The sequence below is a fragment of the Nodularia spumigena CCY9414 genome (assembly GCF_000340565.2).
GTDB lineage: Bacteria > Cyanobacteriota > Cyanobacteriia > Cyanobacteriales > Nostocaceae > Nodularia > Nodularia spumigena.
In genome coordinates this window covers 1,573,331-1,631,001 of record NZ_CP007203.1, presented here as the reverse complement: position 1 = coordinate 1,631,001, position 57,671 = coordinate 1,573,331, and the positions used below count along the sequence as shown (strand labels likewise).

At 41.4% G+C, this 57,671-nt stretch carries 50 protein-coding genes, 2 pseudogenes and 1 CRISPR repeat array (1 of these 53 cut by a window edge); of the genes and pseudogenes, 23 read left to right on the top strand and 29 right to left on the bottom strand.

Annotation, left to right across the window (positions count from 1 at the left end; genetic code table 11):
* Both NSP_RS07150 and NSP_RS07145 read left to right on the top strand, forming a co-directional pair.
* Positions 1–1,395 carry the 3' portion of a TonB-dependent receptor plug domain-containing protein gene (locus NSP_RS07150; protein WP_017803931.1) on the top strand. The gene continues 681 nt to the left of window position 1, outside the view, so the window shows 1,395 of its 2,076 coding nt (coding positions 682–2,076); its start codon lies off the left edge, out of view; the stop codon is at positions 1,393–1,395.
* Between the two features lie 32 nt (positions 1,396–1,427).
* Positions 1,428–1,724, top strand: a complete 297-nt coding sequence (locus tag NSP_RS07145) for a hypothetical protein (RefSeq protein ID WP_006197596.1) — start codon at positions 1,428–1,430, stop codon at positions 1,722–1,724.
* Positions 1,725–1,734: 10 nt separating this feature from the next.
* On the opposite strand, the gene NSP_RS07140 is transcribed toward NSP_RS07145, so the two are convergent.
* From NSP_RS07140 to NSP_RS07110, 7 genes are all read right to left on the bottom strand, one after another.
* Complete coding sequence (locus NSP_RS07140; protein ID WP_006197595.1) at positions 1,735–2,541, bottom strand: hypothetical protein; 807 nt, start codon at positions 2,539–2,541, stop codon at positions 1,735–1,737.
* 132 nt (positions 2,542–2,673) lie between these two features.
* Positions 2,674–3,546 carry a tRNA pseudouridine(55) synthase TruB gene (truB, locus tag NSP_RS07135; RefSeq protein ID WP_006197594.1) on the bottom strand — a complete coding sequence of 291 codons (873 nt, stop codon included), beginning with the start codon at positions 3,544–3,546 and terminating at the stop codon, positions 2,674–2,676.
* A 118-nt stretch (positions 3,547–3,664) separates the two neighbouring features.
* On the bottom strand, positions 3,665–5,431 hold the full coding sequence (locus NSP_RS07130) for an alpha/beta hydrolase (protein WP_006197592.1): 1,767 nt from the start codon (positions 5,429–5,431) through the stop codon (positions 3,665–3,667).
* 401 nt (positions 5,432–5,832) lie between these two features.
* Positions 5,833–6,750 carry a DMT family transporter gene (locus NSP_RS07125; RefSeq protein ID WP_006197591.1) on the bottom strand — a complete coding sequence of 306 codons (918 nt, stop codon included), beginning with the start codon at positions 6,748–6,750 and terminating at the stop codon, positions 5,833–5,835.
* Positions 6,751–6,897: 147 nt separating this feature from the next.
* On the bottom strand, positions 6,898–8,079 hold the full coding sequence (locus NSP_RS07120) for a GNAT family N-acetyltransferase (RefSeq protein ID WP_006197590.1): 1,182 nt from the start codon (positions 8,077–8,079) through the stop codon (positions 6,898–6,900).
* A gap of 84 nt (positions 8,080–8,163) precedes the next feature.
* Complete coding sequence (gene ligA / locus NSP_RS07115) at positions 8,164–10,200, bottom strand: NAD-dependent DNA ligase LigA (RefSeq protein WP_006197589.1); 2,037 nt, start codon at positions 10,198–10,200, stop codon at positions 8,164–8,166.
* Positions 10,201–10,406: 206 nt separating this feature from the next.
* The gene (locus NSP_RS07110) at positions 10,407–11,558 is read right to left on the bottom strand and encodes a serine/threonine-protein kinase (protein ID WP_006197588.1); all 1,152 of its coding nucleotides are present in this window, start codon (positions 11,556–11,558) and stop codon (positions 10,407–10,409) included.
* 519 nt (positions 11,559–12,077) lie between these two features.
* Positions 12,078–13,631: a CRISPR direct-repeat array (repeat unit 36 nt; unit sequence CTTTCCATAACCTCTTCCCCTAACGGGGATGGAAAC).
* 74 nt (positions 13,632–13,705) lie between these two features.
* Here NSP_RS07110 and NSP_RS07105 point away from each other — a divergent pair.
* Complete coding sequence (locus tag NSP_RS07105) at positions 13,706–14,281, top strand: Uma2 family endonuclease (protein WP_006197585.1); 576 nt, start codon at positions 13,706–13,708, stop codon at positions 14,279–14,281.
* A gap of 260 nt (positions 14,282–14,541) precedes the next feature.
* Here the strand turns inward: NSP_RS07105 and NSP_RS07100 are convergent, their stop codons facing one another.
* From NSP_RS07100 to NSP_RS07090, 3 genes are all read right to left on the bottom strand, one after another.
* Positions 14,542–14,736 carry a hypothetical protein gene (locus NSP_RS07100; protein WP_231859550.1) on the bottom strand — a complete coding sequence of 65 codons (195 nt, stop codon included), beginning with the start codon at positions 14,734–14,736 and terminating at the stop codon, positions 14,542–14,544.
* A gap of 73 nt (positions 14,737–14,809) precedes the next feature.
* The gene (locus tag NSP_RS07095) at positions 14,810–15,124 is read right to left on the bottom strand and encodes a helix-turn-helix domain-containing transcriptional regulator (protein WP_373567410.1); all 315 of its coding nucleotides are present in this window, start codon (positions 15,122–15,124) and stop codon (positions 14,810–14,812) included.
* 155 nt (positions 15,125–15,279) lie between these two features.
* A complete protein-coding gene (locus tag NSP_RS07090) occupies positions 15,280–16,353 on the bottom strand; it encodes an aromatic ring-hydroxylating dioxygenase subunit alpha (RefSeq protein ID WP_006197580.1) in 1,074 nt (357 codons plus the stop codon).
* Positions 16,354–16,741: 388 nt separating this feature from the next.
* Between NSP_RS07090 and NSP_RS07085 the strand changes: the two genes are divergently transcribed.
* The 6 genes and pseudogenes from NSP_RS07085 (at position 16,742) to NSP_RS07060 (ending at position 27,002) form a co-directional block, all read left to right on the top strand.
* Complete coding sequence (locus NSP_RS07085; RefSeq protein WP_231859549.1) at positions 16,742–19,288, top strand: bifunctional serine/threonine-protein kinase/ABC transporter substrate-binding protein; 2,547 nt, start codon at positions 16,742–16,744, stop codon at positions 19,286–19,288.
* A gap of 221 nt (positions 19,289–19,509) precedes the next feature.
* Positions 19,510–21,144 (top strand): serine/threonine-protein kinase, encoded by a 1,635-nt coding sequence (locus NSP_RS07080; protein WP_231859548.1) that lies wholly within the window; start codon positions 19,510–19,512, stop codon positions 21,142–21,144.
* Between the two features lie 196 nt (positions 21,145–21,340).
* A complete protein-coding gene (locus NSP_RS07075; RefSeq protein ID WP_006197577.1) occupies positions 21,341–21,907 on the top strand; it encodes a COP23 domain-containing protein in 567 nt (188 codons plus the stop codon).
* Positions 21,908–21,931: 24 nt separating this feature from the next.
* Entirely contained in the window at positions 21,932–22,798 is an 867-nt protein-coding gene (locus NSP_RS07070; protein ID WP_006197576.1) for a S1 family peptidase, read from the top strand.
* A 455-nt stretch (positions 22,799–23,253) separates the two neighbouring features.
* Positions 23,254–24,665, top strand: a pseudogene (locus NSP_RS27360) (trypsin-like peptidase domain-containing protein).
* Between the two features lie 783 nt (positions 24,666–25,448).
* A complete protein-coding gene (locus tag NSP_RS07060) occupies positions 25,449–27,002 on the top strand; it encodes a WD40 domain-containing protein (protein ID WP_006197574.1) in 1,554 nt (517 codons plus the stop codon).
* Between the two features lie 1,117 nt (positions 27,003–28,119).
* On the opposite strand, the gene NSP_RS07055 is transcribed toward NSP_RS07060, so the two are convergent.
* The 3 genes from NSP_RS07055 to NSP_RS07045 all read right to left on the bottom strand — a co-directional run bounded on the left by NSP_RS07055 (position 28,120) and on the right by NSP_RS07045 (position 31,857).
* The gene (locus NSP_RS07055) at positions 28,120–28,653 is read right to left on the bottom strand and encodes a YHS domain-containing (seleno)protein (protein ID WP_006197573.1); all 534 of its coding nucleotides are present in this window, start codon (positions 28,651–28,653) and stop codon (positions 28,120–28,122) included.
* A gap of 670 nt (positions 28,654–29,323) precedes the next feature.
* Positions 29,324–29,773, bottom strand: a complete 450-nt coding sequence (locus NSP_RS07050) for a hypothetical protein (protein WP_006197572.1) — start codon at positions 29,771–29,773, stop codon at positions 29,324–29,326.
* Between the two features lie 41 nt (positions 29,774–29,814).
* Positions 29,815–31,857 (bottom strand): FHA domain-containing protein, encoded by a 2,043-nt coding sequence (locus tag NSP_RS07045; protein ID WP_006197571.1) that lies wholly within the window; start codon positions 31,855–31,857, stop codon positions 29,815–29,817.
* A gap of 495 nt (positions 31,858–32,352) precedes the next feature.
* Here NSP_RS07045 and NSP_RS07040 point away from each other — a divergent pair, with 495 nt between their 5' ends.
* The 4 genes from NSP_RS07040 (at position 32,353) to NSP_RS23940 (ending at position 34,376) form a co-directional block, all read left to right on the top strand.
* On the top strand, positions 32,353–32,820 hold the full coding sequence (locus tag NSP_RS07040; protein WP_006197570.1) for a YbjN domain-containing protein: 468 nt from the start codon (positions 32,353–32,355) through the stop codon (positions 32,818–32,820).
* A gap of 110 nt (positions 32,821–32,930) precedes the next feature.
* Entirely contained in the window at positions 32,931–33,683 is a 753-nt protein-coding gene (locus NSP_RS07035; RefSeq protein WP_006197569.1) for a lipoate--protein ligase family protein, read from the top strand.
* Positions 33,684–33,798: 115 nt separating this feature from the next.
* Positions 33,799–34,011 carry a hypothetical protein gene (locus NSP_RS07030; RefSeq protein ID WP_006197568.1) on the top strand — a complete coding sequence of 71 codons (213 nt, stop codon included), beginning with the start codon at positions 33,799–33,801 and terminating at the stop codon, positions 34,009–34,011.
* On the top strand, positions 33,996–34,376 hold the full coding sequence (locus NSP_RS23940) for a response regulator (protein ID WP_071984267.1): 381 nt from the start codon (positions 33,996–33,998) through the stop codon (positions 34,374–34,376). The genes NSP_RS07030 and NSP_RS23940 overlap by 16 nt, the downstream gene beginning before the upstream one ends.
* Before the next feature lie 337 nt (positions 34,377–34,713).
* On the opposite strand, the gene NSP_RS07015 is transcribed toward NSP_RS23940, so the two are convergent.
* A complete protein-coding gene (locus tag NSP_RS07015; protein WP_006197945.1) occupies positions 34,714–35,595 on the bottom strand; it encodes a carbohydrate ABC transporter permease in 882 nt (293 codons plus the stop codon).
* Positions 35,596–35,619: 24 nt separating this feature from the next.
* Between NSP_RS07015 and purN the strand changes: the two genes are divergently transcribed.
* The gene (purN, locus tag NSP_RS07010; RefSeq protein WP_006197946.1) at positions 35,620–36,276 is read left to right on the top strand and encodes a phosphoribosylglycinamide formyltransferase; all 657 of its coding nucleotides are present in this window, start codon (positions 35,620–35,622) and stop codon (positions 36,274–36,276) included.
* 66 nt (positions 36,277–36,342) lie between these two features.
* Entirely contained in the window at positions 36,343–37,257 is a 915-nt protein-coding gene (locus NSP_RS07005; RefSeq protein WP_006197947.1) for a DUF4351 domain-containing protein, read from the top strand.
* Between the two features lie 196 nt (positions 37,258–37,453).
* Here the strand turns inward: NSP_RS07005 and NSP_RS07000 are convergent, their stop codons facing one another.
* Both NSP_RS07000 and NSP_RS06995 read right to left on the bottom strand, forming a co-directional pair.
* A complete protein-coding gene (locus tag NSP_RS07000; RefSeq protein ID WP_006197948.1) occupies positions 37,454–38,044 on the bottom strand; it encodes a CPBP family intramembrane glutamic endopeptidase in 591 nt (196 codons plus the stop codon).
* Positions 38,045–38,100: 56 nt separating this feature from the next.
* Positions 38,101–39,165, bottom strand: coding sequence for a DUF3326 domain-containing protein (locus NSP_RS06995; protein ID WP_006197949.1), 1,065 nt, complete (start codon positions 39,163–39,165; stop codon positions 38,101–38,103).
* 91 nt (positions 39,166–39,256) lie between these two features.
* On the opposite strand from NSP_RS06995, the gene NSP_RS06990 reads away from it, so the two are divergent.
* Positions 39,257–39,538, top strand: a complete 282-nt coding sequence (locus NSP_RS06990) for a hypothetical protein (protein ID WP_006197950.1) — start codon at positions 39,257–39,259, stop codon at positions 39,536–39,538.
* Between the two features lie 156 nt (positions 39,539–39,694).
* Positions 39,695–40,051, top strand: coding sequence for a hypothetical protein (locus tag NSP_RS06985; protein ID WP_006197951.1), 357 nt, complete (start codon positions 39,695–39,697; stop codon positions 40,049–40,051).
* Positions 40,052–40,081: 30 nt separating this feature from the next.
* Here NSP_RS06985 and NSP_RS06980 read toward each other — a convergent pair whose 3' ends face one another.
* Both NSP_RS06980 and NSP_RS06975 read right to left on the bottom strand, forming a co-directional pair.
* A complete protein-coding gene (locus NSP_RS06980; RefSeq protein ID WP_006197952.1) occupies positions 40,082–40,264 on the bottom strand; it encodes a hypothetical protein in 183 nt (60 codons plus the stop codon).
* Between the two features lie 210 nt (positions 40,265–40,474).
* Complete coding sequence (locus tag NSP_RS06975; RefSeq protein WP_006197953.1) at positions 40,475–40,792, bottom strand: 2Fe-2S iron-sulfur cluster-binding protein; 318 nt, start codon at positions 40,790–40,792, stop codon at positions 40,475–40,477.
* A 183-nt stretch (positions 40,793–40,975) separates the two neighbouring features.
* Between NSP_RS06975 and NSP_RS06970 the strand changes: the two genes are divergently transcribed.
* The 5 genes and pseudogenes from NSP_RS06970 to acnB all read left to right on the top strand — a co-directional run bounded on the left by NSP_RS06970 (position 40,976) and on the right by acnB (position 47,094).
* On the top strand, positions 40,976–41,464 hold the full coding sequence (locus NSP_RS06970) for a hypothetical protein (RefSeq protein ID WP_006197954.1): 489 nt from the start codon (positions 40,976–40,978) through the stop codon (positions 41,462–41,464).
* A gap of 134 nt (positions 41,465–41,598) precedes the next feature.
* A complete protein-coding gene (locus NSP_RS06965) occupies positions 41,599–42,615 on the top strand; it encodes a GUN4 domain-containing protein (protein ID WP_006197955.1) in 1,017 nt (338 codons plus the stop codon).
* Between the two features lie 411 nt (positions 42,616–43,026).
* Entirely contained in the window at positions 43,027–43,971 is a 945-nt protein-coding gene (locus NSP_RS06960; RefSeq protein ID WP_006197956.1) for a DUF4351 domain-containing protein, read from the top strand.
* Positions 43,972–43,986: 15 nt separating this feature from the next.
* Positions 43,987–44,298 (top strand): annotated as a pseudogene (locus NSP_RS06955) (DUF4351 domain-containing protein); the annotation flags it as partial.
* A 138-nt stretch (positions 44,299–44,436) separates the two neighbouring features.
* Positions 44,437–47,094: a bifunctional aconitate hydratase 2/2-methylisocitrate dehydratase gene (gene acnB / locus NSP_RS06950; RefSeq protein ID WP_006197958.1), complete on the top strand. Its 2,658-nt coding sequence runs from the start codon at positions 44,437–44,439 to the stop codon at positions 47,092–47,094.
* 131 nt (positions 47,095–47,225) lie between these two features.
* Here the strand turns inward: acnB and NSP_RS06945 are convergent, their stop codons facing one another.
* The 3 genes from NSP_RS06945 to NSP_RS06935 form a co-directional block, all read right to left on the bottom strand.
* Entirely contained in the window at positions 47,226–49,061 is a 1,836-nt protein-coding gene (locus NSP_RS06945) for an AAA family ATPase (RefSeq protein ID WP_006197959.1), read from the bottom strand.
* A gap of 67 nt (positions 49,062–49,128) precedes the next feature.
* On the bottom strand, positions 49,129–51,012 hold the full coding sequence (locus NSP_RS06940) for an ArsA family ATPase (RefSeq protein WP_231859547.1): 1,884 nt from the start codon (positions 51,010–51,012) through the stop codon (positions 49,129–49,131).
* Positions 51,013–51,054: 42 nt separating this feature from the next.
* Positions 51,055–51,735, bottom strand: a complete 681-nt coding sequence (locus tag NSP_RS06935) for a GvpL/GvpF family gas vesicle protein (protein ID WP_006197961.1) — start codon at positions 51,733–51,735, stop codon at positions 51,055–51,057.
* 254 nt (positions 51,736–51,989) lie between these two features.
* Between NSP_RS06935 and NSP_RS06930 the strand changes: the two genes are divergently transcribed.
* On the top strand, positions 51,990–52,334 hold the full coding sequence (locus tag NSP_RS06930) for a hypothetical protein (RefSeq protein ID WP_017803928.1): 345 nt from the start codon (positions 51,990–51,992) through the stop codon (positions 52,332–52,334).
* Positions 52,335–52,391: 57 nt separating this feature from the next.
* On the opposite strand, the gene NSP_RS06925 is transcribed toward NSP_RS06930, so the two are convergent.
* The 8 genes from NSP_RS06925 to gvpA (NSP_RS06890) all read right to left on the bottom strand — a co-directional run bounded on the left by NSP_RS06925 (position 52,392) and on the right by gvpA (NSP_RS06890) (position 57,427).
* The gene (locus NSP_RS06925; RefSeq protein WP_017803927.1) at positions 52,392–52,685 is read right to left on the bottom strand and encodes a gas vesicle protein GvpG; all 294 of its coding nucleotides are present in this window, start codon (positions 52,683–52,685) and stop codon (positions 52,392–52,394) included.
* 86 nt (positions 52,686–52,771) lie between these two features.
* On the bottom strand, positions 52,772–53,512 hold the full coding sequence (gvpF, locus tag NSP_RS06920) for a gas vesicle protein GvpF (protein WP_006197964.1): 741 nt from the start codon (positions 53,510–53,512) through the stop codon (positions 52,772–52,774).
* A 44-nt stretch (positions 53,513–53,556) separates the two neighbouring features.
* A complete protein-coding gene (locus NSP_RS06915; RefSeq protein WP_006197965.1) occupies positions 53,557–54,021 on the bottom strand; it encodes a gas vesicle protein K in 465 nt (154 codons plus the stop codon).
* Positions 54,022–54,170: 149 nt separating this feature from the next.
* A complete protein-coding gene (locus NSP_RS06910; protein WP_042202701.1) occupies positions 54,171–54,590 on the bottom strand; it encodes a gas vesicle protein in 420 nt (139 codons plus the stop codon).
* 148 nt (positions 54,591–54,738) lie between these two features.
* Positions 54,739–55,719 carry a gas vesicle protein GvpN gene (gene gvpN / locus NSP_RS06905; protein WP_017803926.1) on the bottom strand — a complete coding sequence of 327 codons (981 nt, stop codon included), beginning with the start codon at positions 55,717–55,719 and terminating at the stop codon, positions 54,739–54,741.
* A 576-nt stretch (positions 55,720–56,295) separates the two neighbouring features.
* The gene (gene gvpC, locus NSP_RS06900; RefSeq protein ID WP_017803925.1) at positions 56,296–56,823 is read right to left on the bottom strand and encodes a gas vesicle protein GvpC; all 528 of its coding nucleotides are present in this window, start codon (positions 56,821–56,823) and stop codon (positions 56,296–56,298) included.
* Between the two features lie 45 nt (positions 56,824–56,868).
* Positions 56,869–57,084 (bottom strand): gas vesicle structural protein GvpA, encoded by a 216-nt coding sequence (gene gvpA, locus NSP_RS06895; protein WP_017803924.1) that lies wholly within the window; start codon positions 57,082–57,084, stop codon positions 56,869–56,871.
* Between the two features lie 127 nt (positions 57,085–57,211).
* Entirely contained in the window at positions 57,212–57,427 is a 216-nt protein-coding gene (gene gvpA, locus NSP_RS06890) for a gas vesicle structural protein GvpA (RefSeq protein ID WP_017803923.1), read from the bottom strand.
* Between the last annotated feature and the right edge of the window lie 244 nt (positions 57,428–57,671).

Here is a 57,671-nt window from a genome sequence, read left to right as displayed (position 1 = left end):
TATAGTGGCTCAGTTGGTGATGTTCGGTATAACTTCAGCTTTGAAAGATACTTTATAGATAATCGTTATCGCGTTCCCGTTGGTGCAGCAAATCGCGATGCTGAAGGATTTTTATCGAATGCAGACACAGCTACTAGCACCTACTTTGGCAGCATTGCGCTAGATTTAGATAGTAAAAACTCATTAAATTTCGATGTTAAAACCCTCAGCAGTCGTCGCGGTTTAGTTTATTTCGGTTTTCCACTGCAAAGAGATAGACTAGACCATGATGGCTTGAATGTGGGCTTATCTTGGAAAACTCGCTTGGGTGAAGGCGAAAGTTCTAATCTCACCACCACACTCGGTTACAACCAAGATTATTTTAGCACTTATGGTCCTACAGTGTTTGCTGGGTCAGAATTTAACCGTACAGGTGTTTTAGATACACAACAACTGACAGCCAGAGTAGACCATACATGGAAATTAACCCCCAGTCATCAATTACGCTGGGGATTAGATTTGAAGAATACTAACTTAAACGGTGATACTTTCAGTACCAGACCTGATAGAATTGCCCTTAACGAAACTGAAAATAGAAACGTGTTAAATACAGCATTGTTTGCTGTGAATACTTTAAATATTAGTGATAATTTTCTGATAGATTTAGGGCTAAGACAAAGCTTTGATGGAGAGTTTGGTAATTACTTCAACCCTAGTGCTGGCTTACGTTATGCTCTCACGCCAACAGTAGCAATGCGGGGGAGTTGGGCTGGGGGACAGCGTAATCCTGGGTTAGATCAATTATATCTTTATGATACAGTTCATAATTGGGAATCTAACCCTGATTTAATTCCAGAAACAGGTTCATCTTGGACTGCGGGAGTGGATATTAAACTGACAAATAATTTGATTGGACAGTTTACTTATTTCGGCAGTAGTTTAGATAATCGTCTGGGAATTATCGCCGGAAGATGGGAAAATATCGGTTTAGTCAATACTAATGGTTTAGAGGCAGCGTTAAGATTACAAATTGCTAATAACTGGTCAACTTTTGTTAACTATACTTATACAGATGCTCAAATTAAAACAGGTACAGAAGCAGGTTTACAGTTAGGTTTTATTCCTTATTCTGTCGCTCAAGCTGGTGTGGGTTATCAAAATTCTGGCTGGAACGCTAATTTGTATGTTACCTATAACAGTGGCACTCGCCGAGCTTTTTTTAATGTCCCTGGGGAAACAAATAGAGATTTTGCGCCTGGTTTCTTAAATTTAGATTTGAGTGGTAGGATTCCTCTAACCCGTAATTTGGGACTGACGGTTTATGTGGAAAATTTACTCGGTGAGCAATATGAACGAGTTAATCGCATCTACAGTCCTGGGTTGACTTTTCGTGTGGGTTTAAGCTCCAATTTGTAAAATCGGATGCCCCAATGAATTATAATGGCTGAATGAGAGCCAGAATTGAAAATACAATCCTTTTTCTCAACCACGAGGATTTACCAGCATTTAAAAAGGGTGGGTCGGTGGTGAGGAATTCATATTTTTGGGCGCTACGTTCAATTGCTGGTCGAGCTACCCGCTATCGTGATTGGGAGTATGAACCAGAGGTATGGTTAGCATTGGGGCGAATGTTGTTGTCTTTCGCTGAGTCGGGATATTTGGGTTATAAGGAAACTTTGTTGGAATTTCCCCTATCGCAAGGGGAAATTCCGGCTGTATTACGAGATGCGGCGACTTGGGAATAAAACCCTTGCTCTAAAGTTTGGAGTAGTCTACAGTGTTTTTTACTGATGAAATTATCACTTTTGCGCCTTTTCTCACGACAAATTCACTAGCGCCAATTTCACCGTCCAGACTTCCCCAATCATAGCTGTATCCTAATCTTGTCCAAGGATAACCTTTGTCACCATAAGAGACTAACTGTAAATTATTTATCCAAGTTTGATGTTGCGGTTCAACAGTCTCAGGAAAGTTAAAATCACAGCTAGTATCGTTAACTTCTGCATCGGGACAAGGGCGAAATAAATCGGATGCGTTCACCCACATTTCTACAAATTTGGTTTTGCCATTGTTAGGTGGTAAACCGAGGTATTGTTCTAAGCGTAAGGTGAGGCTTTCTGGGTTAAGGTTTAAGGTTTGGGCAAAGGTTTTCAGTTCGGGAACCGCCGTTACCCAAGTTTCTCGGCTTAATTCCACGGGTAAATCGACTTGATTATCGTAGCCATTCCAGGATGTCCAAGTCACCATTAATACTTGTTTTTGTCCCTGGTAATCTCTCCATTTTAGATTGGGATTGTTGTTTGAAATAGCTTGAAGTGTTGTGGAGATTTCTGTCTCATCGGCAGTTTTCGCATCTTCAACTGCTGTGATGTAACTGCGTTTAAGTAATGTTTCCCACAGAGAAGAGTCAAAGGATGCTAGGGTTGCGGGTGTAGTAGTGAATACTTGAGATACTTGAGAGAAAGGGGAGGCGATCGCTATGCTGTTAGGATGGGAAAAGTTCAGAGACCATCCGATAATTAAAGCGATCAGGGAAACAAGGAATCGACTGTATTTACTCATAAATGCCAGAATAAGAAGGCTACACAGATAATACCATCACTATCTTATTTCGTGTATACTTGCTGTAGTTTCCGGTTTGTGACTCTGGTTATCTGTAATGCTCGTACAGGCGATCGCAATATGCAAATCAAGTTAATTTTTTAAGACGGTTGTTGGTATTAACAAGCTGTCTTGAAGTTTGCCTATACCGAGAAAGCAAGTTTCTTGGTCGTAAACTCTGAGTATACCAGAAAAATCGAGAGTTTGAGGAATTTTTTGCCCCTGACACCATTTTTGAGCAGATATGGCTGGTAATGCGACCGATGGTAAGTGTTGTAAGGCGATATCGGGAAGACTCGGTTGAAATGTCCCGGCTTGTATTTGGGTTTCTAAGTCTGTTAAGGTGAGACTGTCTGCAAGGTTGAAACCACTACTGGCTGTGCGGATTAATGCGGCGAGAGTTCCCCCAGTTTCTAGGGTTGCGCCTAAGTCACGGGCGATCGCTCTAATATATGTACCACTTCCACAGGCGATCGCCACATCCAATTCGGGAAACTCTCCGTCTCGCCAATCTAAAATTTCTGTGTGAAAAATTTCTACTGTACGTTTAGGTACTTCCACGGTTTCGCCTCTGCGTGCTAAGTCGTATAGGCGTTTTCCATCAACTTGAATGGCGCTGTAAATTGGCGGTATCTGCTCTATTTTACCGTTAAATTGTGCGATCGCCGTTTGAACATCGGCAAAATTCAATCCCGGACAAGGTTGAGAACTAATGATTTCACCTTGCAAATCGTCGGTTGTCGTCTGCACACCTAAGCGAATGGTGGCTTTATAGGCTTTGGTTTCTGGCAGATATTGTAATAATCTCGTAGCTCTACCCAGTGCGATGGGTAAGACTCCCGTAGCTGCTGGGTCTAAGGTTCCGGCGTGTCCTACACGTTTAAGGCGCAAGAGTTTTCGCACCCGCGCCACGCAGTCGTGAGATGTCCAGTCAAAGGGTTTGTTTAAGTTCAGAAAACCTTGCACAGTAAAATATTTCTATTATAACAGATAATTCTACTTTAACCAATGAAAAAATCATCGGTTTTCTGTAAGATTAAACTTTCTCTCTATACGGGGATGGATAACGGGCGAAAAAGGAAATTTAAATTCGTTCAATGTCTATTGCAATACCAATATTTAACATCCAGAAGCCAAAATTGACTATGGGATTGGGAAACTTTTGTTTGAAGGAATCAGGAGTAAGGGCTTGTGCTAATTCAGTTTGGTTGAGGGATTGGACGAGACTCAATCCGAGAGATTTATGGGAAATAGTGTTGGTATAAGCTGCATTGAGATAGGGGAGGTATTGCGAGTTTCCACTGACATAAGTTTGAAAGAAAGGTAAACTCAAAACGTTCATGTATTCACGTGCTTGGGAAGCGTCCCCAACTAAGTCTGTGGGTAATGATACTTGCTGACTTCCAGGGTTTCCATCGCCAATGGTAGAAAAGTGGGTTCCACCTAAAAGCATGACGAGATACTTTTGGGAGTTCGTTAACCAGGAAAAAGGTTGAATTTGCTCGTATAAAGCGGGTGCAACAGTATCCGCACTACTACTGACAATCATGATCGGGATTTTGATTTGCTTTAAACCTGCTTTACCAAATATTGAGCTGGTGATGGGGTTAACTGCGATCGCCGCTTTTATTCTGTCATCTTGCAAGTTATAATCTTGACTAGGGTTATGATTCAACGCTAAAGCACTGCATTGGAATAGTAAAGACATATTCCAGGATTTTTGCAGCACCTCTGGTGTACAGTTCTGTGCTAATTGCTGAAAGTTAATTTTAGCGCCAGCTAATGCTAAGGCTGTGTAACCGCCTAAAGATTGACCAAAGATTCCCACTTGTTGCAGATTTAAGCGACTCTGAAACCGGGAATCAGACTGGTTGATGTTTTCCAGTTGATTTAAGACATATTTTACATCTAAAGGTTGGTCTATAAATTCATCTGGTTCTATAACTTGACTGGTTTGTTTATGCAATGATGTTTGCAATTGTTTGGCACTGCTACCCGGATGATTAGGAACAACTACGGCTAATCCGTGGGAAGCTAGATGTGTAGCTAAATATTCAAAGTTGCTGCTGTCTGTACCTAAACCATGAGAGATGACTATCACAGGTGCGGGAGTCTGAACATGGGGAATATAAACATCAGTCAGCAATAGGCGATCGCGTTTTGAGTCAAAAAATATGAGTGTATGTTTTTGCGAGTGAAACTGTCCTGGATTACGTAAATCTGCTAGTTGCAATAAATTGAGCGGTTTTGCAATGGTCGCAGCTTCTATATTAGATTGTTTTGTGACTGCGGCGATCGCACGTTGAGTTTGATTAATTACTTTTTCTAATTCTCTAACTATAGCGAAGCTACGCCTTAAATCAATATGAATGCTGCTATAGGGATATTTGCGTAACAGATTTAATAGAGTTAAACCTCCTGGTTCAGCTGTTGCTGAAATTAATGCTGATCTTAAAGCGTGAAATCCCCGTTGTGCTTGACGAGATTCGGGTTGAATCACTTGGGCTAAACGGTGTAATAGAAATTCGCCTTCAGGTGTGTAGAGGAATTGAGAAGCCACATCTGGACTCACTTTCACAGGTGTGAGTAAAACTCCCTGCAATTCTTGAAATTGTTTTGTTGGCAGATATTGCTGATAGAATGCTAATTCTTTGTTAATTATACCATCTTCGGCGTATTTCTCTAAAGCGGTGACTGAAATCGACCTTTCTATGGCGGAAAAAGTCGCATAAATTCGCTCTGCTGCAATTATAGAACTATTAATTCCTAATATTACCAGCAGTATTGCCAGAACCAGCAAGAGCGAATTTCTTCTGAGGGTGCTTGTCCAATTATCAAACAAACTATTCATCGCTCAACTGTTTTGGTGATCTTGTTTCACGAGGCGTTGGCTTTGGTAGTTATTTAAACACCCTGGACAGTTAAATTAATCCTATTTGCCTTCGTTGTATAAATTTTTCGGAATTTACCTGATAACAAAGTGAAATTTTCAATGTAATTTAGTATATAGGTAGAGCAAATTTACACTTATTCAGAGATTAACCGCAAAGTATTTTTACAGCTAGTTATAGCAATTTTCTGTGAGGCTAGGCTGTATTTATCCGGAGTTTAATTACACGCATATTCATCAATGATTAGTATTTGTCATGTATCCAAACTTGTAGATTCCCAGATAGCAGTGTTTTGTTTTATAGAATGATAGCATAAGATAATTAAGTTTACCTCAGTATTTAAATGTAACTTTGAATATATTTAATCAGCTTTTCCCAAGGCGATCGCCATTGAACCAGTTACGACTAAAGCAGCACCTAATATGCCAATTAAAGTCAGGTGTTCTGTGGGAATTAGAGAAGGTGAAAATACTGATACGAGTGCCACTGAAATCAAAGTAATAATCGGAGTTAAAGCTAAGACTGCACTGACTCTTGAGGCTTCCCAATGTTCTAAGGATTCAGCAAAAGCACCATAAGCAATTAGAGTATTTAAAGCACAAAATAGCAAAATAAATAAATGGAACTTATTCAAGGTAAAAATTGTTTCTGGTTGAGCAAATGGGGTGAATAATAAAGCACATCCGCCGTAAATAATCAGCATAATGTGAGGGGAAGATAAAGATAGTAATAACTGCTTTTGAGACAAAGCATAAATAGCCCATGCGGCTGCTCCCAAAGCAATTAAAGCACTACCAAAAATATATGTACCTTGGGCTGTAATTAAATTGGAAAGTTGTTCGCGAAAAAATACAATATAACCAGAGGTAAGAATACTCACACCAAGCCATTGACGCAGTGTATAACGTTCTTTAAAAATCACTAAACCACCGAAACCTAATAACAGGGTAGATAATTGAATGAGAACTTGAGCGTTAGCCGGTGATGTGAAGGCTAGACCTTGCATAAATAGGAAGTAATTTAATGCTAAAAATAGAGTAGCGATCGCTAATAATTTCCCAGAACTAGAACGCAATTGTTGAGAATTAGGTAATTTACCCCGCACCCCTAAAAACGCAGCCAGTAGCGCAAACGACATTAAAAAGCGGAACCAAATGATAGTATAGACATCAAGAACTTGTAAAGTTACCGTCAGCGCAATAGGTAAAATTCCCCACAAAAACACCGTCAACAGCGATAATGCTAAACCCAAACGCCAGCGACCGGAACTGTGATGCATAATTTATAATTCGTGATTAGTAATTCGTAATTCGTAATTCGGAATAAAGTATCGGACTGACACAAAAAAAACGCTCACTTTCTCATTCCTCAGTGTACTCTGTGCCTCTGTGGTTCGTTTTTTCCTGACTTATGCGTAAGTCCTGAATTAAAAGAAATCAACCATCCCAGGAGAAGAAGCGGTAAATATTTGTGTAGCGGCTAATAAGGCTGTTTGAGTAGCTTGGAGTTTTGCTGTAAGCTGTAATTGCTGGGGAGTAAAAAGGTTGGTATACAGAGGTGCTAATCCTTTAATGTCTAACTGCAACTCACCTTTACCGCCTTTGGTAACTTCACCACGTCCATCAGCGACAGATAAGATAAATTTACCATCATTGGCAGGTAGTAAATCATCTTTAACTGCTAAATGTAGTTCAGTTGAAATTCCTGGCGGATAACCCCGCATTTCTAAAGCTTTAACTACATCTATTATCCGCAACATCCAGCGCTGATTTTGGGTAATTTTAGCAGTTTGCTCTGGTAGCAGTAATGTGAGAGAATCAACCAGAGAACTCTTCCATTGCACCTGGTCAATTTGGGAGCGATGATTGGCAATAAAAGACCAAAAAGTTTGTATAGCAGCCTTTGTAAGCATTGTCCAATCTCTCACCTTTAGTATTGTGCCATTCTGGGTGCGTTCTTGAGTAAAGATAATATAACCTTGGGGTTGGTCTTTGTCACCCATTAAATAACCATAGACTGTTTCTTGAGCATCTGGTTGAGTTAAACCTTGCCAAATTGCGGGATGTCGGTTTAAATAACCATGAGTGAATTTGGCTTGTTGCTGATATAAGTCCTGAAAGATGAGATAATTTTGAGGATCTACAGACTGTAAAAGTAAAGATAGTTCTTTTACCTGAATATTGTCAGTAGAAATTTTCCAAGTGCAATAACTTCCGCCTTGTTCGTATCCAGCTTTGCGGTAAAGACGTTGAGTAGCGGGATAGAGAACCGAAATAGGAACTTCCTGGTGATAAAGTTCCTGAAGAGTTTTTTCGATGAGTGCGATCGCAGCGCCACTACCGCGATATTCTGGAGCAATACCCACTGCTGCAATTCCAGTCATAGGGACACACTGACCACCCCACCATTGACCCATAGGAATAGTTGCTAGTCCACCCACAAGCTGCTGGTCTTGATAAATAGCGCGTAACTTGTCCCTACCCAGGCGCTTCATGTAGATTTCACTATCACCAGACGACATGATAAAACACTGTTCAAGGATAGACCCCAGTTGCTGAATATCCTGACTATGAGTAAGTTTGCTGTATTGAAATTTATCTGTGTTCATCTGTGTTCATCTGTGTTCGTTAAATCTTCCCTTATATATAAACAAGATAAACCAGACGCGATAAATCGCGTCTCTACAAGGGTGTTAATTTGACAACATCTCCAACAACAGAGCTTCACTTAATTGCGTAATTCCCAACGCTTGCGCTTTCTCTAATTTAGAACCAGCGTCTTCACCTACAAGCAAATAATCGGTTTTTTTACTCACCGAATTAGTTACTTTACCCCCAGCTTTTTGAATTAACGCCTTAGCTTCATCCCGTGATAAACTGGGCAGAGTGCCAGTAATTACAAAGGTTTTACCAGCTAAGTTTTGATTAACATCAGCAGCTGTGGTGGTTTCCTCAGTAGCAGCTAATTGTAATCCTTCTGCTTTTAAACGTTCAATCAAAACATGATTCGCGTCAATGCGAAACCATTGATATACAGATTGAGCAATTTCCGCACCAATACCGTAAATACCGGCAATATCTGATTGCTTCGCTGTGGCTAACTCTTCAACTGTGGGATATTTCTGAGTTAATAATTGAGCATTGACACTGCCAACGTGACGGATGCCTAAACCATATAATACCCTAGACCAAGGTTGGTTTTTTGATTGGGCGATCGCATCAATCAATTTTTGGGCTGATTTTTGTCCCATCCTTTCCAATGCACATAATCGCTCTGTTGTCAAGTCATATAAATCAGCCACAGAATTCACCAAATGTCTATCTACTAGTTGATGTACCAGTTTTTCCCCCATACCTTTAATATCCAAAGCATCCCGACTCACCCAATGTTCAATTTCGCCTCTGAGAATAGCCGCACAGGAAGCATTAACGCAGCGAGTCACCGCTTCACCTGATTCTCGCACCACTGGTTGACCGCAGACTGGGCAATGGGTGGGCATAATAAAAGGGACGGTATCATCGGGACGAAGTTCTGTTAATACCCGCACCACCTCCGGGATAATTTCCCCAGCTTTGCGAACAATCACAGTATCACCAATGCGGATATCTAATTGCAGGATGCGATCGCTATTATGTAAAGTAGCGCGAGAAACAGTCGTTCCCGCTAATTGTACCGGGCGCATCTGGGCCAAAGGAGTTAACGCCCCAGTGCGTCCCACATTCACAGAGATATTTTCCACCCGTGTGGGCGCTTCCTCGGCTGCGTACTTCAAAGCTACAGCCCATCGAGGGAATTTCTGAGTAAAACCAAGCTGTTCTTGTAACTTAAAAGGATTTAACTTGACAACCACCCCATCAGTCATGTAAGGTAAATTGAGTCTTTTTGTATCCCAAGATTGATAATATTGGGCAACTTCTGTTAATGAACGACAGAGTTTGTGATTGGGGTTAACTGGAAAACCCATTTTTTCCAATAATTCCAAAGCTTCCCATTGAGTATTAGCAATACTGGCATCATCCATACCAGAAATGTGCAGTGTGTAAGCAAAGAAATCCAAGCGTCGCTGGGCGACAATGCGGGGGTCTAATTGTCTGAGTGTACCAGCTGCGGCATTGCGGGGATTAGCAAAAATATGTTCACCGGCTTTTTGTCTTTCCGCGTTAATTTGTTTAAACACTTCCAAAGGTAAAAACACCTCACCGCGTACTTCTATCTTTTCTAAACTTTTAGCACCGGCGAAATTCAAACGCAAGGGAATAGAACGAATTGTCCGCACATTTTGGGTAATATCTTCACCCACTACCCCATCACCTCTAGTTACACCTCGAACCAAAATCCCATTTTCATAAGTCAAAGCCAAAGCCGAACCATCAATTTTGAGTTCCGAGACATATTCCACCGCTTCTATTTTCGGTGTTTGTCGCCGCCAACGCTGATCCCATATTTGCAATTCATCAATATTAAAAGCATTTTCCAGACTGTAGAGAGGAATATTATGGCGTACCGAAGTAAAATGTGTAGCTGGTTTCTCACCCACGCGCTGAGTCGGACTATCAGGTGTAATGAATTCTGGATATTTAATTTCTAACTCTTGTAATTCGCGATAAAGCTGGTCATAGACAGCATCCTCCATCATGGGAGCATCTAAGACATAATAAGCATAGCTAGCTTGTTGCAACAACTGGCGCAATTCTTCTACACGCTTAACTTCCGACTGACTTTGTATCATTATACTGATTGCAAATTACCTAGCAGATAGACAGACTTAATTTTCCCAGATTACTCGGTTTCATGCGAGTCGAGCTTCTATCAGCAGAATTAAAATTGACAATTGCAATAGAAGCTAAATAAACCCACTTTAATTTTACTAGGTTATTCCTCATATTTCTTCTCTTGCGCCTCTGCGCCTCTGCGTGATAAAAAAAATTCGTGTAACTATTGATTTGGTGATTTGTTATTCCCCATAAATTTAGCTTTTAACTCCTCTAAATCTTTATCTTCTGAGGTGTTATTAGCAGGTGGAGAAATTAGTTTTGGTGGTTGTGGTGGAGAAATGGGTTTTGGTGGTTGTGGTTGATTTGGTTGAGGTTTAGCAGTACCCAAAATTTGAGTTTTCACTTCTTCCAGTTCCAAATCAGGTTTACTAGAAGATTTACTCACAGAAGTGGGTGTTGATTTTGGTTTTGCTGTGGTTGCTGGAGTAGCGACTACTGGCGACTGATTTAAATCTTTGAGGACTTCATCTGCTGTTTGATAACGCCGCATGGGGATACTTACCAGCATCTTTTCCAGGATGCGATTTAACCCAGAACTGAGGGGAGTTTGGAGAAATTTCTGCCAAATCCAAGTATCATTGTTAATATTATAAGAATCAAAAGGCGATCGCGCAGTTAAAAGATGAACACAAGTAGCCCCTAAACTGTAGATATCACTGGCAAAAAGCGCCCTACCCCTCATTTGTTCCGGGGCGACATATTCCGGAGTACCAATACTCGTACCTGTTTGATTTAAAGCCGTACCAGTGGCAGATTTAGAAGCACCAAAATCCACTAAGACTAATTTAGCATTGCTGTCTCGCAAAATATTTTCCGGCTTAATATCCCGGTGAATCACACCTCTAGAATGGCAAAATTGTAAAACTGGTAATAAATCTTGAAGTAATTGCCATATCTGCGATTCACTAAAAGCCCCATTTTGTGCCAATTCCTGGGCTAAATTCTGCCCATTGATAAATTCCTGTACCAGATACTGTCTGTCATCTTGGGTAAAATACGCCAGAAGTGCGGGAATTTGGGGATGTTGTCCCAAATCATCTAACTGCACAGCTTCTTGAGTAAATAACTCCACAGCCTTCTGCAAAGTATTAGTACCTTGGGCTTGGGGGTAAAATTGCTTAATTACGCAGGGCGGTTTAGAAGGTTTATCCTCATCCACCGCTAAAAATGTTTTACCAAAACCACCTTGTCCGATAGGTTTAATGGCGCGGTAGCGGTCTTTCAGCAGTAACTTGGAACCACAACTCAAGCAAAACTTGGCATCAGCAGCATTTTCTGGCTGGGGACAATGGGAATTTAGGCAATAACTCATAGAAGTTTGGCACTCTTACTATCTTTATTCTGCCCTGTCCGAGGCAGAACGGTGATTATATAGGTTAATTATCTGGTGTTGCTGATTTTAAATATGAATTAGGTTCACGCAAAGGCGCAAAGGCGCAAAGGTAGGAAGAAAAAAAAAAGGTACAAAACTATCCGCGTTTATCTGCGTCCATCTGCGTTTAATTATGACTGCTTGTACCTCACGTCAATTATCTAGGTTCAGACTGTAATCTAGTCTTTATCGCCGAAATAGTTGCAGAAGACAACTTGACAATTTCAGGCAATATATTTTACATTTTATTAGGTGAGTTAAAACTCATCGACACCACTACCCCGAACCTTGAAAACCGCATAATTTCGTTGACTGGTGTCGATTGCTTGCACAGTAAGCTTTCCAGTCTCTAAAGTTCACGAGTTATTGAGAATTTCTTGGGAGTTATTGACACTGCAAAAACTGGTGTCGATTGGGGGGGCTAAAACCCTTGACTAGCAAGGCTTCCAGAACTAAACTCTTTCCATAACCTCTTCCCCTAACGGGGATGGAAACTTTAATAGTAGCAAAAATACTAGTTGCAAGTTTACCACCAGGCTTTCCATAACCTCTTCCCCTAACGGGGATGGAAACGAGTTAGGCCGGGCGCTCAACTTGAGCGACTACTTTCCATAACCTCTTCCCCTAACGGGGATGGAAACTCCCCAACTTGGCCGCTTCACTATAAAGGAGCTCTTGCTTTCCATAACCTCTTCCCCTAACGGGGATGGAAACTCTTTTAGGCACTCATTTAATTGAATTCTCTGACTTTCCATAACCTCTTCCCCTAACGGGGATGGAAACATCACAATGGCTGTCGGGACGAAAGCCAAACTCAAAGCGGACTTTCCATAACCTCTTCCCCTAACGGGGATGGAAACGCCCGTGTAAGAGGTGTTGAGCGAACAACAGCCGCCTTTCCATAACCTCTTCCCCTAACGGGGATGGAAACTCAAGGAGACTATTATATAAATCTTCCATAACTTTCCATAACCTCTTCCCCTAACGGGGATGGAAACTAATCCAACCGCCGCCCAGGTGGACATCGGCTGTTCTTCCTTTCCATAACCTCTTCCCCTAACGGGGATGGAAACTTTAATTGAACCCTTTGCCCTGGTGAGGACAAAACGTCTTTCCATAACCTCTTCCCCTAACGGGGATGGAAACCTTGGCATTACCTCACCCACCTTCACGATGTGGGCTTTACTTTCCATAACCTCTTCCCCTAACGGGGATGGAAACGTTTTGATTTAGTTGTACGAATAATGCGTACATCAACTTTCCATAACCTCTTCCCCTAACGGGGATGGAAACGAAAGATCGGTCCCTTCTACGTGTCTTTGAATTTGGTCTTTCCATAACCTCTTCCCCTAACGGGGATGGAAACTGGACAAGCTGAAGGCCTGCCAGAATTGCACCCGCCACTTTCCATAACTTCTTCCCCTAACGGGGATGGAAACCCCTCATCTGCAAGCACCTGTGCGACTGCCTTTCCATAACCTCTTCCCCTAACGGGGATGGAAACACCATCTCATGGCATACGATGACGATGACCTTTTTATGCTTTCCATAACCTCTTCCCCTAACGGGGATGGAAACCTGAAGGCAATAAGTAACGCTAAGAACATAGCCTGCTTTCCATAACCTCTTCCCCTAACGGGGATGGAAACAATCTACGCGAAGTTGAATTCGCGCATCTGCTATAATTACTTTCCATAACCTCTTCCCCTAACGGGGATGGAAACTAAAAATCCATTTTTGCTCCGAACATGAAACCAATGCTTTCCATAACCTCTTCCCCTAACGGGGATGGAAACGAAATTTCCTCTAGATTGTAGAACCGATCTTCTGACTTTCCATAACCTCTTCCCCTAACGGGGATGGAAACCCTCTCTTAATGGCAAACTGCAAGATTGCAGTGCAACTTTCCATAACCTCTTCCCCTAACGGGGATGGAAACTCTCGCACAAGCGGGCGAACAAAAGCCAGCGTAGAAAGCTTTCCATAACCTCTTCCCCTAACGGGGATGGAAACAGTGAGAAATCCGGGTCTAAACCGAACTTCAGTTATCATAGAAGTCGGGAATATTGAACCCACCAAAACTAACCATGACTCAACTAAAAACCAAACTCACTCTCGAAGAATTTCTTGCACTTCCCGAAAGTGAACTTGCTTATGAGTTTGTTAACGGTGAAGCTGTACCGAAATATAAAAATGAGCAAATGTCTCCTAAATTTTTTCATGGCGCAACCACAGGAGCATTATTTATCCTATTATCCACATGGGCGCAAGAAAAAGGTCGCGTTGTAGTGGAATGGGGGATAAAATTAACAAGAAATCAAGAAAATTGGCTACCCGTCCCTGATTTAACATATATTTCCTATAACCGTCTTCCTGCTGACTGGCTTAAAGATGAAGCTTGTCCTGTTATCCCAGAATTAGTTATCGAAATTATTTCTCCTGGTCAAACTTTTGGAGACATGATTGAAAAAGCTACTTATTATCTTCAAGCTGGGATTTTGCTGGTTTGGATAGTAGATACAATATCTCAAACTATCACTCTGTTTACAGCTTCTTCTCTTCCTCTCACCTTTCGAGGTAATCAAATCATTAGCCATGAAGCATTACCAGAATTAAAAATTACTCCCCATACCATCTTCCAACGTGCTGGTTTAATACGTTAGTTTTCGGCTTTTTCGCTTTCATAGTTTGTAGTAAGGACTTTAGTCCTTTTTGATTATTGAAAAAATCTAAGTATATGTAGGGTGTGTTATGGCTTTAGCCTAACGCACCGTTCTCCATTTCTTGGTGCGTTACACTTCGTGATAACACACCCTACGTGTGTTTCATAAATCAAATATGAGTCCTATAGTTTATCCTTCAGCCCCCGGAAATGTTGGGTTTCGTTTCTCAACCCAACCTACACATTTTAAGGTTTTCGACGCTAACTGAACGGTATTGCATTATAAATATCTTCTTCTGGGTCGTTCCATTCCTGAAATCCAGTTTCTGCCAGTTGCATTATTGTCAAGGTTTCCAGCCTTTCTTCAATTGCAGAAATTAGTGTGATGAGTTCTTCAACTGGTAGCTGAAAAATCATAGTTTTGATTTCTTCAATACTTGGCGTTATTGTCATCATGAATCATCCTGATTTTGAGGTAATTTAAATGTTTGCTTATCAGTAAATAGTTTATAGAGATGAACCTTCAGCCTCATGATTTTTCTCTTACCTCTAGTTTAAATCCCAAAGCATCTAATAATCCTAGCAAACTGTATATTTCAGCACCACCACTCTTTAACAGCATCTGATTTAATTCTTCCCACTTTAGTTTTGCTTGTGCAGAAAGATGATTCATCTTCAACTGTGCATCAATGACATCTTTTAAGGCTGAGGTTAACAGTTCAGTCTCAGGATTTTCAGCTTCTAATATGGCCTCGATATAAGCACCCGCCTCTTCGGGGTCTTGAAGTGATTCAATTAGATAATCCTGATAGCTATCACTGGTTGGCATTTTCACTTTCTTCATATTCTGCCCAATACTCCTGTGCCTTACAAATATCTTTTTCTTGACTGCTTTTATCTCCACCCAACAGCAGAAGCACAATTGTTGTTCCTATTGGAAAAACGAACCGCCAAGACGCAAAGAACGCCAAGGTAAGAGGGTTTAATAGGTATTTTACATCAGTCTTCTATGTTTTGATTCCGCATCAAACGTTGTACACTCACTAACGCCCGATTTAATTCATAATTGCGCCTTTGGGGATTTTGCAAATACGCTTGCTGTTCTTCTTCAATCATCTTCACATCTTGAATTACCAAACCATCAAGTAACTTTTGCGCTGCACCAAATAAACTATCTTTAATAAATCGCCGAAACCATACAGGCAATTTATGCAATCTCCAAAAAGAATTTAATGATGTAAAATGAATTAAATACGCTTTGGTTTCGGTTTCACTTATTGGACATAATAAACAATAAATTTTAAAATCTTTTCCCAAGGTGGAAACCCAGTGAGGATAAACATAACTCACATCTAAGGGTTCAGGATGTAATTTTCTCAGTGCGGGAAAAAATAACTGCGATATTGACCAAATTTTATCAATTTTGTAATAACTTTGGGCGATATAATGAGCATCTACACGATAATTATTTTCATCAATATCTTGTAATGATGCTTCTGCCCAAGCTTGCAAATCTTGATGTAAATGTCCATGATACATATCCATTAAATTCTCAATTAAATAAGAATAATGGGCTTGAGTATGAATTACTGAAACTGTGGCAATATAATTGAGATGTTCCCATTCTGGTAAACCCAGAGGTTCTACAGATGGTTCAGCTTTTCCAGGAAATAACCAAATAAAACCATCTTGTTCTTTAACTGGGTAATGGCGAATCTCACAAGTGGGTAATTTCTGATTTTCTGCTAAGTAGGGAACAGCCGCACATTCACCGGCGGAATTGAAACGCCAACCGTGATATGCACATTCTAATTCATTGCCAATTACCTGTCCGTGACTCAGTTTAACTTGGCGATGGGGGCAACGGTCTTCTAGGGCGTGAATTTTACCTGTACTGTCTCGATAAAGTGCGATGCCTGCGGCGGGCGCTTGCGCCATCGCTTGCTGCCAAATTACCACATTTATCGGCTTATTGGTGACTTCACTACTACGTGCAACCACATACCAGTGATTGGGGTTAATACCCAACTCACGGACATCACGATTTTGCACAGTTTTGGAAACAGAAGACATATTATAGCACATCCTTAAACTAAATCATTGCCTGAATGCAGGTTCGGCAAGAAATATCTTACAGGTAATTTTTGGCAAAACAAAATGTCATATTGTCGCACTGAGGCATTGACAAAAAATACATCCATGTCGACTAAGTAGTACCAGTATTGGTGAGATTGTCCGCAATCTACTCACGCACAACTAATACCAATTCTCTATCATAGCTTGCGTCGCGTAGCCATAGATGCGCCCAACTATATGTTCATCTGATAATTAGTTTGGCATGGGTATACTTTTGATATGATGTGAAAAAATTATCTACATGAAAATACATTGTACCAGGCCGAGCTGCCCCCAGCCTATAAACGACTTCCCAGACGATCCAAATCCTCGCACAACCCCAGAAATGCCACTGTCTTGTCAAGCCTGTGGGATGCCGTTAATCTTAAAAGGAAGAAGAGGACGTTATCAACCTCTCGAAACTTTGGCACAGGGAGGATTTGGAGCTACTTTTAAAGCCATTGATTTAGATTCAATTAGTCAACGCCTCTGTGTTCTCAAGCGATTAGACATTAATAAATATTATGATCCTAAAGTTGTTGAAGGAATCAAAAGAGCCTTTGAACGGGAAGCTAAAGTTCTAGAGTCTTTAGGCGATAACAGTGGTAATATTCCTACGTTATATGATTCTTTTTGCTTAACTGCACCTGCTAGCCACTCATATCCTGAAAAAGAGTTGAATTATTTAGTTCAACAATATATTGAAGGTGAAGATTTAAGTGAAGAACTCAAGAAAAAAGGCAGATTCTCACAACAAGAGATTTTGGATGTATTAAAGCAAATCTTGCCCGTTTTACAATTCATTCATGAGCATAAGGAACAGGTTATTCATCGGGACATTAAACCTAGTAATATTGTTCGAGAGCGAGATACGCAAAAGCTTGTTTTAATTGATTTTGGAGCAGTTAAGCAAGTGGTTAGAGGAGAGACTTATCCAGAAAAATCTATAGTGTTTGGGACTCCAGCATATGCTCCCCCAGAACAACGCGCCGAAAAAAAAGTTTATCCATCCAGTGATTTATATGCACTCGCTGCTTCTTGCGTTCAATTGCTAACAGGTCAAGCTCCGCATAAGTTCCAAGATACTATTAATAATCAATGGTATTGGAGAAAACAATATCCTCAGATTGTTGATGAGAATTTAGCTAACATTTTAGATCGAATGCTGCGCCCTCATCCTGGGGAGCGATTTCAGTCAGCCAGCGAGGTCAGATCAGAAATTGATCGCATAGAGGAGCTTGATCCTCCAATTGATCCTCCAATTGATCCTCCAATTGATCCTCCAATTGATCCTCCAACTGCTCCTCCAACTGCTCCTCAAGGAGAAACAGAACCAATTAATAAAAAATTTCCATTATATAAATTATTATTATTGGTTGGGATAACTGCCTTATTAGGATTAGCAGGATGGGTGAGTTACCTCATTATAAACAACTTTTTACCACCACCAATAGACAAGATTACTACAGATAAACTCATCAGCATTGGAGATAACCTCAACCTTGAGGGCAGCCCCCAACTCAGTGGGAGATACGCCCAACTTAAGAGCCAGGGCATTCAAGCATTTGCCGACGGCAGCTATGATATCGCCCGAAACCGCTTTACCCAAATTCGCACCGAGGCCGAAGCCAACCAGCAGAAATTTACCCAGAATCGCCAGAGTGTCGAGTATAAAGAGGCCATCAGCGCCCTACATGACCCATTGGTGTTGATCTACAAAAATAATGCCGAAGTCAGACTGCGACACCAGGCCGGGCAACCCATCTACACCATCGCCGCCGTCGTTCCCCTGACGAATTCCGAGGGACAAGCATTTAATATCGGTCGTGAAATGCTCTTCGGCATTGCCCAGGCTCAAGACAAAGCTGTAGGACCAGAACTGCCCAACGTTAATTTAGAAGTTGTCATTGCCAATGATCGCAATAATCGTGAAGAAGCTAAAGCCGTTGCACAAGCCATCACCAAACTGAGGTTGAATGGGCGGAGCATTTTGGCTGTGGTTGGACACTATCTCAGCGATAGCACCTGCGAAGCTATGAAACATTCTTATAACAACGCATCCCTAGTGGTCGTTTCCCCCCTCAGTACCAAGGCAGATATCCGTAAAGATTGCGGAGAATCCAGTTTATTCTTTAGAACCGTTGCATCGACCGGCATCGAGGCCAAGACGTTGGTCAATCAACTGGTGCAGTCCGGGTTGGGCAACCCTAGCTCAACTGTGGCAATTTTTTACCGCCCAGCGGACCCGTACAGTAAGGACTTGTTCCAGGCGTTTAAGCTGGCTTTGGGTCGAAAAAGCATCCAAATTGTTCAAAACTTTGATTTGGATGTCCCTGAGTTTGATGCGGAACAAGCTCTCAAACAAGTTCCAGATGTCAACGCCTTAATCGTGATTCCTGACGGCAGAAATGGCAATAGCAACGCATTTGATCGAGCGCTAGAGATCATTAGAGCCAATGCTGGCAATAAAATAGTGTTGGGTTCCAATCCCCTCTACAACTACAAAATTATTAGTCCCTCTGGCGGTTTGCAGAATCTCAAAACTCTCTTTCTGGCGACTGACTGGCACAGACAATGTGCGCCAGAAAGCTTTGTCGCCGAGACCGAGCAGAAATACTGGTTTGGCAGCGTCAATCGCACCACTGCCTCATCCTATGAAGCCATTCAAGTGTTGCTGCCAACCCTTACCGGAGAAGTCACCTCACCACAAATTCGCGAGAAGCTGGATGGGTTAGCCGCCAGTGGCAATGCCCCCCGCAGTGGGGTCTTTGCCGACGGTAAGACCATTAGCTTCGACGAGAATGGAGATCGTCAAGAACTCACCGAACGCATTCTCATCACCGTTGCCCAAGACCTAAATAACCCCTTTGTCGTGGTTGGTGATTGCCCGTAGGTGAGCCGGATTATTGTCAGTTACATCACCCAGGGCTACGAGGCACGGAACCCTTGCCTTGGGGTGCGTTGGGCTATCTCCACAATAAACTCTACACCTCGGTTTATCCCACTTTCCGCAGGTTTTGTCTCATAACAAAATGTATAAGAAGCGACCCATTTTCATGTGATAGTTAGTTTGGGATGGGTATACTTTTGATATAATTTGAAAAAATTATCTACATGAAAATACATTGTACCAGACCGAACTGCCCTGAGCCGGAAAACCATTTCCCAGAGTCCCTAAATCCTCGCATAACCCCAGAAATACCACTGTATTGTCAAGCCTGTGGGATGCCCTTAATCTTAAAAAAAGAGAAAAGACGTTATCAACCTCTCGAAGCTTTGGCACAGGGAGGATTTGGAGCTACTTTTAAAGCCATTGACTTAGATTCAATTAGTCAACGCCACTGTGTTGTCAAGCGATTAGACATTAAAGATAATGATCCTAAGATTGTTAAAGGAATCGAAGAAGCCTTTGAACGGGAAGCTATAGTTCTAGAGTCTTTAGGCGATAACAGTGGTAATATTCCTACGTTATATAATCATTTTTGCTTAACTGCACCTGCTAGCCACTCATATCCTGAAAAAGAGTTGAATTATTTAGTTCAACAATATATTGAAGGTGAAGATTTAAGTGAAGAACTCAAGAAAAAAGGCCGCTTCTCGCAAGCAGAAATTTTGGATGTATTAAAGCAAATTTTGCCCGTTTTACAACTCATTCATGATGATAAGAACCAGGTGATTCATCGGGACATTAAACCTAGTAATATTGTTCGAGAGCGAGATACGCAAAAGCTTGTTTTAATTGATTTTGGAGCAGTTAAGCAAGTAATTACAGGAGAGACTTCTCCTGTAAAATCTATAGTGTTTGGGACTCCAGCATATGCTCCCCCAGAACAACGCGCCAAACATCAAGTTTATCCATCCAGTGATTTATATGCACTCGCTGCTTCTTGCGTTGAATTGCTAACAGGTCAATCTCCGAATAAGTTCCACGATACTATTAATAATCAATGGTATTGGAGAAAACAATATCCTCAGATTGTTGATGAGAATTTAGCTAACATTTTAGATCGAATGCTGCTCCCTGATCATAGGAAGCGATTTCAGTCAGCCCGCGAGGTGATAACGGCTCTGAATGAAGGTGAAACTGGAATAACATCTAATAATCAAAGCACTAACAGTAATAGCGGTGGTGATGTTACAACAATTATTCCTTCAAAACATAAAGCTTTAAAATTTGTACTGGGAACAGCATTATTTCTGATAATTATTGGTGTTTCAATAAAGCTTTATCCCCGGATCTTCCAACCAATGATTTCATTCAGTACCAGTTTATCTTTTAAAGATACAACATCTGGAATGGAAATACAATATCCAGAAAATTGGCAGCTTCAAGAACAACAAGCTAGTCCACTAACAGGATGGACTATTGCCCGAATTGTCCCTAAAGATATCATCCCATCTCCCTTGTCTCCAGAATTCCTCATCAATATAGAAGATTTATCGCAATCGGAGACTTTAAAAGATTATACGAACTTGGCTATCCAACAAATTCAAGCATCAGCTAAAGATGTTAAAATCCTCAAATCTCAATCGATAAAACTCCATCAGCGCGAGGGATATCAAGTCGTTTATATGGGGCAAGATAGCATCTATAACGTTAAATTTAAAGCAATGCAAGTTTGGATTATTGATCATCAAAAAGCTTATGTTCTGACTTATCGAGCCGAAGAAAAACTCTATGATCAATTTCTCACCCCTGTAGAACAAACGATGATTAAATCCTTTATACCTCCTGTTGAATTATGGTAGAAGATTGATGATGAAAGGGTGTGTTTAGCATTTAATCCCAATAGGTAGTGTGGACATCTTGCCCGCCATAACTATAACAACCTAGCGTTGACATCTAGATGAGAATGTATTATTTTTTAAATGGTGGGTTAAAGTGTTAGCTATTTTTACTATCCAAGTCTCTGAATACGTAGGTCAATTCCATAGGTCTATACTCATGAAAAATAACCCGGCAGCGCCTTTGACTGCCCTTGCTTTAGCCTTCAGTGCCACGCTGCTGGGCAGTCAACCCAGCCCAGCCCAAAGTCGGCAGTTTTTCTGTGGTTTGAGTAATGACTATCCCACAACGATGGTGCGTAACCCCAGAGGTATTGTTCCCTTAATTGCTTGGACAGATAATAGCTGGATTAATGATACATTGACACCCCGGAGACGTTGCCAAGAAGTGGCTAATCGCTTCCAAGACTTCCATGATAAAGGTCAACTGAGAGTCCTCAAAGCTGGAAGAGTCAATGATCAACCTGTTATCTGCGGGTTGGGGAGTAATCAGGAGTCTTGTAACAGTAGCAACGTTCTACTTACCGTGTCAAAGGATCGGAACCCTGACCAAGTTCTAGACCAACTGTTGAATACCCGAATTACGGTATCGGGTCAACCTGTTTTCCTTAGCGGCAATCAAGAAGGACGCATTAAACCTCAAAACGGTGCTGATGGCTTTGCCAGCGTGAATTTTGAGGCATTTCTGAATGATAGCAGTGACCCACCTGGTGAGCAAGCCTGGTAAACCTGAGATAACAGGGGAAAAGAAATGAGTTGGCGCATGGGAATGCTTGCTGTTGTTGCTATGGCTGTCTCTGTTTCTGCAACAGTGCAGGGTGAGGTTTTGCCTTTGGGAAGCAAAGTCGAAGTGCCGTCAGCTCAAAAACCGCCTTTTTCGGGAGTTAATTCCTGCTTTGGGCAAGAAAAAGTTGAACAACAAGCTCGTTTAATCACAGTTAAGGTTCTGAGTAGTCCCATCAGTAATCGCGATCGCCTATTGGGTTCTGGTATTCTGGTTAACAGACAACATTCAACAGAAGAATCAACCTATCGCGTCATCACCAATAACCATGTTTTACAAGCGGGTGAAGCTCCCTATTTTATAGAAACTCCAGACGGGAAAATTCACACCGCCACCTCAGTTGTAGCCAAAACACAACTCCAGGGAAATGACTTAGCCTTATTGCAGTTTGACGCTGGTAACTTAGACTACGACGTTGCTCAACTAGGGAAAAAAACCTCAGTGGGAGATTCGGTGATAGCTGGCGGTTTTCCCCTGAACAATAGTGCCAGAAAATCTTCAGATGGCGCGGAGTTTGTGATTAAACGAGGTCAAATTGAATGGGTGCTGGATAAAGCCCTAGAAGGAGGATACAGAATTGGCTACACCAATGATGTAGAAAAAGGCATGAGTGGCGGTCCTGTATTGAATTGTGCCGGGGGATTAGTGGGGATGAATGGACTCCATGCTCACCCAAATTGGGGCGACCCTTATATTTTTCAAGATGGTTCCTACCCCACCAACGCAGAGCGAGCAAAGATGAGTGAATACAGTTGGGCGATTCCTATGGAAACGGCGATTCAACTATTCCACTTTGAAAAACTCACCCAAAACCCCATAAATCCTCACAAATAAGACATAAAACAATACGGTTCAGTTAAGGACAGAACTGACCCAAAATTAAGAAAAAACGAACCACGAAGGCACGAAGGACACAAAGGAAAGAGGGTTTCAAAGAGTTTTTTAAGTTATAAAAGGTTTTTAGCTCTAACTGAACTGTATTGAGACATAAAATAGTTTTGGTGTTTTCTTCCGTGCTGCATCCGTTCAGCAATATGATACCATCCACAGGCAGATCACCCGTAAGCGACAGGCTGCACAACCAGAAATTTAAATCACATATATCATAGCCCCCTCCTCGCTTGCGGGGAGGGGGTTGGGGGTGGGGTTCTTCTACCTACTCAATCAAGACAGTCGCTACTGTTTTTTCTGGCATCAGAGTCATAAAAGAGGAATATACAACCACCCTCCAAACGCCCTTATACTGGTTATAGCGTAGCTTAACTTACCTTTTTAACTCACAAATAACTATGAAATTCTCCCAAGGATTAGGGGTAATTTTAGGGACAGCAACCTTGGCGTTAGTGCAGTGGCAAGCTATTTCAACTTTAGCCCCTGTACAAGTCAATAATATCGCCAAACAAATCACTGTGATGATTGGCGGATTAGACGGTAAAGGTTCGGGAGTGATTGTAGCCCGAAAAGGTAACACCTACACTGTCCTCACTGCTCATCATGTGATTAAAAAGCCGGGGGTGTATGATATTATCACTCCCGACGGACAGAAATACCCCGTTGAAAGAAGTCAGCGCCTGGGGGAATTAGATTTAGCTTTATTAAAGTTTACCAGTAGCAGAAATTATACTATTGCTCAGGTTATCGATTCTAGCACAGTTGAAGAAGGGGCGAAAGTATATCATGCCGGTTTTCCGGTTGCTCCAGGTTCGAGAACTTATTTATTCATTCCGGCTCAACTCAGCTCGCGAGGAACGGGAGAAATACTAGGATACGATTTATTTTTTACGGGTCAACCCAAACCGGGAGTGAGTGGAGGGCCAATCTTAGATGAGCGGGGATTAGTGATTGGGATTTATGGCAAAGCGGAAGACGATTTGGACACAGAAGGAGTCCAGGGAATCCCCATTGAAAAAATCCCAAATTTAGAGAGCATCGCCGCAGTAGTTCCTTGGGGAAATCCCACCCTCGGTGCTACTTTGACGGGACATTCAGAAGGGGTCAGGTCTGTAGCCATCAGTCCCGACGGTCGCACCTTAGCCAGTGGGAGTAATGACAAGACAATCAAATTGTGGAATCTGCAAACCCAAGGGGAAATCGCTACTTTGACCGGACATTCAGATTGGGTCTCTTCTGTAGCCATCAGTCCCGACGGTCGCACCTTAGCCAGTGGGAGTAGTGACAACACAATCAAACTGTGGAATCTGCAAACCCAACAGCAAATCGCTACTTTCACCGGACATTCAGAATGGGTCTGGTCTGTAGCTATCAGTCCCGACGGTCGCACCTTAGCCAGTGGAAGTGATGACAAGACAATCAAACTGTGGAATCTGCGAAAACCCAAGGGGAAATCGCTACTTTGACCGGACATTCACAAGCGGTCAGGTCTGTAGCCATCAGTCCCGACGGTCGCACCTTAGCCAGTGGAAGTGATGACAAGACAATCAAACTGTGGAATCTGCAAACCCAAGGGGAAATCGCTACTTTGACGAGACATTCAGAATCGGTCCTCTCTGTAGCCATCAGTCCCGACGGTCGCACCTTAGCCAGTGGAAGTGGGGACTGGACAATCAAACTGTGGAATCTGCAAACCCAAGGGGAAATCGCTACTTTCACCGGACATTCATATGTAGCCATCAGTCCCGACGGTCGCACCTTAGCCAGTGGGAGTTTGGACGGGACAATCCAAATTTGGCAAAACCGGTAAGAGGATGTTTTAAAAGTCCTATTGTCGGTGGCAAAAAGTTTTAGATCCCCCTAAATCCCCCTTAAAAAGGGGGACTTTGAGAGGTTTCCCCCCCTTTTTAAGCTACGGTGTACACACAAATCATGAAATTACTCCAAATCTGGCGTTGCTGATTTCAAATATGAATTTGTTGGGCTACGCCCCGCTCCGCTAACACGCAAAGGCGCAAAGGCGCAAAGGTACAAAGAAAAATCAAGGTAATTTTGGCATTTCATACTCTGATTCAGCAAAGCCCCAAATCTTTTTTTGTAGGGTGTGTTGTCGCGTAGCGCAACGCACCATTCTAGATTTTCGGTGCGTTAGGACTACTGGCGTGGCAAGTAAATATAGGTTGGGTTGTTCGCGTCAGCGTTGCGGAGCAAGGACACGTTAACGTAGTTTGCCGAAGGCATAACCCAACTTTACCCGATATTTGGTTTGCTTCGTTGGGTTGCGCTGCGCTTAATCCAACCTACTGGCGTGACAGGCTTAAAACAGTGCAAAAAATTGTAGGTTGGGTTGACGTAAGGAAACCCAACATCATTGCCTTAACCCAACCTACTGGCGTGACAGGCTTAAAACAGTGCAAAAAATTGTAGGTTGGGTTGACGTAAGGAAACCCAACATCATTGGCAGCGTTGGGTTGCGCTGCGCTTAACCCAACCTACGTTTAGACTTTGAAAACTACGTTGAGACTAAATGCGGTGGGGGAGAAAACCGGCTTTCCGGGGTATCATCAAAAACAGTTGTAACTGAGAAATAACGATGAAATTCTCCCCAGGATTAGGGGTCATTTTAGGAACAGCAACCGTGGCTTTAGTGCAGTGGCAAGCTGTTTCTGCCCCAACCAGTGTACAAGTCAATGAGATCGCCAAACAAATCACCGTGATGATTGGCGGATTAGACGGTGAAGGTTCGGGAGTGATTATTAACCGACAAGGTAACACTTACACTGTCCTCACCGCCTATCATGTGGTTGAAAAGCCGGGGGGACGTGACCTCACCGCTCCCGATGGACAGCAATACCGGGCTGAAAGTAGTCAGCGCCTGGGGAAATTAGATTTAGCTTTAATCAAGTTTAGCAGTAGCAGAAATTATCCTGTTGCTCAGGTTGCCGATTCTAGCGCGGTCAAACCAGGAGCCAGGGTTTATTTTGCCGGGTTTCCAGTCCCTTCCAGGTCTAATGTTCAAGAGCGACGTTATTTTTTCATCCCCGCTCAAATGAGTGAGGGAGGAAGGGGAGAATCCGATTTGCTTTTCACTGGTCAACCCAGAAAAGGAGTCAGTGGAGGACCAATATTAAATACATGGGGATTTGTGATTGGGATTTATGGTCAGCCAGAAAGCAGCGGTTACGCCAAAGGAGTGCGGGGAATCCCCATTGAAAAAATCCCAAATTTAGAGAGCATCGCCGCAGTAGTTCCTTGGGCAAATCCCACCCTTCTCGCTACTTTGACTGGACATTCAGATTTGGTCGAATCTGTAGCCATCAGTCCCGACGGTCGCACCTTAGCCAGTGGGAGTTGGGACAATACAATCAAACTGTGGAATCTGCAAACCCAACAGCAAATCGCTACTTTGACCGGACATTCAGATTATTTTGTCAACTCTGTAGCCTTCAGTCCCGACGGTCGCACCTTAGCCAGTGGGAGTTGGGACAAGACAATCAAACTGTGGAATCTGCAAACCCAACAGGAAGTCGCTACTTTGACCGGACATTCAGAAGGGGTCAACTCTGTAGCCTTCAGTCCCGACGGTCGCACCTTAGCCAGTGGGAGTTGGGACAAGACAATCAAACTGTGGAATCTGCAAACCCAACAGGAAGTCGCTACTTTGACCGGACATTCAGAAGGGGTCAACTCTGTAGCCTTCAGTCTCGACGGTCGCACCTTAGCCAGTGGGAGTTGGGACAAGACAATCAAACTGTGGAATCTGCAAACCCAACAGCAAATCGCTACTTTCACCGGACATTCAGAAGGGGTCAACTCTGTAGCCTTCAGTCCCGACAGTCGCACCTTAGCCAGTGGGAGTTGGGACAAGACAATCAAACTGTGGAATCTGCAAACCCAACAGCAAATCGTTACTTTCACCGGACATTCAGGTGGGGTCAACTCTGTAGCCTTCAGTCCCGACGGTCGCACCTTAGCCAGTGGGAGTTGGGACAAGACAATCAAACTGTGGAATCTGCAAACCCAACAGGAAGTCGCTACTTTGACCGGACATTCAGAAGCGGTCAACTCTGTAGCCTTCAGTCCCGACGGTCGCACCTTAGCCAGTGGGAGTACGGACAAGACAATCAAACTGTGGCAAGATCGGTAGGGGCGTTAAGGGGTTACACTGAGATTTTTTGTCACAATTTATAAGAAAATAGGCTGAAAACCCTTGAGGTTAAGTTTTGGAGCATGGCGGAAAAACTTAAACGTGCTTTAGACAAGGGATGAAAGCCGGCTAAGGCGTTTACGCCTCGGTGACTTTGTGGTAGAATAATTCTCACAGGAACGGTAATTAACCTGTATAAAAACCCAAGTGCCTCACGGCAATCTGTACCTTGACAACTAAATCTATGGGGTTCTACTTCGTAGTTCTAGTATCACCTGGAAGTAGGTAAAAGATTTACAGGTACTAGACGACACAGAATTTAACTCAAACAAAATTTGCGGTAACGCAACTACCTCCGGGCAGGGGGAAAGTTAACGCTTGGGGAGAGAACCACCTCTGGGTTAGATACCGCAAGGAGTCTAATCTAAGTGGACTCGTTGAACCAAGAATCCCCGCACCTTTAGGTCGGGGAGTGTCAACAGTAAATATGCGCCTACAGCCCCGCCAGAGAATCAATTCTCTGTCTTATAGCAGAAGGTCGTTGCAACGGACTGTGAAAATGTTGGGTTTCACTTTGTTCAAACGCCACGTGCTACAAGTCGGGAAAACCGCCCAAAGCAGTGGCTCCCCAACCTACAAAAATATATTTTTAAGCGAACTTTATATAACTTTGTACCCCTACGGGGAAGCAAGCTACAACCCAACCTACGTCTGGTGGGTTACGCTGTCGCTAACCCACCCTACACTGAGCAAGTCCTAAGTTGACAATTTCATAGACAAAACTATACTTATATTGACAAAAATCAATATATATTTTAGGAAAAAATCAACTACTTGATATATAATACGGTGATATCAAGTATTGAATTGAGACTATTGCCGACGCGAAAACCAAGCAATGATGGTGGTAGTCTTTTTCAGAAACTTAATTGGAACACAATCGCGTCTGGCTAAGGCGTGAAAGTCTACTGAGGGATAACTGCTCCCATGCTCCCGTTGAAGTAGAAAGTAAAGTCTAGTTTTGTCTAGGTTTTATATAGCAGGATCTGAGTTAGGTACACAAGGGCTGGCATCTTTTCCCAGCCCACAAGATTTATAATATTAAAGTGTGAGTAGCTCAGGTTCTATTTTGAGGTCGAATTTTCTGAGCTAAACCAGGCCAATTTTTATCGGCTTTTTTAATATTTCCTGGGATATCTCTTTCCCAGCGTTTTTGAATTCTGAGGTCAGCATTTAAGTAGAGTTTTCCTTCGACAATTTTCCACGCATTGGGGTCAATGGGTGCAGTATACCCTTGGCTGACAGCCCAAGCACAAAACCCTCCATATTGAGGGGCGTATTTTTCGGGATTTTTAGCAAATAAATCGCGATTTTCTGCGGTTGAAAATCGCCAATTGACATTTGCCCATTGATAGGTAAAATTAGGATTACCAGAAATTGGTTTTCCTTGTTGAAAATAGGCAACTGGATCAAAGCCTTTCAAAGCAAGAGAATTTTCTGCATCAAAGACTCTGCTAACCATGTTGGCATGAACTGCTGGTTGGAGGCTAGGAACAACGGTTTCAAGGGTTGAATTGGAACGACAACCTACAGCCAATCCAACTATCAACAGTGAGGATGTGGTTAAAGCAGCAAAATTTTGGTGATTCATAGTTTATTTGAAGTAGCGTGGTGGGAGCTTTTTCGCTCTCTGGAAGGAATACAAAATTATCAATAAACCTCTGGTGAAAATTAAATATCCGTTTTCTGGAAGTGTCTAAATGATTTTTCACCAGAGGTCTAAGAGGTTGTTTGAAAAGTGATCGGCTGTGATTTTAGGCACTTATTGATCCCCCCTAGCCCCCCTTGAGAAGGGGGGATCGGTCATCAAAGTCCCCCTTTTTAAGGGGGATTTAGGGGGATCTAGAATGTCTTGCTACCAACAATAGGACTTTTCAAACATCCTCTTAGAGGTTGTTTGAAAAGTGATCGGCTGTGATTTTAGGCACTTATTGATCCCCCCTAACCCCCCTTGAGAAGGCTACCGTGTACACACAAGTCGGGAAATTCTCTTTTGTGTCATAACACCCCACCCCTAGCCCCTCCTCGCAAGCGCTACCGTGTACACACAAGTCTTATCAAGTTGCCTAACAGCGTTTCGATCCCCCCTAACCCCCCTTGAGAAGGGGGGAAAATTTCTTAAAGTCCCCCTTTTTAAGGGGGATTTAGGGGGATCAGATCACTTGTGTGTACACCGTAGCCCCGCAAGCGAGGAGGGGAACTGGATTTCCGGTTAAATCATGTTTTTAGGGCTGGAAACCCTTTATGGGTCCCACAAATCCTCAAGAAATTCTCGGCCATTTCCCAATCCATTCTCCGCCTCGAAAGCGCCAACGGGGAAATAACAACCGCATGACTACCCAAGCGGATAAATAAACCCCTAACCACACTAAACCATAATGTTGAATAAATGTAATTAAATCAAATTTACTCTTGGGAATGTGGGGTAAACCGATATTGGCAATTATTAAAGCCAAAACTACGCCCTCGACAACGCCGGCATAAAATTGGAATACTCCAGGCCAGTCATGATCCCACATATATTTTTGCAGGTAATCATACAATACATCCCAACCGATGCCAAATAATCCCACATAAAAGACAATCCAAAAATAAACTAAATCAAATTTATGTCCTAAATATCCCCCATAGAAAGGCAAGGAAATTAACATCCCCACTGTTGCTAACAGAAAAATTCGCGTTTGCCAGCGTCCGAATAAAGTTGGAGTCATGATGATATTAGAATAGAATCAGCTAAGGTTTGAAGGAAAGTTTAAGGTTTGATATTCAGCGCCCATTTTAGCCATTGCCCAAGGGAATAAAACCCCTGAATATAGCGGATTCCTGGGGCTTTAACTGCTGCTAAGGCTTCTACTGACCGATGGGCAGCATATTGTAATCCTAAAAATGTATCCACTGGTGCATAGGGACCTCCTAATGTGATTATTCCGGCTGCATATACGCGAGAACGATCATTTCGGACTTTTTTAATTTCAAAATTATTTTCCACATGGAAACGTCCTTCGGGGTTCAAATCTAAGTCATAATGCTCAATTAAATCTTTCAAAAACGGACTTTCTAAGGGGTCTGAAACCAACCCTGTACAATCAATGACAAAATCAGCAGGAACAGTTTGTTGACCTTTGTTGGTGACTAAATGGGTGACTACTCCACCTTGAGGATTACGTTCTAATTTTGTGACTAAACCATAACGAATTTCATACCATTGTTGCTTTTTTCCCTGCTGAATAATGTCTCGCCATTCTTTGCGACTGGCTGTTGTTGTTCCACCCCAACCTTGTAATAGTTCCCTTCGCCGTAAGGGGTTAGCTTCTTCTAACATTGTCCGCATATCACCGCCCCAAGTGCCTTTGGGCCAGTTAAAAGGCTGAAATTCCCAATCATTTTCGACATGGCGTTTGGCTAGATCAAATTGATTTCCTTTGCGAGGTTCTCGGTTTAAATGAATGACTTTAATACTAGGCTTGATTTTCTGGGCTGCATACAATCGGTCTAAGACTTGTGATGCCACAATTCCAGAGCCTCGCAGGAAGATGGTTCCACCTTTTTTTTCTAATTGCTGATAAATATGATCATGGGGTTCATAACCTTGAACGACGGTTTTTTCATCTCCTGTTTCTTCTGGATGTTCTTGACGATATTTTTCTAAATCGGGTAATAGTTTAATGCCTGGATAACCTGTGCAGAGATGGACATATTTAGCTATTAAAAATTGGGGGTTCTTTTCATCTTGGGGGGAAGCACAATAGGCAATACAATAGCGCCCATCTTCGGTTTGACGCAGGCTGCGAATACTGCCATGTTCCAACATTTTATTCCAACTAATGCGATCGCCTTCTCGGTCCATTGACTCAAATACGTCTTTAGCACGAGGAGTATAGGTATCTGCATGAATTGGTTCCGCAAAAACCTGCCACAAAAATCCTAATGCTGCACTAACTTGTCCAGAAAAAACTCCTCTCCAAGCATCTCGCAGCGCATATCCTGGCCATCCCCAAATATTGTCAGGACAGGAGTCAGACCCAGAACGAATCCGTTTATATCGGGGAATTTGGCAATTGCGGAGTAAGGTTTCATAGCGTTTATAAGGTTTGTCTTGAATGCTCAAAACCTTAATATCGTCTCGTTTAACTCCCGCAATTCTCAACATATCCACCCAAACAAAACTGCCCATTCCTCCCCCGCAGGCAACATATTCTGTTTCTTTGACTAAGTAACCACTACTCTTAATCGCCCCCAGGGAAACCCGTTGTTCATGCCAAAAATTGAGCGAATAGGGGAAACCGGAGGGTTCACTCGATGCAGCAGTTTGCTGTTCTAAAATACCTGTGTAGGTGTTAAAAGTAATGGATGATTGAGGACTTGCTGAGGACTGGACACTGGATGCTGAAATGACCTCAGATTGGGGATTAAAAATTGTTGAAGTGCTTTCAAATACAACTGTCGCATCCGGGTCTCCAGCTTGAATGAGGAGAACGGTAATGGTATAGTTTCCTATTCTCAGTCTATCCCCACTGTTTAAAATGCGACGTTCTTTGAGTACCTTTTTACCGTTGAGTTCAGTACCATTGGCACTCTTGTCTTCAAGATAAAGTTGATTGTTTTCTAAGCTAATCTGAGCATGAAGCCGAGAAATTTGCTTACTAGAGTCTAATAAAACGACAGGAGACACCGGTTCACCATTCACTACAGCAGGAAGTTGAGTGATATCTCGCCCGATGGCTACTGGTAGTGTGAAAACCTGTTCTTCCTGCTCCTCTGTCACTTTATTTTCGGAAATCAGTTTGATTTGCATGGGTTTGATGCTCCTATCTACACGCTGAGGTCTTACTAAATAGCTAGTTATCGAAGTATTTCAGATCAATATCTATATCTATAAATCGCACAAAATGCTCTAGACTCTGAATAATTAGCTATGAAAGGCTGATAAATTATATACGATCAATATACAGTGCGGTTCGTTTTAGCGAAATAAGTAAAAACACTTAGGGATGAGAGATAAGGCTCCTAACAGAACCTTGACGACTGAATTTCAAGAAAGGTAATAATTATATCCCCCAGGTGCAGGTACGACAGCATTTCCCCCACTTTAGCGACTAGCCATCTGCGATGTGAAGCGGGCAGAAAAGGCGGCAGTCTTGGGAGTCTAATTCGGTATACTTTGATCTATATTGATTACTTTAAAAAACTACCTGATTTTGGTATTACTCAAGAAGCTACAACGAACCTTGCCCACAGGCTATAAAGTATGTGTAGATGAAGCGTTAACCAAATCGGGAAAAAAATCTGTATGACAAACTACCAAGAAACCCTACCCAGCAGTGAATTCAACTCAGATACGGTGAGTGTCAACCATGTGGAAGTAATTGAAAACGTTATCGGTACTCTAGAACAAGATGATAGCGCAATGGTAAGCCACAACCCAAAGGATGGTTATCTGTGGAAATTTAAGTACGGGAGTGTGGAAGTTTTTATCCAACTGACTGGAGAAAGCGATGAGGATACTATCACAGTTTGGTCGGCGGTGCTAAACTTACCAGCCAAAGAGGAACTCAAGTTGATGCGACATCTTTTGGAAATGAACTGCTCCAACACCTTAGAAGCCCGTTTTGGGATTATTGAAAATCGGGTGGTGGTGATATCAACCCGCACTCTCGAAGATTTATCTCCGGCGGAAGTCTCACGGCTTGTTACCATTGTGGCTACTATTGCTGATGAAAATGATGAAGTTTTACAAGCTGAGTTTGGTTTGGCTTAGGGTGTTATGTTCACAATATTGGGGCAATATACAGGATATTTCATGTAAGTTAGATACACAAGGGCGGGCAGTCCTTGCCCTCCCCCACAAGATTAAATCTGGAAATATTAGTGTTGAACCCAATTGAAAACTTTGATGGTAAGCAGGTTTGGCGACTAATTCCGTTGCTAGAAGCGAATGGTGATGTGCAGATGGCGATTGACAGATGGTTGTTAGAACAGCACAAATCTGGAAAGCATCCCCCAACTCTGCGATTTTACACTTGGTCGCCACCTGCAATTTCTCTCGGCTATCATCAACGTCAATACCCGGAATTTTGGCAAAATTTGACTTGGCGAGGACAAAAACTAGATTTGGTGCGTCGTCCTACTGGCGGTAGGGCGGTTCTACATCAAGGTGATTTAACTTATGCGGTGATTACGTCTAGAATACCTGGTAGCCGTTTCCAGATATATGAAAAGATTTGTGAATTTTTAATTCAAGGATGGCGATCGCTTGGTGTACAATTGCTCTACGGTACAGCTGGGCGGGGTTATATCCACAACCCTAACTGTTTTGGTACAGCTACAAGTGCAGATTTAGTGTTACCAGATGGAGGTAAACTCATTGGTAGCGCCCAACTGCGACGGGGTGAGGTGATTTTGCAACATGGTTCCATCCGTTTACAGCCAGATGCAGAATTATTTACTCAAGTCTTTGGTAAAGAATCTTTTACGAGTATACAACTACCCGAAAATTTAAGTTTAGACAAGATTATTGCTGCTTTAATTACCGCAGCGTGTGATTGTTTTGCGATACAGATAGAAGTACAACCCCTCTCCCAGTCTGAATGGGATGAAATTCTCGCCAAACCCTCATCCTAAACTTTAACCATTCTCCACAAAAACTCTGCGTGACTTTGCGAGGACTCCGCGTGACTCTGCGTTGAAAAACACTAATCAGGTCAAATTACAAAGATTTATTGAAACCAATTGACTTATGCCCACAAATATAATTATTTTAATTGCAGCCTTAATAGTCGCCTTAATCATCTTCCGAGCTTTTCTGAAAGTATTCAAGACATTTCTGAGTAGTGCGATCGCAATTTTTGTAATTCTTGTTATTCTGAATATGTTTGGCTTTAGCCCCGATGACCTAATCCAAGAAATCACCAACCTCCCAGAAACCTTAAAACAATTATTCAAGTTGTAGATGATGACCTTGATTCGCGAGACTTTATTTGCTTTGTCCTCGAAGAAGAAGGAGCAGAAGTCATCTCAGTTTCATCAGCAATTGAAGCACTCCAAACTCTGCCAGAATCAAAGGCAGATGTTCTATTAAGCGATATTGGAATGCCGGAAATGGATGGTTATATGCTGATGCGTCAAGTCAGAAGCTGGACATCAGAAGAAGGGGGAAACACACCTGCGATCGCTCTTACCGCCTATGCGGGAGAATATAATCAGCAACAAGCAATATCCGCAGGCTTTCAAATGCACGTCACTAAGCCAGCCGAACCTGCGGAATTAGTTGCAGCCGTTGCTAGACTGGCTGGGAAAAAAGTCATTAGTCATTAGTCATTGGTCATTGGTCATTGGTCATTGGTCATTGGTCATTAGTCATTAGTCATTAGTCATTGGTCATTGGTCATTGGTCATTGGTCATTGGTCATTAGTCATTAGTCATTAGTCATTGGGAAGTTACAATCTTCTCCCCCCTGCACCCTGCACCCTGCCCCCCTGCCTCTTCCCCCCCCTGCACCCTGCACCCTGCCCCCCTGCCTCTTCCCCCCCCTGCACCCTGCACCCTGCCCCCCTGCCTCTTCCCCCCCCTGCACCCTGCACCCTGCCCCCCTGCCTCTTCTCCCCCCTGCACCCTGCACCCTGCCCCCCTGCCTCTTCCCCCCCCTGCCTCTTATTCATCTCCCCAAGTTTGTAATTGCAAATACACAAAGACTAAGGTAAAGGCTAAGAGTACTGTGGCTGCGGCTGCTGCGTATCCAAAGTCAAATTGCGCGAATGCTTCTTGGTAAATGTAATAAACTAGCAAGTTAGTTGAATTTAGGGGACCACCACCTGTAATTACATAAACCTGTTCAAAACTGCGTAATGTAAAAATGGCTGTGGTAACGGTAGCAAATATCATTGTAGGTTGCAATCCGGGCAGGGTAACGTGCCAAAATTGCTGCCAAGCATTTGCACCATCTAGTTCGGCTGCTTCATAGCGACTGGGGGGAATTGCTTGCAATCCTGCTAAGAAGACTACCATATTAAAGCCTAATTGCTTCCAAATACTCAAGACAATTAGTACCGGCATTGCCCAAGTTGTACTTCCTAGCCAAGGAATGGGCGCAATTCCAAAAAAGTCTAAAAATGCGTTGGCGGGTCCATCGGTTTGAAATAGCCAGCGAAAGCCTAAACCAGCAGCTACTAGGGAGATAATTGAAGGCAGAAAGTAGGCACTCCGCAGCAGTCCCCGCAAGGCGAGAGATTTGTCTAATAATACTGCTAGGGCTAAGGGAATCACTAAGCTGGGAATGACTGTGGCAACGGTAAAATAAATAGTGTTACCCAAGACTTGCCAAAAATCTGGGGTAAGTAGCAAGCGCCAATAATTTCTTAACCCTACCCAAGTCGTACCTGATGAGGTGAAACTTCCAGCCGTAAAACTGAGGTAGAACAGATAGGCTATCGGCCAAATGATGAAGATACTTAGTAAAATCAGTGCTGGGGAAAGAAAAGTCCAAGCGGCAAATGTATCATTATCTAACCAAGACTTAGTATCTGTTTTTGGCATTTATCATTTTTCCTCTTTGCTCTTATGACTCTCCGCCTTGATTCTACCGTTAGCCTGGTTGCTCCCAGTCTGAGCATTTGCCCATCTGATCAAAGCACTCCTTTAAAACTGGGGATTTTGGCTTCTGGTAGTGGGAGTAATTTTGAAGCTGTTGCTCAAGCGATCGCAGATCAACAACTAAACGCCCAAATTCAAGTTTTAATTTATAATAACCCTAAAGCGAAAGCTCCCATCCGCGCAGCTAATCACGGTGTGGAAGCTGTATTATTAAATCACCGCGAATATACAAACCGGGAAGCATTTGACGGGCAAATTGTCAATACTTTGCAGCAATATGATGTTGATTGGGTAATTATGGCTGGTTGGATGCGTTTGGTGACACCAGTTTTAATTGATGCCTTTCCAGATAAAATCATTAATATTCATCCCAGTTTGTTACCGAGTTTTAAAGGTATTAACGCTGTCGAACAAGCTTTAGCATCTGGAGTCAAAATTACTGGCTGTACTGTCCATTTAGTGTGTTTGGAAGTAGACAGCGGCCCGATATTAATCCAAGCGGCTGTGCCGATTTTACCAGATGACACAGTAGAAACACTGCACACCAGGATTCAAATTCAAGAACATCTAATTTTACCACAGGCGATCGCACTGGCTGCGGCACGGGAAATCAGTCAACAGTGAACTGACTAAAATCACCGCCAAGCACTTTGCAAACATCCCCTAAACTCAGAAACCAACATCACTCAAATGATAGATCACGATAGACTATTTAAAGAATTAATCCAAACATTCTTTTGGGAATTTATAGAACTTTTTTTACCAGAAGTTTTAGAGTACGTTACACAAGACAGCCTCAATTTTTTAACAGAAGAAATATTTACCGATGTCACCACAGGAGAAAAAAGAAGAGTAGACTTATTAGCGCAGGTCAAATGGAGAGGAGAAGACAGTTATTTTCTGATTCACATAGAAAACCAAGCATACAATCAAAAAGAAATTGAACGGCGTATGTTTCATTACTTCGCCCGTTTAGATGCCAAATTTTTAATGCCAATTTTCCCTATAGTTATATTCTCATACGACGAACCCAAAAGACCAGAAAAAAGCCAATATGTAGTTAACTTTCCCCAGCGCAAGATTTTAGAATTTAACTATGTTGCCATTCAATTAAATAATCTCAACTGGCGAAGTTTTTTAAACAAACCAAATCCCGTAGCTGCCGCCTTAATGGCAAAAATGAACTTTCAACCAGAAGAGAGAATGAGAGTTAAGCTAGAATGCTTAAGGATGTTAGTTACGCTGCAATTAAACCCTGCTAAAATAGAATTAATTTCTGGTTTTATTGACACTTATCTCAAATTAAACACAACTGAAGAGCAAGAATTAAACGCTGAACTACACCAAGCTCATTTAATTGAGGAGGAAAAAATCATGGAAATAGTGACTAGTTGGATGGAAAAGGGTATTGAAAAGGGTATTGAACAAGGAGAACAAAAAATTGTTAAAAAACTACTAAAGCGGCGATTTAATCATATTACCCCTGCTATAGAAAGCCGAATTAATGAATTATCTTCACAACAAATCGAAAGTCTAGCAGACGCAATTTTTGATTTGCAAACTTTAGATGACTTAATCAACTGGTTAGAGCAACAAAGGTTATAAGATAGTAGTGATACCAATTTTATATAAAGATGCATAAAAAGAACCCCTCCCTAACCATCCGGTGCAAGCGAGGAGGGAACCGGATTTTTGTGGGGTCACTTAATTTTGGATTTTAGATTTTCATAATCCAAAATTTAAAATCTAAAATCTAAAATCGCTTCGGTCAACGGGGGTTTGAATCCCCGTAAACAAAAGTTTAAGCTGTTTTGACTTGGCGGAATTTCCAGAAACAGCCAGAAACCCAATTTGTAATCATGTGGGCAACAATTGGCACTAACAAGTTACCAGTTAATAAGGCACTAAACCCTAGCATTAACCCAATAATAGTTGCCCACACTACATAAGGCCATTGTTGGGGGCCACTGAGATGCAAAATCCCAAAAGCGAGACTAGATACAATTACAGCGACATTATCTAAGCCTAAAGCTGGCAGCATCACACCCCGAAATAACAGTTCTTCACTTAACGCTGGGAGTAAGCCCAACCAAATCAAATCGGGTAAAGCTAAAGGCTTGATAACTATATCCAGATAATAGTCTGCGCTTTGACGGTAGGCAGGGTAAAATCGATAAGCTAAACCACTTAAGGTTGTAATAATTAACCCTAGCCCTAAGCCTAAGAGTACATCTGTTGATGACCAGTACCATCTTAATAAGTAAAAATTGCCATAGTTTAACCACACCCTGGCGACTAGCCATAACAGGATTGCAGTCACTCCCATAGCTACTAATACTTGGGTACGTGTCAAATAGGGAATTTCTGGTTCTTGATTTTGTTGTTCAACCACGATTTTTTGGGGGTAGGGAATGGGGAGTGGGGAGTGGGGAGTGGGGAATGGGAAAACTATATGATAACTGGTTGTAAGGAGGATATTTGAGGACTAAGGGCGGCGGGATTTATGCCTGCTTTGTGGGCGACTAATACACCCACGGCTTCTAAATATGAGTTTACTTGTAAAGCTGTGATTCCTAAAGCTGGGGCGGGAACTTGGATGAGAGTTTTATTTTCTGCTACAGTGATAATTTGGCATCGCTTTTGGTTTAAACTGATTAAGGCACTACTACCACAGGCATTTGCCGGTGCGATCGCACAATCCACTTGATCTGCCCAAATATCATCGGCGAAAGCTGTCATTGACTCTTTATTTATAATAAATTGTGGGGCGCGACTCAAGCCCACAAGGACACATGGTAAAAAAGTATAACCTAATTCTTCCGCAGCCGAACGAGGCGATAAATTCGGTTCTGGGGGGGCGCTGGCTAAGGCGGGAGCATGGGCGCAGGGAATTTTGAAGGTGCGGACGATTAAATGGCTAATTACGGCTTCTGCACCCGCTAAAGGGTCTACCCCTTGACCTTGACGATAATTTTGTACTGCTGCTTCATCCATATTATCGGGGAAACGGGCGACAACTGCGATCGCTTCCGCCCCGGCTTTGTTAATTAATATTTCCGCCGCCCTCAGTAAGCTGTCAGGGTTGCCAATTGTTCCCCAACTCGCCCCGGATGCTGAAGTGCGTAATTCTACGTTTAAAGGTGCATCAGTCACTACATAATCTGTGAGAGTTAAACCAAGGGTAGCCCTAGCTGCGTCGGCTGCTTGGAGGTGTCGCAGTTGTAATTCTGGTTCAATACCCTGGTCTAAAAGCAACCCGATTTTATTATTCCTAACAGGGCGTAAACCCCAGCATCCAGAGGCAAATTTGTCAAGTCCGTAACCTTCCACATAAAGAGTGTTAGGGAGATTCCAATATAAACTAGCACCATTAAGGACATTGGGGTGAGTGATTAGGCGATCGCACACCTGTGATATAACCTTAGCTACAGGCAAAGCATCACCAGCATAACCGCCAATCGCTGCCCCCACCCCAGTAGGTATAATTAAAATCGCTGTATAAGGACGTTGCATACTAAATATTGGCATAAAACTGATGTTTGTTGATGCTATGAACAGGGAACTCTAAGAAAATAACAATCCCAGGGTTTCCATAAGTAAAAGTATGAAGGAAAACACAAACAAGAGAGAGAGCCATATTGTTGCCTTATATCTGGCTAAATTTAATCAACGCGCCTTGACAGAGCTAGGATGCAATAATTGGACAGAAGTATATAGTCAAGTTTCTCAGGCTTTAGGTTATGCAGAAGCATCAATAAAACATTGCCGTGATACGTTTGATGCATTATTGCCTAATAAAAGACAAGGTTGGAATCAAAATCCGCCATACAAAACAGTAAGAGATATTTTTGCAGAATTCGATAATTATGAATTTGAAGAATTATAAAAAATTGTTAAAAATATTTTACAAAAGCCTCCCTTAAATCCTTTATTTTCTAATTTAAAACCTGAAAAAATTAACCAGTTAGAACAGACATTCAAAGCAGAACAAGAATACAAGCAGCAAGAAAGAAGTGAAGAAGAAAAGAAATGTGTATTAGCTTTGTGGGAAATTGAAGGAGGTAGGAGAGAAGTACCTATTATTGACCATGAATCATATTTATTAGTAGGAATAGCAGACTTAATCACAGATGAAGAAGTGATTGAAGTTAAAAATATTAAAAATTGGAAACACGCTGTGGGACAAGTATTTGCTTACTGGTACTACTTTTCAGAATATCCTAATTCAGTAAATAAACAACTAATTCCCAGGATTCATTTATTTGGAGGTAATGGATTTGATGACTACAAAATACAACCGTGTGAGTCATTAATGAAAACAGTTTTTTATCCTCACACAGATGCAATTAGAGTAACTTATGCAGAAGATGATGATTTTTTTATTGAGGATGATGAGTGAGAATTTTCAGCACTCATCACTCATAACTGATTACTCAGAAGCTGCTGTAGTCACAACAGCTTCAACAGTAGCCTTTTGCTGTGGTTCATCCACAGAAGTAATCGCCCAACGTAGAGGTTCACCCTGCTTTTGCAACTCAGCCTCAATTGCCTTTTCCAACTCAGTGGGAGTTTCTTGCAAATCAACTTCTGCGGTAATAAAATGAATAGTCATAGAGGTAAGTCCTTTATATGTCCAATTTCTAGAATAACTTAATATAACAGTCCTAAATCACTCCTGAAATCTTCTCACACCTTTCTTGGCGAACTTGGCGACTAACGCCCTGGGGGCATACGCTACGCGAAGGCGGTTCGTTCATCTTTCTAATCAGTTACCAGTCATCAAATAACTGATAACTGATAACTGATAACTGATAACTGATTATTAGCCTTTACCAAATTGCAATTGATAAACTACGTCTTCCTTTTCCGTCTCAATTTTCAAATCAGAACGGGGATAAGAAACACAAAGCAAAGCATAACCTTGTTCTTGCAGTTCAGAACTAACGCCCATACAATCAGATTGGTCTACAGTTCCCTCAGTAATTAGACCAGCGCAAGTTGTACAAACTCCTGCATTGCAGGAATTGGGAAAACCTAGACCAGCAGTTTCAGCCACCGATAAGATAGTTTCATCTTCAGGAACTTGTAAAGTATAAATTTTGCCTTGGTGGTTAATTTCAACGGTGTAAATGTTGGACATATATAAATTCAGGTGATGCAACGGACAAATTTATTATTATATCTGAATTAATTAAAGATATTCAAATTTCACAAAAAAATTTAGGTTAAATACTGAAAATCATAGCAACTAATTTCTAAATAATTGGTGGAATAGTCACATTAATTACTATAATCAGGAAATTACTTATATTTGCTGATTATTATGCGCGATCGTGTTTCCTTACAGACAGTATCTGTAAGTCTGCCATTTGGCATGGGTTCGATGGCTTGGAAAGTTAACCGAAAAGAACAGGAAGCCTCTTGGTCACTGTATGTGGAATTGGTGACGCGCATTGCTGTACAGTCTTTGGAAGTTGACCAGGGTTTGGTACGGGAAGCGTTGAACTCGCTTTATAGTTTATTTGGCACAACTCGCGAAGTTCTCAAAGCCGCCGGGCCAGATGTGGGTGCTTCTCGTGATTCTGTGGGGGGAATTGCCATTGCTGTGTTAAATAAAGGTTTAAGACCGTTTTTGGCTAAATGGCATCCCTTGTTGCAAGCGTGGGAAGCTAGACGACCGATGGAAGTCAGTCCCAAAGAACATGAGCAGAATTGGTCGGAGGAACCCCAGTTGCGAAGTGAGTTGGGAGTTTTGCGGGGTGAATTGGAAGAGTACGCCCAGGCATTGGCAAAAATTGCAGGTGTGGAGTAGTGATAAAAGTCATTGGTGATTCGATGGTTTTTGTTGATGTAAAAACCTTTGTAGCGATGTTGCATGAAACATTTCTATAAAAAATTATTTAGCTTGTTAAATAATACCGGATATTGAAATAACAAGGAATATTTATGGACAATTGGAACATATTCAAAAAAAGATTTGATATATTTCTTAGCCATGCGTCAGAAGATAAAGAAACATTTGTAGAAAAATTATACAATGAACTAACCGATGCACAATATAAAGTATGGTACGACAAAAATGAACTGTACTGGGGAGACAACTTACAACAAAAAATTACGGAAGGTCTAAAAAAATCGAGCTATGGTATTGTGGTAATTAGTCCCAGTTACTTTGATAAACACAAAGAATGGACTTTTCTTGAGTTTAATCAGATATTAACAACTAATAATATTCTGCCTATTTTGCATAATATAAATATGCAAACAATTAAAGACTTACACCCACAAGAACATGAGCAAATAAAGAATTGGTTGGCAATCAGTAGCGAAAAAGGGATTGATTATATTATCCAGCAAGCCAAGAAAAAAATCGGTGATCGAGAGTCGGAAAAAGGGATAGACTACACCAGACTGCGCGACCTACTAGCAGCAAAAAACTGGAAGGAAGCCGACAAAGAAACCTATCGGGTGATGATTAAAGCAGTAGATAAAGAAGAAGGCCATTACTTCACTTATAACGAACTCTTAAATTTTCCTTGCACAGACTTACGCACAATTAACCGTTTGTGGGTAAAATATAGTGATGGACACTTTGGCTTCAGCGTCCAGAGGGACATATACTTGAGCGTGGGCGGAGAAGTAGACGGCAAGTATTACGAAAAAGCCGATGAGAAGTTTGGCGATCGCGTAAAATGGAGAGCGAATTTCTTATTTATCTTTCCACGTTCGTGGATCGAGTACGAGTGCGTTACTTTTGATACCTCATCACCCGTAGGACACCTGCCCGTTCAATACCTCTTTTTTTGTTCACCTCAGGATTTTTTTGGGACGTACGTTTATACCTCACCGTCGCTCTCGTCGCTCTTGAGAGACGTGTATACCTTACCGTCGTGGCCGTATGATTGTGTAAAAGGATTTTCTTTCTCTTATCTCGCATCGAGACTTGTAAAGTGTAACATCTAAGGCTTTCCGAAATTTATTAAAATTTATTACAAGCCCCCTAAGCACGGTAGAATCAACATTTCTGAATTCCGATACCTAGCTACCATGTTGGGGAAGTCAAAAGTCAAAAGTTTATTTTTCTAGCTTTCTTTTAGCCGTTACATTTAATTAACTTTCACACTCATCTAAAAGGCTTTTTACTTGTGCTTAATTCATCACTGATTTAATTAACAGCTTCAACCAGTATTTTGTTTCTTTTTATTCTTTGAGTGCTATTGATTGCTTGCTGATAAAATCTCTATTACTTTCAGCACAAGAGTATTGAATACAACACTATTACAATTTTTTTTCAGACATCCTCTTACGGTTAATTCAAAATTGGTATATAATAAAACTTTGAATTAACCCAGAGTTACACAATACCACAATTTAATGACTAGGTTTATACATGATAAATTCGCCAAAGACTATCTAGAAGAATTATTAAAAGATTACGGAGAAGTCAAAGCATCAGAAAAAGTCTCAGGAGAAATTAAAGAAATAGATGTTTTATTCACACCTGCTAAACAAAAAAGTGCTAATTTACAAATACTGGGGTTACTAGGAAGACTTGCCGAACATCCTGCAATAATAGAACCATACCGCAATCCAGCTTCTAGCGATGAAATCTGCGACTGTATTCTGAAATTATTAGAAATCAAGGCTTTATTGCGACGAGAAGCCAAAGCCAATAAAATCAAACTTCAGGAGTCAGAAATTCCTAAGTTGTGGATTCTGACACCTACGATATCTGAAACTCGCTTATCTAGCTTTGGCACAGTTCAAAAACAAGGTTGGTTATCGGGAATACATTTCCTAGCAGATGCCTTGCGGACAGTAATTGTGGCGATACACCAACTACCGCAAACACCGGAAACTTTATGGTTGAGACTTTTGGGTAGGGGAAGCGTACAATCACAAGCAATTATCGAGTTGCAAGCGTTACCATTAGATCATCCATACCAGAAAGCCACCCTGGAATTAGTTTACAACTTGCGTGAAAACTTGAGAGTAAATCAAGAACTAGAAGCAGATGATAGGGAGTTAATTATGCGATTAGAACCACTGTATCAAAGAGATAGAGAAAAAGCTAAAGAAGAAGGAATACAACAGGGAATACAACAAGGAAGACAAGAGGGAATACAAGAGGGAAGACAAGAGGGAGAAAAAGACTTAATAATGCGTCTACTAAATCGCCGTATCGGTGAAATTGATGCGTTATTAATAGAGCGAATTTCCGGGTTATCGATTGAACAGTTAGAGAACTTAGGAGAAGCGTTATTAGATTTTTCTAGTGTTGCTGATTTAGAAACTTGGTTAACACAACACTCAATCTAATTTATTTTGATGGTTCGGGAGTTAATTATGCGATTAGAACCACTGTATCAAAGACATAGAGAACAAGCTAAAGAAGAAGGAAGGCAAGAAGGAAGGCAAAAAGGAATAAAAGAAGGAAGGCAAAAAGGAATAAAAGAGGGAAGGCAAGAGGGAAAACAACACTTAATAATGCGTCTACTAAATTGCCGTATCGGTGAAATTGATGCGTCATTAATTGAACGCATCAGAGGGTTATCGATTGAACAGTTAGAGAACTTAGGAGAGGCGTTATTAGACTTTTCTAGTGTTGCTGATTTAGAAGCTTGGTTCAACCCACAATCAGAATAAATTATCAGTAGATTAATAAATCCATAACACAAGTCTGATGAGGCTTCCAGGCATAAAAATCAGGTAAACTTTTATAGCCAAGATTTGCCGAAAAATATTTCATAATTAAAGGGAGAACATCCCAATGGAGAACACAAAATGCTAGAACAATACCGTCATCATGTTGCGGAACGCGCCCAACTCGGTATTCCCCCTTTACCATTGGATGCGAAGCAAACCTCAGAACTGTGTGAATTGTTGCAAAATCCACCAGAAGGTGAAGAAGATACATTATTACATTTATTGTGCGATCGCGTGCCACCCGGAGTAGATGAAGCAGCTTATGTGAAAGCGGGATTTCTCACCGCCATTGCTAAAAGCGAAATTACCAGTCCCCTCGTTTCACCCATCGCCGCAGTAGAATTACTGGGAACGATGGTAGGCGGTTACAACGTGCAATCTCTAATTGATTTGCTGCAAGTTTCCAGTGGAGAATCAAAAGACGGAGAAGCACCTTTAGTCATGAAGGGTGAAGGTAGAGAACCCATCGCCGCCCACGCCGCCACCGCCCTGAGTAAAATCCTTTTGGTGTATGATGCCTTTCATGATGTCTTAGAATTAGCCCAAAGTAATCCTTTCGCCAAGCGAGTAGTTGACTCTTGGGCAAATGCGGAATGGTTTACTATTCGCCCCACAGTACCAGAAGCCATTACCGTCACCGTGTTTAAAGTTCCTGGGGAAACCAACACCGATGACTTATCCCCAGCTACCCACGCTACCACCCGCCCGGATATTCCTTTACACGCCCTAGCCATGCTAGAGTCACGACAACCGGGAAGTTTAGAAACCATTGTCGAGTTAAAGCAAAAAGGACATCCACTAGCTTACGTCGGCGATGTTGTCGGGACTGGTTCCTCACGCAAGTCTGCCATTAACTCAGTATTGTGGCATTTAGGAAATGATATTCCTTATGTACCAAACAAACGCGCTGGGGGTTATATTTTAGGTAGTGCGATCGCGCCAATTTTCTTCAACACTGCCGAAGATGCCGGTGCTTTGCCCATTGAATGCGATGTCAGCAACTTAGAAACCGGTATGGTAATTACCATACATCCTTACAAAGGCGAAATCACCAACCAAGCCGGCGAAGTCATTTCCACCTTCACCCTCAAACCCGAAACCATCTTTGATGAAGTCCGCGCCGGTGGACGCATTCCCCTATTAATTGGACGTACTCTCACCGACAAAACCCGCGAAGCATTGGGTTTAGAAGCCAGCAATTTATTTATTCGTCCTCAGCAACCCAATGATACAGGCAAAGGTTACACCCTCGCCCAGAAAATGGTCGGTAAAGCTTGCGGTTTACCCGGTGTTCGTCCTGGTACATCTTGCGAACCCCTAATGACCACCGTTGGTTCCCAAGATACCACAGGCCCCATGACCCGCGACGAATTAAAAGAACTCGCCTGTCTTGGTTTCAGTGCAGACTTAGTAATGCAGAGTTTCTGTCACACTGCGGCTTATCCCAAACCAGTAGACATTAAAACTCACCAAGAATTACCAGATTTCTTTGCCCAACGCGCAGGTGTCGCCTTACGTCCCGGCGATGGTATCATTCACTCTTGGTTAAACCGGATGCTGTTACCCGACACCGTGGGAACAGGTGGCGACTCCCATACCCGCTTCCCCTTGGGTATATCCTTCCCCGCAGGTTCTGGGTTAGTAGCCTTTGCCGGTGCATTGGGTGTCATGCCCTTAGATATGCCAGAATCAGTATTAGTCCGCTTCAAAGGAGAATTGCAACCCGGAATCACCTTACGAGATATTGTCAACGCCATTCCCTACGTCGCCATTCAAAAAGGTTTGCTAACAGTAGAGAAGAAAAACAAGAAAAATATCTACTCAGGGCGCATTCTGGAATTGGAAGGTTTACCAGATTTGAAAGTAGAACAAGCCTTTGAACTTACCGACGCTTCCGCCGAACGTTCTTGTGCAGGTTGTACAATTAAGCTGAGTATTGAGACAGTTTCCGAATATCTGCGTTCCAACGTCACCCTGTTAAAGAACATGGTAGCCAGGGGTTACACAGATGCACGTACCATTATGCGCCGGGTTGCGAAAATGGAAGAATGGTTAGCAAACCCCACCTTAATGGAAGCTGATGCAGATGCAGAGTATGCAGAAATCATTGACATTGATTTGAACGAAATCACACAACCCATTGTAGCTGCACCCAATGACCCTGATAACGTAAAATTATTATCAGAGGTTGCTAATGACCCAGTACAAGAAGTATTTGTCGGTTCTTGTATGACCAATATCGGTCATTATCGCGCCACTGGTAAAGTATTAGAAGGTGCTGGTGCAGTTAAAGCCCGGTTGTGGATTTGTCCCCCCACCCGCATGGATGAACACCAATTAAAAACGGAAGGTGTGTATAACATCTTTGAAGCTGCGAATGCGCGGACAGAAATGCCTGGATGTAGTTTATGTATGGGTAATCAGGCGCGAGTTGAAGATGGTACAACTGTATTTTCTACCTCAACGCGTAACTTCAACAATCGCATGGGTAAAGATGCGCGAGTTTACCTTGGTTCGGCAGAATTAGCCGCCGTTTGTGCGTTACTGGGACGCATTCCCACAGTGCGGGAATACTTGGATATTGTAGCAGAAAAGATTCATCCTTTTGCTGGTGATTTGTATCGCTATTTGAACTTTGATCAAATTGCTGGTTTTGAGGATGAAGGGCGAGTTATTGCTGTGGAAGATATGCCCAAACTGGAGGATATTTTAGGTATGTCAGCAGTGACGAAGTAGATTATTAATTGGGGTGGGCGTTGCCCACCTGATAGTACAGGAGTCAAAAGATACTTTTTTACCTCCTGTGCAGTTCTTTAAGCAGAGGGTCGGGGCAATTCATTTATTTATTGCCCCTGGCTAAGGTTGAATTAAACTGTACGTTGCTGGATTAAAGCTTCATAAGAAGCTTGGAAATCATCAACAGTAATCTTGATGGCAGCAGTATCTGTTTCACCTTGAGACCTAAACCGGCGAATTGCTTCTACAGCGGCCTGATTGCAGAGTAATACTAAATCCGCACCATTCCAACCTTCTGTCACCTTAGCCCAGTGTTCCAAATCTACATTTAAAATAGGTCTGCCTTGATTGTAAACTTGCAAAATCTTGCACCGACTATCTAAATTCGGTAAATCTACTTTTAATTGTAGATCTAAGCGCCCTGCCCGTAACAGAGCAGGATCTATGGCATCAGGACGATTTGTAGCCCCAATTACCAAAATATTTGCGCCAGTTCCTAAACCATCTAATTCCGTGAGTAATTGTCCTACTACCCGGTTACTGACTCCCGAATCACCGGTATAAGTCCCCCGTGCTGGAGCTAATGTATCAAGTTCATCGATAAATATTACACAGGGATCTGCTTGTCGCGCCTTAGCAAATAACTCCCTAACTGCTTGTTCACTGGCTCCCACCCAACGGCTGAGTAAATCTGGTCCATTAATACCAATAAAGTTAGCTCGGGCTTGGGAAGCCACAGCCTTGGCTAATAATGTTTTCCCAGTACCGGGCGGACCCCACAAGAGTATTCCCTTGGGCGCTCTGGCTTTTGTTTCTTTGTAGAGTTCTGGATACAACAAAGCCCCTTCCACAGATTCCCGCAAGGTCTGTTTTATGGTTTCCAAGCCACCAATATCGTCCCATTCCACATGAGGAACTTCAACTTCCATGCTACGAAGTACTGCTGGTTTGATTTCCTTGAGAGCCTGCAAGAAATCAGATTGCTGCACCGTAATAACTTCTGGAATTGGCATATCAATGGAAGGAACCTGACGGCGTAAAGCTGTGTATGCTGCTTTTTGACAGACAGCTTTTAAGTCAGCCCCCACAAATCCCACGGTGCGATCGGCAATAAACTCCAGATCAACTGTATTATCTAAGGGCATAGCACGAGTCAGAACTTCCAGGATTTCTTTGCGCCCATTGATATCTGGAACTCGAAACTGAATTTCTCTGTCAAATCGTCCAGGACGACGTAGAGCTGGGTCAAGATGATCAGGGCGATTAGTAGCTCCGAGTAAAATCACGCCTTTGTTCTGGGAGAAACCATCCATGAGGCTCAATAGTTGGGCAACTAAACGCTTTTCTACTTCCCCTTCTACTGCACTACGGTCTGGGGCCAAGCTATCGATTTCGTCAATAAAGATAATACAGGGAGCATTTTTGGCAGCTTTTTCAAAAATAGCCCGCAGTTTTTGCTCTGCTTCACCATAATATTTTGTGATGACTTCAGGGCCAACAAGGGCAATGTAGTTAACCCCCAGTTCTTCAGCTAACGCACGAGCTGTGAGTGTTTTGCCAGTCCCCGAAGGACCAACTAATAATACCCCATGTGTAGGTTCGAGTCCTAACTTAACTAGCAGGTCAGGGCGTTTTAAAGGAATAGCAATCAGTTCTTTGAGTTCTTTGAGTTCTTGGTTCAATCCCCCAATATCTTTGAGGGTTATACCTAAATTGCCTTCAGGTTGTACATTTGGGTCAGATGCACCTGTATCACGTGCCGGGGAAGATGGGGTACGAATGGAGGTAGTACCAACATTACTAGTTGTATTATTATTAGTACGGGGAATGTTACCGTTTCTGGGAATACTGCTTAATGAACGTGAGTTAAACTGCACATCAGTTTTAATTTCTCCATTTTCCACTTTTTCTTCTAGAGTTTTCACCAACTCTATAAACTGCTCAAATCCCTTGAATAAATCACTCATAAAATTCCTCGAGAAATGAATTGAGAAAATATATCTTAGGCTACATACAGCTGAAATTTGATATTGATTAATCAAAGTCAAATAAAAGATTTGCAGCTGCTTGAATACGGGCAATTGGTTCTACTGATCTAGGTAAATTGGGTAAGCGGATGATTGTTTGTTCGGGAAATAAGCCGGGGTCAATTCCTATTTCTTGACTATAGCGATTTTGAACTACATAACGTTGTTGGATTCCCATATCTTTCAGGGATGCTGTGAGGCGTATATGTTCAGATATAATCGCATCTTCTGCCTGAATTACTCCCACAAATTGCGTATGCTTTGGATTTTTTAATTTCTTTTGGGCTTGGACAACTTGTTGACGTAAATTCCGCAACCGCCCAATTAAATCAAGTCTACCTACAACGTTCTGGTATTTTATCCATAACTTAAATATCCACGATAACCAATCTCCTAAAGCAGATGGCATTGCCAAAAATTGTAGCAGATGACCGGTGGGAGCAGTATCTAAAATAATCAAGTCTTGCTGGTTACTATCCAATAAGTCCATAATAGTGATTAGGGACAGTATCTCATCAATACCGGGTAAAGCTTGAGACATAATCTGTCGCCAAGCTCCCGGAAGATAAGCAATATCTATTGTGCTATCAGTTTCTGTTCCTTCACCACTAATCATATCCGCTAATTCCCAAAGATAATCCGTACGAAACTGATCTAATATTTCATCAGCATCAATTTCTTGTCCGGTCAAATTAGTTGCCAATGATGAGGCTTGATGTCCCAATTTTTGTCCAAATGCATCGCCCAAGGAATGAGCAGGATCTATGGAGATTATCCGAATTTTTTGTTGAGGATGACGATTAGCTAAACCCCAGCCTAAAGCTCCTGCAACTGTTGTTTTACCAACTCCTCCTTTACCCCCCACAATAATTAGTTGACATCCTTCGGCTACAAAGTCACTGAAGCTTGGGAGGATTCTACTTGGCCATTGAATTGCTGGCGGGGCAGAAAGTTCGACACTGTCAATTTTTTGAATTTGTCGTGCCAGGTCATCCAATGCCAAGGGACCTAATGGTTCTTTTGCTTGTTGTGGTACAATGAAAACGGGTTGATTGCCGGCAATTTTTAAGAATTTATCGGTCAAATTTTGTTGTTCTGCATAGCGGTCTGTATTTATATCGCTATCTGTGATGATGCGATTGATCAGAATTCCCGTATAGTGAATATTGAGAGTTTTTAAATTATCTAAAAATCTCTCGGTTTCGGACAAACACATGGGTTCAGCAATTGTGACTACCAAGCAACCTGTAAATGTCTCATCTTGTAGCAGTCGTCTACCTTCTGCTAATTGAGATTTCATATGCTCCAGAAAATCATCTACTTCATCAGGTTTATAGCTCCCTCTGAAACTCTCTGTGATCACACGATGTTTTTGTTGAAATAATTCAAAGGAATTTAAAATTACATCGAAGAAATCTTCTAATTGCAACAAATTTAATGTATGACCTGAAGGAGCCATATCAAGCACTATCCGGTCTACGGTTTTTTCTGAAAGTAGACGCTGAATTTCTAGCAATCCCATCAGTTCATTTAAGCCTGGCCAATTTAGCTCCCAAACCGGGGCTAAATCTTCTCCGTCAGCTAAACTCCCTCGCTCAACTAGCAGTTCTAATAATCGACTATATTTAGCCCTAAATTCCACTAATAGTTTTTCAGCATCTAATGCTCGAACACTCAAATTAGGTAAATCTTCTACCTGTGAACCATCATCTGTGACTTTTGAAAGTAATATATCTCCTAAGGAATGTGCTGGGTCTGTAGAAAGTAACAAGATTTTTTCTTCTGGAAACTTTGTCGCCCAGTAACGAGCAAAACAGCAAGAGATAGTAGTTTTACCAACTCCGCCTTTGCCGCTAAACATAACTAAGTTAAGTGAGTCGTACTGCTTCATAACAAATTTAAAAGAATTAGGAAAAGAATAAATAAACTTTAATTAAATAAAGTGGTAAGGAGGAAGAGAATCTCCTAACAATAAATTCCAACGAGGACAAGCTTTTTGCCAATTTAAAGTTTGTTCTAAAAAGCAATTTCTATCTTCAATATTAACCAGCATATGAATGCTTACTTCTTGCTCTTTTTCTTGAACAACAACAGGATAATTATTGGTCGTGGTTATTAAATCAATGAGATACTCTTTTTCTGCTGCTTGTGCAAGACTAAAGTCTTTTTGGTTTTGATACTGTTGCTTTTTAGCTAAAAAGTAATCTTTTCCCCTGGACTTTACTGGTGCTACTTCCTCTAGTATTACAGGAATCAATTTCAAAGTAAATTCAGTTTTACCATGAATTTTTTGTAGCTGCTGGCGATATTTTTCGGTATTTGATTCTAGGTGAATGAGCAGATTTTTCTGAGAATTAAAGCATATTCCAAACTGCACGGGTAAAACTGTAATCTGCTGGAAAAGCTCACAAATAACTCGGTCATGGCATAAAGCCATCTCGATAATTTTCTGCTCATTATCTTGGAATGACTCTAAAGATATTCCAGGCTCAACAATAGCCGAAAGATTAGTACTCTTAATCAGCACTACTTGACTAGCAGCACCTTGTGGTAAAATTAAGGGCAAGCTAGGTGTTTCTAAAAAGGCATAACTATAGAGGTTTTCTGATTCCATATACTGCACCTAGATAGTTGTATAATTTTAACTAATTCAGTTTCCGCTCCCACATTGTAATAATATTAAATTATCATCCTCGATTTGGTAAAAATTATAACATATTTTGATGTTTTTTGGTGATAGTGCCAGATTTTGAAGACTTATAGAGTTAATTTAAAGTATTGCTGAAAATATTTACATATTCTTTAAAGATTTACAATGACACCTTAGTTAGTTATAATTAGTAATTAATAACAATTCAAACATTATTCATGAAAAATAGTCCTAAGCGTAGTGTTATCAGACATAAGATTAGTACAATGCCTCGCAAGAAAAACGAGGCATCCTGCAAACTGGAACTGTATCAAATGGTGACTGAAAAGGAACGTCTTCAAAAGGAACTATATTTCATCAGAGAGCGAACAAGTTTACTAAACAGGCGTTTAACTACCCTGAATCACCAAATAGAAGAAACCGAGAAAACGATTAAGAAACTGCGTAAAAATGATTCTGAGTTAACAAATACTCAAGATATAGGCTCTCAAGAAAATATATATGTTGAGTCTATTGAATCCGTGCAATCTAATAACTACAATGTTATGGAAATTGAATATTAACTCGGTCATATTGCCGAAAATTTGACAACTCCCGGTTGGATCTTGATCTTGTTAAGTCTATGCTCTCACCTGAGTTTGTTCTTCCAAGGCTTCGTATTCTTCAGATTCTGCTTCCAGTCGGGCTTCTTCTTCCAATTCTTGGAGTTTTAAAAGAATTTCTTCTTCTTGAGCGTCATACTCTTCTTCGGTAATGTCGCCCATGTCTAGGGAAAGCTGCAGGGTCAATAATTGTTTGTTCAAGTTTTCTTGATCATCAAATTCGGTATTAGCACGCTCTTCAATTTTCTCTGCAATCCATACAACTCCATTGATTGGACCCATGATTGGAGATAGTAAAAGTTTCATCAGCATAGTCATAAATCCTTGGTAGTTTATATTGCATTTTAAAAGCTATTCTTACATACAAGAGGGATGGTAATAAATAACTGCAATTGGGTCTATGGTTCAGCCAGTTGTGCAAATGTGTAGGGAGCAGTGAAATGGTTGTAGCGAATACGTAGGCGATCGCCAAATTTCAGATCAATTGCTTCTACAATTTCACCGAATTTAGATTCACTTTCCCAAGGAATCAAAAATGCGGTGTTGTAAATCATGTCCTCTGTCATAAGTTCACCGTCTATAACCTCTGTAGCTAAAGGATTTAGCTCATTAGAGAAAACTTCAATCACAGATTGTTTGCGAGCGGATAAATTACTTTCAATTAATTGTCCAATGTGAATCACCTCCTCTATACTTAATTTTCTACCTTCCATATTGTCACGCTCCTGTTTCAAAGCGAGATTAGATTCCATCATGGCTTGCAATTCAGACTTGCTATCCCAAAAAATCTTAACGCTCACCTCTCTTTGTCCGGCCAGTTTTTGGAATAAGTTGTGCAATTGCTCTTTATATGGTTCGATGAGTTGTGTGGTTATTGCGTCCCAGTCTTTAATAACTAATCCGAACTGGAGAGGAAGAAGGACATGAAATCCTGCTTGCATTGTCTCCTCTAACACTTTTTCATGAGTTAATAAATTGCGTCGAGAAGCCAAATATTTCTCTTTAGATGCTTCTGAATATAAAAAAGTCAATCCATCAACCACTTGACTATAAACAGGTTTCCCGTCCAATCCTGTAATAGAAACAGAGCTAGGAATTATATCAGGGAAAATACCATACAAATAAAGACCAAAATTCACTATTTTAACCCATTGAGTTGGAACTTACAACTGATAACTTTTGATTACATTGTTTTGGCGGTCAAAACTAACCGTAACTTAGCATGAATCAGGTCTAGTTGAGCTAAACCGATATCTATCTCACCGTCTACAACAACTCCAGTATTTAAAAGCCGGTCTAATAACTCTACCACTGAAGCCTGATTGCTAGTTTGCCCTGGATAATAAGAACCAGAGGGAGGTAAAAGACTACCAAAATCTCCTAAATTTACATTGAGGTCTGATGGCTCAATTTCAAATATCTGACAAAAATCTAAAATTTGTGACTCTAACTTTTGCAAACTTTCGGCTGCTCGGTCTAAATCAGATTCACACAGCAACTCCTGTTCCATGCGCCTAATTACTTGCGCTTCCATTAGTTGACGCAGCAATTCTAATACAGTCAATAATAAAGGAGCTAAACCGGCTTCTTTATTTTTAGAAGCCTTGGTTGGTAAATCCTTAAAGTCTTCCGATGGATTACAAACCATTTCTATAAATGTAACCTAAACTTTCAGTTTCTTTGAATGCAATTCAATCAGTCATTTTTAAATAGTTATTAACCGTCCCAGTCTGTTTGACTTTCGCTGGTTAAAACATAAATTTTAACCAATTACTCATCTAACTGGTAATCTCGTGATCAAATAATTTCCTGGTTACTTGTATCCACATCATGTTGAATATCCTCTCCTAATGGAGTTTCTTCTAGGATACTCGCAGACTTAAGTAAATTTATTTCCGATTCTAGACTCTCCAGGCGATTTTGAAGCTGTTGATTTTCTTCAATTAATCGTTGGGCTTTACTGCTCAGATAAGGGTCATTTTCCCACCAATTAATACCCATTTCCTTGGCTTTATCAACGGAGGAAATTAACAAGCGAATGCGAATATGTAAAAGTTCCGTTGAGGCGATAGATATAGAAATATCGCCAGCAATAACAACGCCCTTATCTAACACTCTTTCGAGAATGTCCGCTAAGTTTGAGCTTTGAGTAGATGTGTTAATATTTCGACTTGAGTTTGTCTGATGACGTGTTGGTAGTATGGGGGTAGAAGTCACGAATAATTCAACTCTTGAATAGTATAAAGACGATAATTTTGCTCACAAACAATTTGTGTTCCAAAGAACCAGAAGCCTTTAGTATTAGATGGAATCTGGAGCTAAGTCTTTGAAAATTCTAGTTATTACTTGACTTTTTGGTATGAGTTTAGTGATTGTAAACTTCTTTATCAAAAAGATAAGTATTTTCTAAATCTGTCTTTGGCTGTGAAAGTTCTGCTAGTAAACTAGTCTGGCTAAGTAATTCCATTAAAATATTGGTCGCTTCGCTCATCGCTAAATTACTGCGGTTGCACAGAACATCGATAGCAATATCCTGAAAGTCTGGATTTTCTACTTCTGCTGGAATGTTATTGTCCGCACATACTTTAGCAATCATCAAACAAGACCGTAAACCTGAAGTTTTCTCTGCTTCTATAGCCAGACGGAACGATTTTACCAACCGCACTATTAAGTAAGCAGATTCTCGAGATATGTTTGTTTTCTGAATTAATATTTCGCCTTGAGTCATCTCATCTTGTTCTGGCATATTAATAGTTACTAACCTATCCATCAAAGCATCTTGGGTTGAATGAACTCCGCAGTACTCTTCGGGATTGGATGTAAATATAGCGCGAAATTTCGGATGAACGTGTAGATACTCTGGCTGATTACTACTAGGAGGTAGGCTGATAATTTTTTCTTCTAAGGCTGAAAGTAAAACGTTATTAACTTCGGGTCGTGAACGGTTAAATTCATCATAGACTAATGTAAAACCTTCGCGACAAGCCAAAATCAGTCTAGAATCAACCCAGTTCTGTTGTAATTGGTCTTCTACTTTAACGACGTTGTGAATATAATTATCCACTAATTTCTTGCGGGTATAACCAGTTTCACTCCCAATCAAATCCGAACTTTTGAATTCGTCATCGCCAAACAGTAACATTACTGGGCTCTCGATACAGTGTGCTATGTGGAGTGCTAAAGTTGTTTTACCTGTTCCCGCAGGTCCTCGCAAGTGAACGGGAAAGCCTGATTTGAGATAAAGCAATGCTCTAGCTGCTACTTTCTCAATCGAAGGTGTCATGACAAATTGTCCTGGACGGACACGAATAACTGCTCTTTTGTGATTCGTATTGGTGATAGCCATAAATTGAAGCTGGTAATAAATTGAAGGTGTGTAAAACTATAGACTGAAATATTTAAAGTGTTACTGTCAATTGGGATTTACGAAGGGACACTTTGCACTTTAAAGGTGTGTAGTGATATCAAATTCTTCTAGCGGTCTAGTCTTCCAAGTCCCAGGCTAGGTTTTGATTTTTTGTATTCACTTCATGATCTTAACATTTGTGACGCTAACTCAAACCAGGATTGGTGATCCAAATCTCAGTTATAAGTTGAGAAAGCATGGAACTATCTTGATCTTCAATCAGAAGGAAATTAAGGTGCGATTATTGATTTAATCTGATAAAGCTCCTCTCTATGGTACTATATAAAGGTAAATAAATCTAAAACTCTAGTTAAGTAACACTATTGACTTGATTCGTTAAGTAAATATTGGAATTACTCGTTTGGCGATACAAGCCTATTTTACTAAAGTCTCGAAACACAAGTTTAATTTTATTAATTAACCCCTTGTATTAGCAGTTTTGCAACTGAAAGATAAAGGGGTTAATTATTTAGCCCAATTGTGAAACAGATGAGATATGTTTATTACGAATGTTGATTAAAGTCCAGATCCACCAATAACACTCATAAACAAATCCTGACGGAATTGACGCAGTTCTGCTGCTTGGGCTTTGGCCTTAGCAATACGTTCTTGAGCTGTGGTGGCTAAAAACTGCTCAGTTTCTTGCTGCAGGTTTTGTTGGAACTGATGCAGTTCTGCTGCTTGGGCTTTTCCTTGAGCAATACGTTCTTTAGCTGTGGTCGCTAAAAACTGCTCAGTTTCTTGCTGCAGAGCAATACGTTCTTTAGCTGTGGTCGCTAAAAACTGCTCAGTTTCTTGCTGCAGGTTTTGTTGGAACTGATGCAGTTCTGCTGCTTGGGCTTTTCCTTGAGCAATACGTTCTTTAGCTGTGGTCGCTAAAAACTGCTCAGTTTCTTGCTGCAGTTTTTGTTGGAACTGATGCAGTTCTGCTGCTTGGGCTTTTCCTTGAGCCAAGCGAGCACTCTTGGTGCAATCAATAAATTTATTTACATTCTCGAATATTGACCGGTTTTCTTCCCGGATTTTTTCCATCAAAGCAGACATGAAGTTCTCCTGAATAATGATAAAGTGGTCTTAACCATTTGATAATTAGGCAGGAACTGCAGCAGACTGAGTGAGTCCTATTGCTTCTGCATATTTCAGGTAAGTTTCTACAGACGCAATGACGATTCTAGCTTCAATAGCGATTAATTCAATACCAACTAAAGAAACACGAACCCAAGCATCGATGACAATACCTTTGTCAAGTATTCTATCAATAACTTCTGCCAAGCTGGAGGTAGAGTTAGTTTTTTCAACTGCCATATGTTTGTACCTTACAATCCCTTGGAACCGTTAGCTATCAAGCTTTTTAAAATTTTGAAAATGCCTAATAATGTAGAATAACTACAATAAAGTTATAGTTATTCTACAAAAATGGATTTTATTGTGACTATGCAGGAACTGCAGCAGACTGAGTTAAACCTACTGCTTCTGCATATTTCAAGTAGGTTTCTACTGAAGCGATTACGATTCTAGCTTCAATAGCGATTAATTCGATACCAACTAAAGAAACACGAACCCAAGCGTCAATAACGATACCTTTGTCAAGGATTCTGTCAATAACTTCTGCCAAGCTGGAGGAAGAGTTAGTTTTTTCAACTGCCATGTGTTTACTCCTGGTATATTTGTCGCAAAATTTACTTCGCGTGACGAGAAAAATGTTTTTTCATCACAATTTGAAAGTTAGCATTTCTAAACGGTACTTGTCAATACCTCGGAAAAAAAAATTGTAATTATTTTGAAAAGGATATTTTTAGGCAATAAAGTTAAAAATAGGGACAAAATGTTGTATGTTAGAAGTTTTAATTWTAATNTGTTTTATACTATTTACGGCATCTATCATCTATAAG

Excerpts from the sequence above, each read along its gene's own strand:
- NSP_RS07145 (WP_006197596.1), top strand. The coding sequence starts at position 1,428 with ATGAGAGCCAGAATTGAAAATACAATCCTTTTTCTCAACCACGAGGAT.
- NSP_RS07140 (WP_006197595.1), bottom strand. The coding sequence starts at position 2,541 with ATGAGTAAATACAGTCGATTCCTTGTTTCCCTGATCGCTTTAATTATC.
- NSP_RS07130 (WP_006197592.1), bottom strand. The coding sequence starts at position 5,431 with ATGAATAGTTTGTTTGATAATTGGACAAGCACCCTCAGAAGAAATTCG.
- NSP_RS07125 (WP_006197591.1), bottom strand. The coding sequence starts at position 6,750 with ATGCATCACAGTTCCGGTCGCTGGCGTTTGGGTTTAGCATTATCGCTG.
- NSP_RS07120 (WP_006197590.1), bottom strand. The coding sequence starts at position 8,079 with ATGAACACAGATAAATTTCAATACAGCAAACTTACTCATAGTCAGGAT.
- ligA (WP_006197589.1), bottom strand. The coding sequence starts at position 10,200 with ATGATACAAAGTCAGTCGGAAGTTAAGCGTGTAGAAGAATTGCGCCAG.
- NSP_RS07110 (WP_006197588.1), bottom strand. The coding sequence starts at position 11,558 with ATGAGTTATTGCCTAAATTCCCATTGTCCCCAGCCAGAAAATGCTGCT.
- NSP_RS07105 (WP_006197585.1), top strand. The coding sequence starts at position 13,706 with ATGACTCAACTAAAAACCAAACTCACTCTCGAAGAATTTCTTGCACTT.
- NSP_RS07100 (WP_231859550.1), bottom strand. The coding sequence starts at position 14,736 with ATGATGACAATAACGCCAAGTATTGAAGAAATCAAAACTATGATTTTT.
- NSP_RS07095 (WP_373567410.1), bottom strand. The coding sequence starts at position 15,124 with ATGAAGAAAGTGAAAATGCCAACCAGTGATAGCTATCAGGATTATCTA.
- NSP_RS07090 (WP_006197580.1), bottom strand. The coding sequence starts at position 16,353 with ATGTCTTCTGTTTCCAAAACTGTGCAAAATCGTGATGTCCGTGAGTTG.
- NSP_RS07085 (WP_231859549.1), top strand. The coding sequence starts at position 16,742 with ATGCCACTGTCTTGTCAAGCCTGTGGGATGCCGTTAATCTTAAAAGGA.
- NSP_RS07080 (WP_231859548.1), top strand. The coding sequence starts at position 19,510 with ATGAAAATACATTGTACCAGACCGAACTGCCCTGAGCCGGAAAACCAT.
- NSP_RS07075 (WP_006197577.1), top strand. The coding sequence starts at position 21,341 with ATGAAAAATAACCCGGCAGCGCCTTTGACTGCCCTTGCTTTAGCCTTC.
- NSP_RS07070 (WP_006197576.1), top strand. The coding sequence starts at position 21,932 with ATGAGTTGGCGCATGGGAATGCTTGCTGTTGTTGCTATGGCTGTCTCT.
- NSP_RS07060 (WP_006197574.1), top strand. The coding sequence starts at position 25,449 with ATGAAATTCTCCCCAGGATTAGGGGTCATTTTAGGAACAGCAACCGTG.
- NSP_RS07055 (WP_006197573.1), bottom strand. The coding sequence starts at position 28,653 with ATGAATCACCAAAATTTTGCTGCTTTAACCACATCCTCACTGTTGATA.
- NSP_RS07050 (WP_006197572.1), bottom strand. The coding sequence starts at position 29,773 with ATGACTCCAACTTTATTCGGACGCTGGCAAACGCGAATTTTTCTGTTA.
- NSP_RS07045 (WP_006197571.1), bottom strand. The coding sequence starts at position 31,857 with ATGCAAATCAAACTGATTTCCGAAAATAAAGTGACAGAGGAGCAGGAA.
- NSP_RS07040 (WP_006197570.1), top strand. The coding sequence starts at position 32,353 with ATGACAAACTACCAAGAAACCCTACCCAGCAGTGAATTCAACTCAGAT.
- NSP_RS07030 (WP_006197568.1), top strand. The coding sequence starts at position 33,799 with ATGCCCACAAATATAATTATTTTAATTGCAGCCTTAATAGTCGCCTTA.
- NSP_RS07015 (WP_006197945.1), bottom strand. The coding sequence starts at position 35,595 with ATGCCAAAAACAGATACTAAGTCTTGGTTAGATAATGATACATTTGCC.
- purN (WP_006197946.1), top strand. The coding sequence starts at position 35,620 with ATGACTCTCCGCCTTGATTCTACCGTTAGCCTGGTTGCTCCCAGTCTG.
- NSP_RS07005 (WP_006197947.1), top strand. The coding sequence starts at position 36,343 with ATGATAGATCACGATAGACTATTTAAAGAATTAATCCAAACATTCTTT.
- NSP_RS06995 (WP_006197949.1), bottom strand. The coding sequence starts at position 39,165 with ATGCAACGTCCTTATACAGCGATTTTAATTATACCTACTGGGGTGGGG.
- NSP_RS06990 (WP_006197950.1), top strand. The coding sequence starts at position 39,257 with ATGAAGGAAAACACAAACAAGAGAGAGAGCCATATTGTTGCCTTATAT.
- NSP_RS06980 (WP_006197952.1), bottom strand. The coding sequence starts at position 40,264 with ATGACTATTCATTTTATTACCGCAGAAGTTGATTTGCAAGAAACTCCC.
- NSP_RS06975 (WP_006197953.1), bottom strand. The coding sequence starts at position 40,792 with ATGTCCAACATTTACACCGTTGAAATTAACCACCAAGGCAAAATTTAT.
- NSP_RS06970 (WP_006197954.1), top strand. The coding sequence starts at position 40,976 with ATGCGCGATCGTGTTTCCTTACAGACAGTATCTGTAAGTCTGCCATTT.
- NSP_RS06965 (WP_006197955.1), top strand. The coding sequence starts at position 41,599 with ATGGACAATTGGAACATATTCAAAAAAAGATTTGATATATTTCTTAGC.
- NSP_RS06960 (WP_006197956.1), top strand. The coding sequence starts at position 43,027 with ATGACTAGGTTTATACATGATAAATTCGCCAAAGACTATCTAGAAGAA.
- acnB (WP_006197958.1), top strand. The coding sequence starts at position 44,437 with ATGCTAGAACAATACCGTCATCATGTTGCGGAACGCGCCCAACTCGGT.
- NSP_RS06945 (WP_006197959.1), bottom strand. The coding sequence starts at position 49,061 with ATGAGTGATTTATTCAAGGGATTTGAGCAGTTTATAGAGTTGGTGAAA.
- NSP_RS06940 (WP_231859547.1), bottom strand. The coding sequence starts at position 51,012 with ATGAAGCAGTACGACTCACTTAACTTAGTTATGTTTAGCGGCAAAGGC.
- NSP_RS06935 (WP_006197961.1), bottom strand. The coding sequence starts at position 51,735 with ATGGAATCAGAAAACCTCTATAGTTATGCCTTTTTAGAAACACCTAGC.
- NSP_RS06930 (WP_017803928.1), top strand. The coding sequence starts at position 51,990 with ATGAAAAATAGTCCTAAGCGTAGTGTTATCAGACATAAGATTAGTACA.
- NSP_RS06925 (WP_017803927.1), bottom strand. The coding sequence starts at position 52,685 with ATGCTGATGAAACTTTTACTATCTCCAATCATGGGTCCAATCAATGGA.
- NSP_RS06915 (WP_006197965.1), bottom strand. The coding sequence starts at position 54,021 with ATGGTTTGTAATCCATCGGAAGACTTTAAGGATTTACCAACCAAGGCT.
- gvpN (WP_017803926.1), bottom strand. The coding sequence starts at position 55,719 with ATGGCTATCACCAATACGAATCACAAAAGAGCAGTTATTCGTGTCCGT.
- gvpC (WP_017803925.1), bottom strand. The coding sequence starts at position 56,823 with ATGTCTGCTTTGATGGAAAAAATCCGGGAAGAAAACCGGTCAATATTC.
- gvpA (WP_017803924.1), bottom strand. The coding sequence starts at position 57,084 with ATGGCAGTTGAAAAAACTAACTCTACCTCCAGCTTGGCAGAAGTTATT.
- gvpA (WP_017803923.1), bottom strand. The coding sequence starts at position 57,427 with ATGGCAGTTGAAAAAACTAACTCTTCCTCCAGCTTGGCAGAAGTTATT.